Origin of the sequence: Bradyrhizobium sp. MOS002 (assembly GCF_003020115.1) — a bacterium.
In the GTDB taxonomy this organism is placed as follows: domain Bacteria; phylum Pseudomonadota; class Alphaproteobacteria; order Rhizobiales; family Xanthobacteraceae; genus Bradyrhizobium.
The window spans coordinates 1-57,437 of sequence record NZ_PYFX01000021.1 but is presented as its reverse complement, the minus strand read 5'-3'; the positions used below and the strand labels follow the sequence as shown (position 1 = coordinate 57,437).

At 63.1% G+C, this 57,437-nt stretch carries 50 protein-coding genes and 2 pseudogenes (1 of these 52 running past the window's edge); 27 read left to right on the top strand and 25 right to left on the bottom strand.

Annotation, left to right across the window (positions count from 1 at the left end):
* Positions 1-72, top strand: partial view of a sulfotransferase gene (locus tag C7G41_RS32455; RefSeq protein WP_106946348.1) — the end only. It extends 882 nt beyond the left edge of the window; 72 of the gene's 954 nt are visible here — the last part of the coding sequence; the start codon falls outside the window, past its left edge; the stop codon is at positions 70-72.
* Positions 62-955 (top strand): aminoglycoside phosphotransferase family protein, encoded by an 894-nt coding sequence (locus C7G41_RS32450; RefSeq protein WP_106946347.1) that lies wholly within the window; start codon positions 62-64, stop codon positions 953-955. The genes C7G41_RS32455 and C7G41_RS32450 overlap by 11 nt, the downstream gene beginning before the upstream one ends.
* Here C7G41_RS32450 and rfbG read toward each other — a convergent pair.
* From rfbG to C7G41_RS32425, 5 genes are all read right to left on the bottom strand, one after another.
* Positions 952-2,019, bottom strand: a complete 1,068-nt coding sequence (gene rfbG, locus C7G41_RS32445; protein WP_106946378.1) for a CDP-glucose 4,6-dehydratase — start codon at positions 2,017-2,019, stop codon at positions 952-954. The two genes, C7G41_RS32450 and rfbG, sit on opposite strands and share 4 nt — an antisense overlap.
* On the bottom strand, positions 2,016-2,786 hold the full coding sequence (gene rfbF, locus C7G41_RS32440) for a glucose-1-phosphate cytidylyltransferase (RefSeq protein ID WP_106946346.1): 771 nt from the start codon (positions 2,784-2,786) through the stop codon (positions 2,016-2,018). Before rfbF ends, rfbG begins: the two co-directional genes overlap by 4 nt.
* 445 nt (positions 2,787-3,231) lie before the next feature.
* Positions 3,232-5,187, bottom strand: a complete 1,956-nt coding sequence (locus C7G41_RS38885) for a DUF4214 domain-containing protein (protein WP_306768074.1) — start codon at positions 5,185-5,187, stop codon at positions 3,232-3,234.
* Positions 5,188-5,498: 311 nt separating this feature from the next.
* Positions 5,499-6,695 carry a glycosyltransferase family 1 protein gene (locus C7G41_RS32430; protein WP_106946344.1) on the bottom strand — a complete coding sequence of 399 codons (1,197 nt, stop codon included), beginning with the start codon at positions 6,693-6,695 and terminating at the stop codon, positions 5,499-5,501.
* 263 nt (positions 6,696-6,958) lie between these two features.
* Positions 6,959-8,182, bottom strand: coding sequence for a phenylacetate--CoA ligase family protein (locus C7G41_RS32425; protein WP_106946343.1), 1,224 nt, complete (start codon positions 8,180-8,182; stop codon positions 6,959-6,961).
* Between the two features lie 86 nt (positions 8,183-8,268).
* On the opposite strand from C7G41_RS32425, the gene C7G41_RS32420 reads away from it, so the two are divergent.
* Positions 8,269-9,423, top strand: a complete 1,155-nt coding sequence (locus C7G41_RS32420) for an AGE family epimerase/isomerase (protein WP_199198729.1) — start codon at positions 8,269-8,271, stop codon at positions 9,421-9,423.
* On the opposite strand, the gene C7G41_RS32415 is transcribed toward C7G41_RS32420, so the two are convergent.
* The 6 genes from C7G41_RS32415 to C7G41_RS32390 form a co-directional block, all read right to left on the bottom strand.
* Positions 9,420-10,259 (bottom strand): ABC transporter ATP-binding protein, encoded by an 840-nt coding sequence (locus C7G41_RS32415; RefSeq protein WP_199198728.1) that lies wholly within the window; start codon positions 10,257-10,259, stop codon positions 9,420-9,422. The genes C7G41_RS32420 and C7G41_RS32415 overlap by 4 nt on opposite strands.
* 124 nt (positions 10,260-10,383) lie before the next feature.
* Positions 10,384-11,667, bottom strand: coding sequence for an ABC transporter substrate-binding protein (locus tag C7G41_RS32410; protein ID WP_106946341.1), 1,284 nt, complete (start codon positions 11,665-11,667; stop codon positions 10,384-10,386).
* A gap of 46 nt (positions 11,668-11,713) precedes the next feature.
* Positions 11,714-12,787, bottom strand: coding sequence for a branched-chain amino acid ABC transporter permease (locus tag C7G41_RS32405; protein ID WP_106946340.1), 1,074 nt, complete (start codon positions 12,785-12,787; stop codon positions 11,714-11,716).
* Between the two features lie 3 nt (positions 12,788-12,790).
* Complete coding sequence (locus C7G41_RS32400; RefSeq protein WP_106946339.1) at positions 12,791-13,684, bottom strand: branched-chain amino acid ABC transporter permease; 894 nt, start codon at positions 13,682-13,684, stop codon at positions 12,791-12,793.
* Positions 13,685-13,907: 223 nt separating this feature from the next.
* Complete coding sequence (locus C7G41_RS32395) at positions 13,908-15,839, bottom strand: long-chain fatty acid--CoA ligase (RefSeq protein WP_106946338.1); 1,932 nt, start codon at positions 15,837-15,839, stop codon at positions 13,908-13,910.
* On the bottom strand, positions 15,836-16,660 hold the full coding sequence (locus C7G41_RS32390) for an ABC transporter ATP-binding protein (RefSeq protein WP_106946376.1): 825 nt from the start codon (positions 16,658-16,660) through the stop codon (positions 15,836-15,838). The genes C7G41_RS32395 and C7G41_RS32390 overlap by 4 nt, the downstream gene beginning before the upstream one ends.
* Positions 16,661-16,993: 333 nt before the next feature.
* On the opposite strand from C7G41_RS32390, the gene C7G41_RS32385 reads away from it, so the two are divergent.
* Positions 16,994-17,668, top strand: coding sequence for a Crp/Fnr family transcriptional regulator (locus C7G41_RS32385; protein ID WP_106946375.1), 675 nt, complete (start codon positions 16,994-16,996; stop codon positions 17,666-17,668).
* Positions 17,669-17,681: 13 nt separating this feature from the next.
* Here C7G41_RS32385 and C7G41_RS32380 read toward each other — a convergent pair whose 3' ends face one another.
* Together C7G41_RS32380 and C7G41_RS32375 are read right to left on the bottom strand one after the other, a co-directional pair.
* Positions 17,682-18,944, bottom strand: a complete 1,263-nt coding sequence (locus C7G41_RS32380; RefSeq protein WP_106946337.1) for an MFS transporter — start codon at positions 18,942-18,944, stop codon at positions 17,682-17,684.
* Positions 18,945-19,073: 129 nt separating this feature from the next.
* The gene (locus C7G41_RS32375) at positions 19,074-19,913 is read right to left on the bottom strand and encodes a uroporphyrinogen-III synthase (RefSeq protein ID WP_106946336.1); all 840 of its coding nucleotides are present in this window, start codon (positions 19,911-19,913) and stop codon (positions 19,074-19,076) included.
* A 140-nt stretch (positions 19,914-20,053) separates the two neighbouring features.
* Here C7G41_RS32375 and purU point away from each other — a divergent pair, with 140 nt between their 5' ends.
* Positions 20,054-20,917 (top strand): formyltetrahydrofolate deformylase, encoded by an 864-nt coding sequence (purU, locus tag C7G41_RS32370; protein WP_106946335.1) that lies wholly within the window; start codon positions 20,054-20,056, stop codon positions 20,915-20,917.
* 38 nt (positions 20,918-20,955) lie between these two features.
* Here purU and C7G41_RS32365 read toward each other — a convergent pair whose 3' ends face one another.
* Complete coding sequence (locus tag C7G41_RS32365) at positions 20,956-21,240, bottom strand: hypothetical protein (protein WP_106946334.1); 285 nt, start codon at positions 21,238-21,240, stop codon at positions 20,956-20,958.
* A gap of 527 nt (positions 21,241-21,767) precedes the next feature.
* On the opposite strand from C7G41_RS32365, the gene C7G41_RS32360 reads away from it, so the two are divergent.
* The 6 genes from C7G41_RS32360 (at position 21,768) to C7G41_RS32335 (ending at position 27,631) form a co-directional block, all read left to right on the top strand.
* Positions 21,768-22,958 (top strand): ABC transporter substrate-binding protein, encoded by a 1,191-nt coding sequence (locus tag C7G41_RS32360; RefSeq protein WP_106946333.1) that lies wholly within the window; start codon positions 21,768-21,770, stop codon positions 22,956-22,958.
* Positions 22,959-23,124: 166 nt separating this feature from the next.
* Entirely contained in the window at positions 23,125-23,994 is an 870-nt protein-coding gene (locus tag C7G41_RS32355; protein WP_106946332.1) for a branched-chain amino acid ABC transporter permease, read from the top strand.
* A gap of 8 nt (positions 23,995-24,002) precedes the next feature.
* Positions 24,003-25,031, top strand: coding sequence for a branched-chain amino acid ABC transporter permease (locus tag C7G41_RS32350; protein ID WP_106946331.1), 1,029 nt, complete (start codon positions 24,003-24,005; stop codon positions 25,029-25,031).
* Complete coding sequence (locus tag C7G41_RS32345; RefSeq protein WP_106946330.1) at positions 25,028-25,783, top strand: ABC transporter ATP-binding protein; 756 nt, start codon at positions 25,028-25,030, stop codon at positions 25,781-25,783. The genes C7G41_RS32350 and C7G41_RS32345 overlap by 4 nt, the downstream gene beginning before the upstream one ends.
* Complete coding sequence (locus C7G41_RS32340) at positions 25,776-26,492, top strand: ABC transporter ATP-binding protein (RefSeq protein ID WP_106946329.1); 717 nt, start codon at positions 25,776-25,778, stop codon at positions 26,490-26,492. Before C7G41_RS32345 ends, C7G41_RS32340 begins: the two co-directional genes overlap by 8 nt.
* Before the next feature lie 20 nt (positions 26,493-26,512).
* Positions 26,513-27,631 carry a cobalamin-independent methionine synthase II family protein gene (locus C7G41_RS32335; RefSeq protein WP_106946328.1) on the top strand — a complete coding sequence of 373 codons (1,119 nt, stop codon included), beginning with the start codon at positions 26,513-26,515 and terminating at the stop codon, positions 27,629-27,631.
* A 172-nt stretch (positions 27,632-27,803) separates the two neighbouring features.
* Here the strand turns inward: C7G41_RS32335 and C7G41_RS32330 are convergent, their stop codons facing one another.
* On the bottom strand, positions 27,804-29,519 hold the full coding sequence (locus tag C7G41_RS32330) for a caspase family protein (protein ID WP_106946327.1): 1,716 nt from the start codon (positions 29,517-29,519) through the stop codon (positions 27,804-27,806).
* Positions 29,520-29,693: 174 nt separating this feature from the next.
* On the opposite strand from C7G41_RS32330, the gene C7G41_RS32325 reads away from it, so the two are divergent.
* The 4 genes and pseudogenes from C7G41_RS32325 (at position 29,694) to C7G41_RS32310 (ending at position 35,475) form a co-directional block, all read left to right on the top strand.
* On the top strand, positions 29,694-31,049 hold the full coding sequence (locus C7G41_RS32325) for a hypothetical protein (protein WP_106946326.1): 1,356 nt from the start codon (positions 29,694-29,696) through the stop codon (positions 31,047-31,049).
* Between the two features lie 60 nt (positions 31,050-31,109).
* The gene (gene metK / locus C7G41_RS32320; protein ID WP_106946325.1) at positions 31,110-32,306 is read left to right on the top strand and encodes a methionine adenosyltransferase; all 1,197 of its coding nucleotides are present in this window, start codon (positions 31,110-31,112) and stop codon (positions 32,304-32,306) included.
* 128 nt (positions 32,307-32,434) lie between these two features.
* Entirely contained in the window at positions 32,435-33,856 is a 1,422-nt protein-coding gene (gene ahcY, locus C7G41_RS32315; RefSeq protein WP_106946324.1) for an adenosylhomocysteinase, read from the top strand.
* A gap of 158 nt (positions 33,857-34,014) precedes the next feature.
* Positions 34,015-35,475, top strand: a pseudogene (locus C7G41_RS32310) (flavin-containing monooxygenase).
* A gap of 19 nt (positions 35,476-35,494) precedes the next feature.
* Here C7G41_RS32310 and C7G41_RS32305 read toward each other — a convergent pair.
* The 3 genes from C7G41_RS32305 to C7G41_RS32295 are packed head-to-tail and all read right to left on the bottom strand — an operon-like array spanning position 35,495 to position 37,736.
* Positions 35,495-36,736: a YbfB/YjiJ family MFS transporter gene (locus tag C7G41_RS32305; protein ID WP_106946323.1), complete on the bottom strand. Its 1,242-nt coding sequence runs from the start codon at positions 36,734-36,736 to the stop codon at positions 35,495-35,497.
* A 34-nt stretch (positions 36,737-36,770) separates the two neighbouring features.
* On the bottom strand, positions 36,771-37,007 hold the full coding sequence (locus tag C7G41_RS32300; RefSeq protein WP_106946322.1) for a 4-oxalocrotonate tautomerase family protein: 237 nt from the start codon (positions 37,005-37,007) through the stop codon (positions 36,771-36,773).
* 18 nt (positions 37,008-37,025) lie between these two features.
* Complete coding sequence (locus C7G41_RS32295) at positions 37,026-37,736, bottom strand: SDR family NAD(P)-dependent oxidoreductase (protein ID WP_106946321.1); 711 nt, start codon at positions 37,734-37,736, stop codon at positions 37,026-37,028.
* A 204-nt stretch (positions 37,737-37,940) separates the two neighbouring features.
* On the opposite strand from C7G41_RS32295, the gene C7G41_RS32290 reads away from it, so the two are divergent.
* The 5 genes and pseudogenes from C7G41_RS32290 (at position 37,941) to C7G41_RS32275 (ending at position 41,156) form a co-directional block, all read left to right on the top strand.
* Positions 37,941-38,864, top strand: coding sequence for a LysR family transcriptional regulator (locus C7G41_RS32290; protein WP_106946320.1), 924 nt, complete (start codon positions 37,941-37,943; stop codon positions 38,862-38,864).
* Between the two features lie 146 nt (positions 38,865-39,010).
* A complete protein-coding gene (locus tag C7G41_RS38005) occupies positions 39,011-39,166 on the top strand; it encodes a hypothetical protein (RefSeq protein ID WP_199198727.1) in 156 nt (51 codons plus the stop codon).
* Positions 39,167-39,381: 215 nt separating this feature from the next.
* Positions 39,382-39,976: pseudogene (locus C7G41_RS32285) on the top strand (helix-turn-helix domain-containing protein); the annotation flags it as partial.
* Positions 39,977-40,287: 311 nt separating this feature from the next.
* The gene (locus tag C7G41_RS37495) at positions 40,288-40,485 is read left to right on the top strand and encodes a hypothetical protein (protein ID WP_158268063.1); all 198 of its coding nucleotides are present in this window, start codon (positions 40,288-40,290) and stop codon (positions 40,483-40,485) included.
* A gap of 212 nt (positions 40,486-40,697) precedes the next feature.
* Entirely contained in the window at positions 40,698-41,156 is a 459-nt protein-coding gene (locus C7G41_RS32275; protein ID WP_106946374.1) for a nuclear transport factor 2 family protein, read from the top strand.
* A gap of 72 nt (positions 41,157-41,228) precedes the next feature.
* Here C7G41_RS32275 and C7G41_RS32270 read toward each other — a convergent pair whose 3' ends face one another.
* The 3 genes from C7G41_RS32270 to galE form a co-directional block, all read right to left on the bottom strand.
* Positions 41,229-41,930, bottom strand: coding sequence for a fumarylacetoacetate hydrolase family protein (locus C7G41_RS32270; RefSeq protein ID WP_106946319.1), 702 nt, complete (start codon positions 41,928-41,930; stop codon positions 41,229-41,231).
* A gap of 35 nt (positions 41,931-41,965) precedes the next feature.
* Positions 41,966-43,768, bottom strand: a complete 1,803-nt coding sequence (locus C7G41_RS32265) for an ABC transporter ATP-binding protein (protein WP_106946318.1) — start codon at positions 43,766-43,768, stop codon at positions 41,966-41,968.
* A gap of 117 nt (positions 43,769-43,885) precedes the next feature.
* Positions 43,886-44,899 (bottom strand): UDP-glucose 4-epimerase GalE, encoded by a 1,014-nt coding sequence (gene galE / locus C7G41_RS32260; protein WP_106946317.1) that lies wholly within the window; start codon positions 44,897-44,899, stop codon positions 43,886-43,888.
* 125 nt (positions 44,900-45,024) lie between these two features.
* On the opposite strand from galE, the gene C7G41_RS32255 reads away from it, so the two are divergent.
* Positions 45,025-46,062, top strand: a complete 1,038-nt coding sequence (locus C7G41_RS32255; RefSeq protein WP_106946316.1) for a glycosyltransferase family 4 protein — start codon at positions 45,025-45,027, stop codon at positions 46,060-46,062.
* A gap of 219 nt (positions 46,063-46,281) precedes the next feature.
* Here C7G41_RS32255 and C7G41_RS32250 read toward each other — a convergent pair whose 3' ends face one another.
* Together C7G41_RS32250 and waaF are read right to left on the bottom strand one after the other, a co-directional pair.
* Positions 46,282-46,812, bottom strand: coding sequence for an HAD-IIIA family hydrolase (locus C7G41_RS32250; protein ID WP_106946315.1), 531 nt, complete (start codon positions 46,810-46,812; stop codon positions 46,282-46,284).
* A complete protein-coding gene (gene waaF / locus C7G41_RS32245) occupies positions 46,805-47,875 on the bottom strand; it encodes a lipopolysaccharide heptosyltransferase II (protein ID WP_106946314.1) in 1,071 nt (356 codons plus the stop codon). Before waaF ends, C7G41_RS32250 begins: the two co-directional genes overlap by 8 nt.
* A gap of 173 nt (positions 47,876-48,048) precedes the next feature.
* Here waaF and rfaD point away from each other — a divergent pair, with 173 nt between their 5' ends.
* The 4 genes from rfaD to C7G41_RS32225 all read left to right on the top strand — a co-directional run bounded on the left by rfaD (position 48,049) and on the right by C7G41_RS32225 (position 53,810).
* Positions 48,049-49,029, top strand: coding sequence for an ADP-glyceromanno-heptose 6-epimerase (rfaD, locus tag C7G41_RS32240; protein ID WP_106946313.1), 981 nt, complete (start codon positions 48,049-48,051; stop codon positions 49,027-49,029).
* Positions 49,030-49,040: 11 nt separating this feature from the next.
* Positions 49,041-50,525 carry a D-glycero-beta-D-manno-heptose-7-phosphate kinase gene (rfaE1, locus tag C7G41_RS32235; RefSeq protein WP_106946312.1) on the top strand — a complete coding sequence of 495 codons (1,485 nt, stop codon included), beginning with the start codon at positions 49,041-49,043 and terminating at the stop codon, positions 50,523-50,525.
* Positions 50,522-51,811, top strand: a complete 1,290-nt coding sequence (locus tag C7G41_RS32230; RefSeq protein ID WP_106946311.1) for an O-antigen ligase — start codon at positions 50,522-50,524, stop codon at positions 51,809-51,811. Before rfaE1 ends, C7G41_RS32230 begins: the two co-directional genes overlap by 4 nt.
* A gap of 85 nt (positions 51,812-51,896) precedes the next feature.
* Positions 51,897-53,810, top strand: a complete 1,914-nt coding sequence (locus C7G41_RS32225; RefSeq protein WP_199198726.1) for an SDR family NAD(P)-dependent oxidoreductase — start codon at positions 51,897-51,899, stop codon at positions 53,808-53,810.
* A gap of 466 nt (positions 53,811-54,276) precedes the next feature.
* Here C7G41_RS32225 and C7G41_RS32220 read toward each other — a convergent pair whose 3' ends face one another.
* Positions 54,277-55,296 carry a glycosyltransferase family 4 protein gene (locus tag C7G41_RS32220; RefSeq protein WP_106946310.1) on the bottom strand — a complete coding sequence of 340 codons (1,020 nt, stop codon included), beginning with the start codon at positions 55,294-55,296 and terminating at the stop codon, positions 54,277-54,279.
* Positions 55,293-56,252, bottom strand: coding sequence for a lysylphosphatidylglycerol synthase transmembrane domain-containing protein (locus C7G41_RS32215; protein WP_106946309.1), 960 nt, complete (start codon positions 56,250-56,252; stop codon positions 55,293-55,295). Before C7G41_RS32215 ends, C7G41_RS32220 begins: the two co-directional genes overlap by 4 nt.
* 226 nt (positions 56,253-56,478) lie before the next feature.
* On the opposite strand from C7G41_RS32215, the gene C7G41_RS32210 reads away from it, so the two are divergent.
* Positions 56,479-56,892 carry a hypothetical protein gene (locus C7G41_RS32210; RefSeq protein ID WP_245446825.1) on the top strand — a complete coding sequence of 138 codons (414 nt, stop codon included), beginning with the start codon at positions 56,479-56,481 and terminating at the stop codon, positions 56,890-56,892.
* A 7-nt stretch (positions 56,893-56,899) separates the two neighbouring features.
* Positions 56,900-57,437: sugar phosphate nucleotidyltransferase (locus tag C7G41_RS32205; RefSeq protein ID WP_199198725.1), on the top strand; the 538-nt coding region annotated here is incomplete at its 3' end.

Below are 57,437 nucleotides of genomic sequence, written 5' to 3'. Positions count from 1 at the left end.
ACCGCGGCGTTGGCCCGCCACTTCGGTTACGACGGAATCGACTACCTGAGTCAGCTTTATCGTGCTCAGTAAAATCGTTTTTTTCGAAAGCGACGACCGCCCGGACATTGTTGCCGATCGCGGCCGCATTGTGCCCGAGTTGCGCGAGCATCTGCAATTGTCGTTTGGCCGGGATATCAACCTGGAGCCGGCGATCGGTGGCACTCTCGGGATTTGCTTCGACGCGGAGATCGCAAGCGAGAAGCGATTCCTGAAAACACATCTTCCAAACATGAACGCGCGTGTCAGTCTCGCGAAGGAAGGTGATATTCTTCAGCGGCTCTACGGCGAAACGATCCTGCTCGACCGCTTCGAGGCTTCCTTCGCGGATGGGACGACCCGGCTCTTTCTTGTTATGTGCGCTCTATCACCGCTGAGCACAACGATTGTGCCTGCGGATGCTGCCGCGATGATGCGCAACTGCCGCGATCGGCTTGGGGGTTGGCAGCTGGACAGGCTTGCTACGTTCGATCGCTACTTGGCACGCGCCTCGTGCGGTCTGAAGACCCTTAGTGACCGTGGCTTGCTGGATCAAGTGAGCGCAACCGAGGTTCGTCGGCTCATCGCACTGCTGTGGGATTGGCTGCCTAAGCTGCCCGAAGCGCTCTGTCACGGCGACTTCGGACCGAAGAACATCATGGTTCATGGAGGAAAGCCGCGCATTATCGATTGGGAGGATGCGTTTAGGGGTATCGCCGGTTACGACTATCTCTATTGGCTGACCTTCATGGAGAACAGGCCGTTCCTGCATACTTCGGCCTTCGGTCGAACCGGCCTTGCGCCCGATATCGAGCGCGCCATCCTGGCGCTCATCGTGCTGCTCAAGTCCTACCTAGCCGTCCGCTCGGGCGCGTATCTAAGACATGCGCTTTTGCCCCAGGCCCGTATTGTTGAGATCCTAGAACTTCCGCTTTAATTAATCGAGCGCGTAGCGACGACCTGATCGAGCTGATCAAGCGAGAATTTACGCATGTCTCGACCATCGCGAAGACCTTTGTACCAGTCGATGGTGAGCCGGAGGCCCTGTGCGAGGTCGAGGCGCGGCCTCCAGCTGAGTTGATGGCGTGCCTTGTCGCAATTCAGTCTCAGATGCGCCGCCTCGTGCGGGTGAGGCCCGGCAGCGGCCCTCCAGCATGCGCCATCGCCCCATAGCTGGACCAAGTGGTCAACGACCGTCTTAACTGGCACTTCGCTTTCGGCATTGGGACCGAAGTTCCAGCCGCCGACAAATCGTTCGTCGTCAACTAGCCGCTCCACCAAAGTTAAATAGCCGAGCACGGGATCCAGCGTATGCTGCCAAGGTCGCACAGCGTTGGGGTTGCGAATGAGCAACGCCTCGCCCGCGAGAAAGGCCTGCATCGCATCGGGGATCAGGCGGTCGCGTGCCCAGTCGCCGCCGCCGAAGACATTGCCTGCGCGAGCCGTTGCGACGCGCGCTGCGCCCTTTGTATGAAAGAAGCTCTGGTGGTAGGAATGCGTCACGAGTTCGGCGCATGCCTTGCTATTGCTGTAAGGATCGTTGCCACCAATGCGGTCCTCTTCCCGGAAAGCGGTGCCGGCTCCATTATTCTCGTAACACTTGTCGCTGGTAACGATGAGAATTGCCTTTACCGCGCGCAGATGTCGTGCAGCTTCCAGCACATGCACCGTCCCCATCACATTTGTCGCAAAAGTCTCGACCGGCTCCTCGTAGGACGGGCGCACCAGGGCTTGAGCCGCCAAGTGGATAACGACATCAGGTTCAGCCTCCGCCATCGTGGTGCGCAGAGCCGCAAGATCGCGGATATCGCCCCTGCAGTGCTTGATATCGTCGGCGATACGGGCAATTACGAATAGGGCGGATTGATGTGTCGGAGGCAAGGCATAGCCGAAGACGCTTGCTCCCAACCGACGCAACAGCAGGGACGTCCATGCGCCTTTGAAGCCGGTGTGACCGGTCAGAAAGACCTTTTTGCCCCGCCAAAATGTAGGATCGGTCACCAGATCCTCCACTTGGCGCGGTTGTTGGTCCACTCGCCTTCGAGGAAATTGCGATCACGTAGCGAATCCATGGGATGCCAGAAGCCTGGATGCACGTAGGCCCGCAGGTCGTCATCGCGCGAAAGCCGCTCCATCGGCTCGTGCTCCCAGACGGTTTTGTCGCCCGCAATCAACCCGACAACCGAGGGCGATAGGAGAAAGAATCCGCCATTGATCCAACCGCCGTCGTCGTGCGGCTTCTCCTCGAAGCTGATCACGCGGTTGCCCTCGATCGAGACCGCGCCGAAACGCCTGGCCGGTCGCACCACCGAGACGGTCGCAAGACGCCCATGCGCTTTATGAAACGCGATCTCCGCGGCAAGATCGATATCCGCTACGCCATCACCATAGGTGAGTGCGAAGAAGGGCTCGTCTGCTATGTACGGTAGTACTCGCTTCAGTCGGCCGCCGGTCTGAGTTTCCTCGCCTGTATCGACCAGCGTCACCCGCCAAGGCTCGGCAGTTTCGCGATGCACTTCCATCCGGTTCTCAGCAAGATGGAAAGTCACGTCGGACATGTGCAGAAAGTAGTTCGCGAAATACTCCTTGACCATGTAACCCTTGTAGCCAAGGCAGATCACGAATTCATGGAAACCGTAATGACTATAGATTTTCATGATGTGCCAAAGAATGGGTCGGCCGCCAATCTCAACCATTGGCTTAGGGCGCACACTCGTCTCTTCACTGAGCCTGGTGCCGAGCCCTCCAGCGAGTATAACAACCTTCATATTTTATACCGTTTTGCGATTCCTATGCCGAGGCCGCTTCAAGACGATCACCCTGACAAAGACCCCAATCACCGCAAGGTCTCGACGCCAGGGGAAGGTGGTAGGGGCCGGCGCATAACTTGCAGTGTTTCGAATGCTCGAGGCAGCCTCCAGGGTGATAACCTCTTCGCGGAGCGGCAATCAAGAGCCCGTGGCCAGCTGGTGGCTTTATTCTGCAAATAATTCAACGCTTTCGCTGTTTAGCGTGCTGCTCCAGTTCATCCGATGCATGGCGCATTCATGGGAAGTGCTCGATCGACCCGAGAACGCGATGGGAGCGGCCAGTCCGTGAAATTCTCCGTGCGGCGGACGTGAACGTCGTCGACAGAACGGACCTAGGACTATCATGTCATAAAGGCCGCTGTGTTCCGGAACTCGCACAACGTAAGCAGATTCTGCCTATGTTCTACGTCAGATAGTGTGGGTCTAACAGTATGCCAGTGACAATCTTGGGATCGACAAGTGAATGGTTTTCCGGACTTTCAGAGAACCCGATCAGGACGTGCGCGCGGTCTGCTTGATTGGAGTCGAGGATATGTTGCCAGTTCGAGAGCCCGGTTGGATCGGGCGCTCGGTTGAGGATGTTGGCGTACAGGTTGCTCAAAAATTGGGAGTTCGAAATGCTGGAGCCGTACGTATTCGTGAACTCAGGGCTAGCAACAAACGCAGCGCTCATTTCGGCCGAGGTCAAGCCGCCGTCCAAGAGGTGAGTGTTGACGCTTAGCCCCGCCAAATCCGGCGTACGATCGAATGCTGCCTGATAAAGCCGATAGGCGAACCCTGCTGTTCCATTGACATCGAACGCGATTACGGTGTCCGAAAACTGCACCCGCTGTGCATCGGTAAAGCCGCTGAAGCCGCTGGTGGTCGAGATTGTTATCGTCGATCCGACGACCTGAATTGTTGCGTTCGCATAATTGTCGCTGACAATCGCCGTGGCAATCCCATCATGCAAAACGATGTTGGTGATCTGGCTGGGCGGAGCCGCCGCCTTGAATTGGAAGTCAGACGCGGTGAGGCTGGACACGGAGACATTGCTTAGCGTCAGCGTGTCACCCGTCCCGAAGTTGAGCACAGTGTCTGCTCCGACTTGGGTGAGATGCAGCAGAACATCCGAGAAGGTGTTAACGCCCGAAATGCCGCTGAGGAGTATCGTATCACTATTGGCCGTACCCGTGATCGCGGTAAAGTCGCTGATGGTATCGGTGCCGTCGTGCGGGGCGAAGACGAAGGTGTCGTTGCCCGTGCCACCTACTAGCACATCATGTCCGCCGCCGCCCTGCAGCCTATCATTACCCCCGCCGCCTTTGAGGATGTTATCCGCGGCGTTGCCAACGATCGTGTCATTTCCGCTCCCGCCAATGGCGTCGTCGATGTAGGATCGGACATCATTGTTGTAGAGATACGCGTTATAGACGTTGCCGTGTGCGTAATTGCCACCACCGAGATAGGCGAGTTGACCCGTCGAAAGGACCGAATAGGCGCCCGGATTAAGATTGATGCTGAGATTGGTGGTATAGTTTGACAGGTCATAAGTGTCGTGGCCGCCGCCATCCCATACCGTCATGAAGACACGGTTCGCTCCAGGCAACGCCTGGCCCACACCGTTGATAAATTCCTGGCCCGTTGTCGGGCTCCAAGTGTAGACGGTATTCCCATTGTTTGTACTAAAATCCGCGCCGTACATCGTTTGCAGCGCCAGGATATCGTCCATCATGAAGCCTGTGGGATATCCATACTGTTCATTGGTATATCCCGTCATTGGACCGTTCTGATAGCTGCGATAACTCATGACGGTGTATTCAAGCGAGTCATGAGCAGAAGGAACCTTGACGTTTGCGACTCCTCCGGCTTCGAAGCTATGCTTCAGACCAAGCGCGTGCCCGATCTCATGAATGTGTGTCAAAGTAGAGTAGTCGCCCGTCCGAGGGGCCGTGTAATTATAGGAGGTGCCGAACCAGATGTCCCCGCCCTCTATGCTGCCGTCGGGATAGTAGGTGTACGCCGTTGGATTGGCATCTGAAGAATGCGCGAGCTGGATGTCACCTGAGCCGGTGCCGGCGTAGACCAGGTTGAGATTGGTCAGGGCCGAGACTTGCCCCATGATGGCCTTGACGAGGTTCTGCTCGGTGACTGACAGCGGAGAAAATCCGTCGTTCGGTTCACTCCAGCCATATCCCGTCGGATAAACGCTTGCGGAGCTCGGAAAGCTGTATGTAACCGTCGTGCCCGTCCATTTGTAGCCGGAGAGCAGGCCGTCGACATCCGGATTTCCCGTCGCCGCGACCGCGTTGCCTGCTGCGATACCCGAGGCTGCAGCCGTCCCGGAGCCATCCGTGGCTCCGGCGGCGTGTAAATTCATTCCCAACAGTCCGCAAAGAACGCACATCGACCCTCTCCCCCGAGATAAACGCGCGATCTATGTCGCGACGCCCGTCATCGAGCGGAGTCATATCGAGGAGGCTCTGAGATTCAGTGCAAAGGCATGAAGGGGTTCTATGCTTTTGTGAAAGCAGTTCTTAACCACGTCATCGCACGCGACGTCCGTGGTGGTCCTTTAAGGGACGCTTAAACAAGCGATCGCCCAAAAAGGTGCTCAATCGACTGATATGGTCATGAAAGTCAGGCCGCACTGGCGCAGAGGTCTTAGCCATGGCTTCCCAAAGGTGAATTTCAATGCGACTGGCGTGTAATGGCTTCGTAACCTTGGACCACTTTTTCCGCACTTTCGTTCCAACTGAATGTGGCGGCTTGCGCAATCAGTTGACTGGAGGTCACGTCCGACTTTAATTCGACCAGTTCTTTGATCGTTTCCGACCAGGCGTCGACATCCAGCGCCTGGACCGTGGGTACCAGGCCTGCTGTGATTTCGTCCATGGAGGTCCGGGCGCTATGCACGACCCGCGTGCCGCAAGCCATGCATTCGACCACCGGCATTCCAAAACCTTCGTAAACCGATGGATAAAGCAGCGCGACGGCGCCCTCATAGAGGCTCCGCAGCTCGTCATTGCTTACCGAGCCGACGAATCGAAGGCAGCCTTGGTCGACAAGTGAATCGGTCGTGTTTGGCAGATCGAGTACGCCCCAGCCTTTGCCACCCACCACGACCAAGGGGAAACGATCGCGAAGGGATTTAGAGATCTGCGAATAGGCCGTGATGAGAGTGCGCAGGTTCTTTCTTGGCTCCAACGTTCCTACACTCAGGAAATAATGACCTGGCGTGAGGTTATGTTTGGCGACCTCGGTCGTGGTAATTTGAATCCCCAGCGGACGATAGACCTGTGCGGCTGCTGGTGGCGCGATGAAAATCTGCTCTTTGTCGTAGCCATAAAACCGCGCGATCTCGTCCTTGCTGAATCGCGAAATGGTCTGCACCTTCGGCGCGCGTTCTAGCACCCAGGGAAGCTTTTCCAGGATGCGCAACCGATCGATCGGGTGATAGTCGGGATATCTAACGAACGACAGATCGTAAATCACAGGCAAGGTGACGATACCCGGATCGGCGACCGGAAGGTAATTGAAGGCGTGAAACAGGTCGAGCGCTTGAGCCTTGATGCTGCGCGAAAAGCGGTCGCGGTAGACTGCTTGGGCAAAGCCTACCCGCGTCAGCTTTGAACGAGCTTTCGCACTCAGCTTTCGGATCAGGGTCTGGTTGTTGACTGGAGCAGGGGCGGGGCCGGAACGCTGTTCTTCTATCTCTCGCAACCCTTCGTCATTCAGGGCAGTCCACGATCGAACACCAAAGCCGCAATAGTCGATCTCGTCGCGAGCCGCCATGACCGCTTGCAGGATTTGAAACGTGTAGTTTCCGACCCCGGTCAGCTGTCCGTTCAACAGGCGGGCTTCCAGCCCGATTCTCAACTTCTGCATAGATGGTATAGCTCACGATTAGCTCGAGAAGGCTCATTCACGCTTGGTGCCAGATTGGGATCAGCGCTTCTTGGGCTGTTCCGTTTGGGCCACAAGAGACTTGGTGAGAGCTCTGAGGCGCCGTACAGGCTCGTCAAGCAGGGTCGTTCTTGGGTTCTCAACCGATTTTTGTCAACGTGATTCGCGCTGCGCAGAGAGCCCAAAACAAAGGCGAACGAGAGCCGATTAGGCTTCGATCGGCGTTCTGGGCGCTTTTCGGTCGGCTAGCGTTCGTCTGATATGATCTTGCCGTCATTCGGAAGCGTATCTGGCATTACCAGCTCGACTTTGCCGCCAAGCTTGGTCACTGCGCGCAGACTGGCTTCGATGTCTGCGGCCAGTTCCCGGCTTGGCCTTAAGCATTCAGCTTTGAGAGTCATGATATCGGAGTGGCCTTTACGGGTGATCACCAGTCGAAGACGAGCGAGCAGCGAATGGCGGGCGCCGATTTCGGCGATCTGCTCGGGACGGACGAACATGCCCTTGACCTTGGTGGTCTGGTCGGCGCGGCCCATCCAGCCCTTGATGCGCATGTTGGTGCGCCCGCACGGGCTGGTGCCCGGCAGCCCCGCGGTCAGGTCACCGAGCGCGAGCCGGATCCAGGGATGATGCGGGTCGAGCGAGGTCACGACGATCTCGCCGACGTCGCCGGGCGTCACGGCATCGCCGGTACCGGGCTTGACGATCTCCATGATGAGATCCTCGTTCACGACCATGCCGTCGCGCGCACTGGTCTCGAAGGCGATGAGGCCGAGATCGGCGGTGCCGAAGGCCTGGTAGGCCTCGATGCCGCGCGCCTTGATCTCCGCCTGGAGCGAGGGCGGGAAGGCCGCGCCCGAGACCAGCGCGCGTTTGATCGAGGAGATGTCGCGGCCCGAGCTTGCGGCAGCATCGAGCAAGATTTTCAGGAAGTCGGGCGTGCCGCTGTAGCCGACGGGACGGTAGGCCTCGATGAGCTCGAATTGCTGCTCCGTATTCCCTGGACCTGCGGGGATCACGGCGCAACCGAGCGCGCGCGCCGATGCATCGAAGATGAAGCCGCCGGGCGTGAGATGGTAGCTGAAGGTGTTGAGCACGATGTCATCAGGTCGGAATCCGGCCGCGAACAGCGCCCGTGCGCCGCGCCAGGGGTCAGTCTGCCGTCCCTCCGGCTCGAAAATCGGCCCGGGGGAGGTGAAAAGGCGCGCGAACGAGCCGGGCGCCGCCGCGACCAACCCTCCGAAAGGCATGGAGGCCTTGTGCAGGGCCGGCAGTTCCGACTTGCGCAGCACCGGCAGGCCCGCCAGGGCCGCCCTGGAGGTCACGGCGGCCGGATCGACGCCTTTCAGCCGATCGGCATAGGCGGGCGCGCTCATCGCAGAGCGCAGCACGCCTGGCAGGCGGGAGAACAGATCGGCCTCGCGCGCGGCTTGTTCGCGCGTCTCGAGGGCGTCGTAATGGGCGGTCATGGCTCATCTTTCCGGGTTGGCATCCGTTGCGCGCCGCCGCCGGCATGGGTATCAGACGGCCATTGGCGAGTTTTGAAGAGGACGCGATGGCGGACGAGGGAATCAGTGCGGCGGACGAGGCGGCGGACGTCGTCGCGCGCCTGAAGCGCCGCATGATCGACGAGGCGCTGCCGCTGTGGTCGACGGTCGGCTGGGACCATGGCGCGGGTGGTTTCATCGATCGGCTGCACCGCGACGGCACGGCGGACGTGACCGCGCCGCGCCGGGTGTTCGTGCAGGCCCGCCAGATCTGGTGCTACGCCAAGGCTGCGCAGATGGGCTGGTACCCTGAGGGGCGCGCCATCGCACTGAAGGGGCTCGAGCATCTGCTCGCCAAGGCAAAGACGCCAGACGGCCGCCCCGGCTACGTGCACCGGCTGACGCCGGAGGGCGCGGTGCTGGACGGCCGGCGCGACGCCTACGACCACGCCTTCATCCTGTTTGCGCTCGCGGCCGTCTATGCGCTCGACCAGGACGCACAAATTCGCACCGAGATCGATGCGCTGCTCGCCTTCCTCGATGGCCATCTGCGCTCGCCGCACGGCGGCGTCCACGAAGGCCTTCCGGTCTCGTTGCCGCGCCGGCAGAACCCGCACATGCATCTGTTCGAGGCGATGATCGCGTGCTTCGACGCGACCCACGATTTGTCGTTCCAGAACCGTGCCGGCGAGTTCTTCGCGCTGTTCCTCGCCAATCTCTACGACAAGCGGACGCGCGCGCTCGGCGAATATTTCGAAGAGGACTGGTCGATGATCGCGCCGGTCAGCGTCGAGCCCGGCCATCAGGCCGAATGGGTCTGGTTGCTGAAGGGGTTCGAACGCATCACGGGCTGCCCGACCGGACAGCGGCGCGCCGAGCTGCTGGAAACCGCGCTGCGCTATCGCGACGAGGCCACCGGCTGCCTGATCGATGAGGGTGACGACGCCGGTAACATGCGCCGCAGCACGCGCCGGCTGTGGCCGCAGACCGAGATCGCGAAGGCGTGGATCGCGCAGGCCGAATCTGGCGAGGCGGGCGCGGCGGACGAGGCGCGCATCGCGCTGGCGCGGCTCGAACGCCATTATCTCAGCCATCCCGTGCGGGGCGGCTGGTACGACCAGTTCGAGCGCGACGGCAAATCGCTGATCGACACCATTCCCGCGTCGTCGTTCTATCATGTTCTCTGCGCAGTCACGGAAGCGGAACAGGTATTGGAAGGTTAAAGCCAGCGCTTGCGCCGCTTGAAGCTTTTGAGGTTCTTGAAGCTCTTGCGCTGGTCGCCGGCGCCGCCGAGGTAGAATTCCTTGACGTCCTCATTGTCGCGCAATTCGTCCGCGGTGCCGTCGAGCACGACCTTGCCCTGCTCCATGATGTAGCCGTGGCTTGCCACCGACAGCGCGGCGCGGGCGTTCTGCTCGACCAGCAGAATGGTGACGCCGAGGTCGCGGTTGATCTTGTGGATGATCGAGAACACCTCTTTCACCAGTAGCGGCGACAGTCCCATCGAGGGCTCGTCCATCAGGATCATCTTCGGGCGCGCCATCAGCGCGCGGCCAATCGCGAGCATCTGCTGTTCGCCGCCGGAGAGATAGCCGGCAAGTCCGGTGCGCTCCTTCAGGCGCGGGAAATAGTTGAAGACCATATCGAGATCGGCGCCGACCCCGCGGTCCCTGCGGGTGAAGGCGCCGAGCTTGAGGTTCTCCAGCGAGGTCATGTCGGCGACGATGCGCCGGCCTTCCATCACCTGGAAGATGCCGCGGCGAACGATCTTGTCGGGATCGATGCCGTTGATGCGCTCGCCCTCGAACATGATCTCGCCGCGCGTGACTTCGCCGTCCTCAGTCTTGAGCAGCCCGGAGATCGCCTTCAGCGTCGTCGACTTGCCGGCGCCGTTGGCGCCGAGCAGCGCCACGATCGCGCCCTTGGGCACGTCGAGGCTGAGACCGCGCAGCACCAGGATGACATCGTCATAGACGACCTCGATGTTGCGCACGGCGAGGAGAGGCGGCACCGGTACGACGGTCGGGGAGGGGCGAGCTGCTTCGAGGGTGTCGGTCATATCAGGTGCCGCCAATTTGCTGTGCTCGTCGTGCCCGGGCTTGGCCCGGGCATCCACGTACTTCGTCCGAGTGGTCAGGCGTGGATGGCCGGCACAAGCCCGGCCATGACGTCCGATGTTGTGCTCACCAACCCAGCAATTCCGGCTTGCGCGGCAGCTCGACCGTCTTGACCTTCTCGAGCTTGATCGCGCCCTTGGCCATGAGATCGTTGAGGTCGCCGTCGGTCGCGCCCGCAATCTTGGTGCGGTAGAGGTCGACCTTCAGCGTACCGCGGTGATCTTTGTCGGTCCAGGTCGAGGGATTGCAGACGCCCTCCATCCCTGCCGGCACCCAGTCCTTCTTCTGGTAGAAGCCCTTGGCGACGTTCTCACCGGTGGCGCCGCCGTTCTTGGCGGCCCAATCGATCGCCTCCTTCATGTAGAGCGCCGAGCAGACCGCCGCGATATAGTGCACCGGCCGATAGGCCTTACCGGTCGGGTCGGACATCTTAGAGATTTCCATCACCGTCTTCATGCCGGGCGCATCACCACCCCAACTCACAGCGGTGCGCAGCGGAAAGATCACGCCATCGGCGGCATCGCCCGCGGTCTTGGCGGCGTTCTCGTCCATGCCCCAGACATTGCCCATGAACTGGATGTCGACTCCGGCGGTCTTGCAGGCCTTCATCACCGAGATGTTGGAGGCGGCGGTGTTGCCGAGATAGGCGTAGTTGGCGCCCGAGGATTTCAGGCTCAGGCACTGCGCGCTGTAGTCACCCGGCGCGAGCGCGAAAACCAGCGGCGGCAGCACCTCGAAGCCGAGCTCCTGCGCCATGGCCTCGCCGGCGGCCTTTGGCGCGTTCGGATAGGGGTGGTTGGCGCCCATGTGGACGAATCTCGGCTTGCCGGACTTGCCCTTGGCCTTCCAGTCTTCGGCCGCCCACATCAGCATCGCGCGCAGCGAGTCCGAATAGCTTGGACCATAGAAGAAATTGTAGGGCGCGGCCTTGGCCTTGCCGCTGACGCCTTCGGGATCAGTGAGGGCGGCCGCGTAGGAGCCGGAGAGGTCGGGGATCTTGTCTTGGGCGAGGAAGCCGGTCAGCGCCTCGGTGTCCGCCGTGCCCCAGCCCATGATCGCCGCCACCTTCGAGTCCGGCGCCGACCACTTTTTGTAGAGCGCGATGGCGCGCGGCACCTGATAGCCATAGTCATTGGTGTCGACGTTGAGCTGCTTTCCGCTGACGCCGCCGTTCTTGTTGATCCAGGCGAAGGTGTCGGCGACAGCCTGGCCGTAGGGCGTGCCAACGTCGGACGTGCCGCCGGAATAATCGGCGAGATGCCCGATCGCGATCTGCGCCTGCGCGCTTGCCGAGAACGCGGCGATCGCCAGTGCAAGTGACGCGGTGCTCAAAAGGGATTTTGTCTTCATTGGTCGCCTCCTCCTGTTTATTTGTTGGTTTGCGAGTTGCCCGCGCTCAATGGGAGAACGGGTAGAGTTTCCAGTATGCCTTGATCTGTCGCCAGCGATGGGCGAGCCCGTCGGGCTCGAACATCAGGAACGCGATGATAATTACCCCGATCGCGATCTCGCGCAGGAAGGTGATGTTGTTGTTGAGCGACAGCGCCCTGTCGATTGCGCCGCCCTTCAGCGCCACGCTAAGGAACTCCATCGTCTCGGGCAGCAGCACCACGAACGCGGTGCCCATCAGCGTGCCCATGATCGAACCGGTGCCGCCGATGATGATCATGGCGAGGAACAGGATCGAGCGTTCGATCCCAAAACCCTCTTGCGACACGACGAGCTGGTAGTGCGCATAGAGCGCGCCCGCGATGCCGGCGAAGAACGCGGCGAGGCCAAATGACAGCGTGCGGTACTTGGTGAGGTTGATGCCCATGATCTCCGCGGAGAGATAATGGTCGCGGATCGCCACCAGCGCGCGGCCGTCGCGGGTGCGCATCAGATTGGTGACGAGGATGTAGCTTGCAACCACGTAGGCGAGAACGACATAGAAATACTGCCTGTCGCCGCGCAGCGTGTAGCCGAAGATCGAGAAAGGCTTGGCGCTGGCCGGCACCGAGCCGCCGGTGAACCACTCCGCGCGGGAGAAAAAGTCGAGCAGGATGTATTGCGCGGCGAGGGTGGCGATCACGAGGTAGAGCCCCTTCAGCCGCGCCGCCGGGATGCCGAAGATCAGTCCAACCAGCGCAGTGACGACGCCCGCGAGCGGGATCGCGAAGAATACCGGAACGTGTGTTTCGTTGGAGATATAGGCCGAGGTGAAGGCGCCGAGCAGGAAGAAGGCGGCGTGGCCGATCGAGATCTGGCCGGTGAAGCCGACCAGGATGTTCAAACCGAGGGCTGCGATTGAGAAAATGCCAATCTGGATCAGGATGCTGAGCCAATAGCCCCCGAGAAGTTGCGGCACGAGGCAGAGCAGTAGCACGCCGACGATCGCAAAGTTGCGGCTGGTCGAGGTTGGAAAGATTGTGGTGTCGGCCGCGTAAGAGGTGCGGAAATCACCAGCTGGGATAAGGGCGTGGCCGGCCATGGATCAGATCCGTTCGATGTCATGGGTGCCGAACAGGCCGTACGGCTTGATCATCAGCACGATGATGAGGACGTAGAACGGCGCGATCTCGTAGAGATTGCCCCAGTGAAGATATTCGCTGTCGACATATTGCGCGATGTTCTCGAGTAACCCGATGATGATGCCGCCGAGCACGGCGCCGCCGACCGAATCGAGCCCGCCGAGGATCGCGGCCGGAAACACTTTTATGCCGTAGGCGGCAAGGCCCGACGATACGCCGTTCACGACGGCAACAACGACGCCTGCCACCGCCGACACCGTTGCGGAGATCGCCCAGGCCATCGCGAACACGCTTTTTACGGAAATGCCGAGCGATTGCGCGACCTGCTGGTTGAACGCGGTGGCGCGCATCGCAAGGCCGTACTTTGAGGCGCGGAAGAACCAGGCCATGCCGATCATCATCGCGACCGAGACGACGAGGCTCATGACATAGACGGTTTGGATTTGGAGCCCGAACAAGCTGACGGACTGGCTCTCGAACACGCGCGGGAATGGCTGCGGATTGACGCCGAACATCCATTTCAGCGTCGCCTGCAGCACGGTGGACAGGCCGATCGTCACCATGATGACCGAGATGATGGGTTCGCCGATCATCGGCCGCAGAATCAGGACCTGCACCGCGATTCCGAACACGAACATGAACACCAGCGTCATCGGCATGCCGATCCAGAACGGCACCTGGTATTTCGCGAGCAAGGTCCAGCACACCCAGGCGCCGACAAGCAAGAGCTCGCCCTGCGCGAAATTGACGACCTGGCTAGCCTTGTAGATCAGCACAAACGACATCGCGACCACGCCATAGAGCGTGCCGACCACGAGGCCGTTGACCAGGAGCTGGATGAGGAAGGCGGTGTTCATGCCGATGTCCGCGTAAAATGCAGAAGCGATGACGGTGCACCCTTTCCCCTTGCGGGAGAGGGTGGCTTCGCGAAGCGAAGCCGGGTGAGGGGTTGTCTCCGCAATGAACGCGCGGAGAGAGGACCCCTCACCCCAATGGGGTCTTGGCTGATAGCGGAGATGCCCTCTCCCACAAGGGGAGAGGGCGCATCGACCGGCATCGCGCTCTCGATTCGAAATAGGCTCACTCCGCGGCCTCCGCCAAATGCCCCGGTCCACCCAAATCCACCACGCGCAGCGTGGTGCGGACGCGCTGCGTGGTGCCGTCCTGGAACCGGATTACGGTGTCAACGGGGATGTCGGCCTGGCCGCGGTAGATCGCGTCGATGATGCTTTCGTATTTCTCGTTAATGACGTTGCGGCGCACTTTCCGCGTGCGGGTGAGCTCGCCGTCGTCGGCGTCGAGCTCCTTGTAGAGCAGCAGGAAGCGGGAGATGCGCTGCGCCGGCGGCAGAGTCGCGTTGACGGTCTCGACTTCCTTCTTGAGCAGCGCATAAACCTCGGGCCGCGAGGCCAGGTCGCTGTAGGTCGTGAACGAGAGCCGGTTCTTCTCCGCCCATTTGGAGATGATGGAGTAGCGGATGCAGATCATCGCCGCGAGCGCGTCGCGCCCCGAGCCCAGCACCACGGCTTCCGCGATATAGGGCGAGAATTTCAGCTTGTTCTCGATGAACTGGGGCGAGAAACGCTCGCCGCGCGAGGTTTCGGCGAGATCCTTGATGCGGTCGATGACCACGAGCTGCTTGTTGTCGTTGAAATAGCCGGCGTCGCCGGACAGCATCCAGCCTTCCCGGATGTCGGCGACGCTCGCCTCCGGATTCTTGTAGTAGCCGAGGAACATGTTGGGATGCCGCACCACGATTTCGCCGACGCCGTGAACGTCGGCATTGTCGATGCGGATCTCGACGCTGTCGGCCATCGGCACGCCCGTCGTGTCGGGGTCGACCTTGCCCGCGGGATGCAGCGTGTAGGCCCCCAGCAGCTCGGTCTGGCCGTAGAGCGTGCGCAGCGGCACGCCCATGGCCTGGAAGAACTTGAAGGTCTCGGGCCCGAGTGCCGCGCCGCCGGTTGCGGCCGAACGCAGGCGGGTGAAGCCGAGGCGGTCGCGCAACGCGCGGAACAGGATCGCGTCGGCGAAGCCGGAACGCTCGCCCTGTTCGAGCGCGGCAAGCCCGCTCTTCATGCCGATGTCGAACAGGCGCTGCTTGAACGGCGTTGCGTCCATTACCCTGGCGCGGACGTCGGCGGCGATCGATTCCCAAACGCGCGGTGCAAACAGGATGAACGTCGGCGCGATCTCGCGCAGATCGTTCATCATGATCTCGGGCTCTTCGACGAAGTTGATTTTCATGCGGCACAATAGGCCTTTGCCGAGTACATAGACCTGTTCCATGATCCAGGGCAGCGGCAGCACCGACACGTATTCGTCGTCCGGTCCTTTCGGGTCGAAAGCCAGATACGTCGCGCAATGGCCAAGCACGCGGCCGGCGGCGAGCATCGCGAGCTTTGGATGCGAAGTGGTGCCTGATGTCGTGCAGAGAATCGCGACGTCCTCGCCCTTGGTCGCGTCCACCAGCCGGTCGTAAAGTTCCGGTTCGCGCGTAGCCCGCGTTCGGCCGAGTTCGGCAAACGCCTCCGCCGACATCAAGCGCGGATCGTCGTATTTCCGCATGCCGCGCGGATCGGAATAGATGATGTGCTTCAGCTTTGGGACGCGGTCTGCCAGGGTGAGCAGCTTGTCGACCTGCTCCTCGTCCTCGGCGAAAACGAGCTGCGCCTCGCCGTAGTTGAGGAGATACGAAGCTTCTTCGTCGAGCACGTCGCGGTAGAGCCCGAGGCTCAAGCCTCCAACCGCGTGAGTGGCGATTTCCGCCGCGACCCAGTCCGGCCGATTGTCGCCGATGATGCCGATGACATCCTGGCGTCCAAGGCCCAGTTCGACGAGGCCGAGCGCGAAGTCGCGCACCCGTGCCTGGTAGTCGTTCCAGGTGAACGGGCGCCATAGCCCGAGATCCTTCTCGCGCAGCGCAATCTCGTTGCCATACTCCTTCGCATTGAGCCGGAGCATCTTCGGATAGGTGTCGGCCTGCGCGACGCGGCCTGCGTAATTCATCATGCCGCGCTCTCCTGCGCAGGCGGAGCATCGTCAGGATCGACCAGCACCTCGTCGTCCTCTTCGCCGAGATAGGCGCGCCTGACGTGGGGATCGGCGAGCACGGCGGCCGGATCGCCCTCGGCGATCTTGCGGCCGAAATCCAGCACCATGACGCGGTGGGAGATGTCCATCACCACGCCCATGTCGTGCTCGATCATCACCACGGTCATGCCGAACTCCTCGTTGAGATCGACGATGTAGCGGGCCATGTCCTCCTTCTCCTCGAAGTTCATGCCGGCCATCGGCTCGTCGAGGAGAATGAGGCGCGGCTCCAGCGCCATGGCGCGGGCGAGCTCGACGCGCTTGCGCAAGCCGTAGGAAAGAGTGCCGGCCGGCGCCTTTCGCACCGACTGGAGGTCGAGGAAATCGATGATCTCCTCGACCTTGCGGCGGTGCTCGAGCTCTTCCTTGCGCGCGCCGGTGAGCCAGTACAGCGAGCCCGTGAGAAAATTGTTCTTCAGGAGGTGATGGCGGCCGACCATGATGTTGTCGAGCACGCTCATGTGGTGGAACAGCGCCAGGTTCTGGAAGGTGCGGCCGATGCCGAGAGAAGCACGCGCGTTGGGCGTCAGGCCGGTGATGTCGCGGCCCTGGTAGAACAGCTGGCCTTCGGTCGGCTTGTAGCGGCCGGAAATACAGTTCACGATCGAGGTCTTGCCGGCGCCGTTGGGGCCAATGATCGAGAACAGCTCGCCTTCCCTGATGGCGAAGCCGACATCGGTCAGCGCATGGACGCCGCCGAATCGCAAGGACACGCCGCGCACTTCAAGACTGGTAGCCACCAAACAGATCCCTCCCGGTGATGGCGCATTCAGCGGCGCTCTTCGTCCGTTCTGTCGGGCGATCCTAGTACGGCCGTGCCGGCGAGACCATGCAGCAGATGGTCTCGACCGGAGCCGCGCCGCTCTCGTTCCCGTTTGGGATCAAAAGCCGCATCGCCCGAGGTGGTCCTCAATAGGGGAAAGCGCTATTCTGAAATGTCTCCCGCCTGACAATTCTGCGACAAAGTTTTTTGGGCGGTCGCAGCCTCCATCTTTCGTCGGATGGTGGTCGAGACGATCATGCTGCATTGCAGCAGAACAGGAGTGACGAACGGTGCGGCTGGCTTCGGGATCATGATTTCAGAGGATCAACTGAAGCGCGTCGCTGCCTGGTCGCGCGAGCTCACGCAAGCGGAGATCGAGGTCGCTCGTGCCGGCATCACGGAGCGGTCCTACGGCACCGGCGAGACCGTGTTCATGCGCGGGGACACGTTCGACTATTGGGCCGGCATGGTCTTCGGTCTTGCCCGGATGGGCGGGGTCTCGCGCGACGGCAAGGAGACGAGCCTGGCGGGGTTGACGGCAGGCGCCTGGTTCGGCGAGGGCAGCGTGCTCAAGAACGAGCCGCGCCGCTATGACGTGGTCGCGCTGCGCAACAGCCGCGTCGCACTGATGGAACGCAGCGCCTTCATGTGGCTGTTCGAGAACAGCGTCGGCTTCAACCGCTTCCTGGTGCGCCAGCTCAACGAGCGGCTCGGCCAGTTCATCGGGATGCTCGAGGTCAACCGCACGCTGGATGCCACCGCGCGGCTTGCTCGCAGCATCGCCTCGCTGTTCAATCCGATCCTCTATCCGGAATCCACCGCGCATCTGGAGATCACCCAGGAGGAGATCGGCGCTCTTTCCGGCATGTCCCGCCAGAATGCCAACCGCGCGCTGAACCGGCTGGAGAAAGAGGGCCTGCTCCGGCTGGAATATGGCGGCGTCACCATCCTCGATATCGAGCGGTTGCGCGGTTACGGGGACTAGGGTTCCTCGTTCGTCATCGCGCATTGGCAGGGGCGTGCACCGGCCAGAGGTCAGCACGCCAGCGTACGGCGATCGCCATCATTGCGATGAACCCCGATACGGCATAGAGCGACCCCGTCGCGGAATAGCCGATGACATCGATCAGGCTGCCGGCCGCGAGCAATCCGAGCGGCAGACCGTAGATCACCATCATGCGCACGCCCATCACGCGGCCGCGAAGATGTGCGCTGGCCGTCCGCATCAGGATAACGGCAGCTGATATCATCGACATGCTCTGGGCGATGCCGGCGAGCACGAGGCAGGCCATCGCCACCGGCATGGTCCTGATCTCGACGAAGACCAGCAGCATGGCGTACCAGGCCAGCGTCGCGCCGATCAGGAGCCGGGCAATGCGCAGTCCGCTGACGAGGCTGAGCGTGATGGAGCCGATCAGCGAGCCGACGGCGAAGCTCGCCGAGAGATAACCGAGGCCGGTCTGGTCGGTATGAAAGATGTCCCGCGCGATGTAGGGCAGCAATCCGCCGGTGAAGGGAAATGCGGTCAGGTTGGCCAGGAAGGCGACGCATAGCGCCGCGCGCATTCCCGCTCCGTTCCAGGCGTAGACGATCCCTTCCTTCAGATCGCCCAGCAATCTCGAAACAGCGCGACTGTCTGCCGGAAGATGAGTCGTGACAATGGTCCTTTCCGGCCGGGTCAGGCAGAGCATGAGCAGCGCGGCCGCGAGATAGAGGCAGACGATCACCACGTAAACGAGGCCAACGCCGAGGATGGCAAACAGCCCGGCGCCCGTCAACGCTCCGGCGATGCGCGCGCTGTCCTGGGTCGTGCGCGCAACGCTGATGGCGCCCACCAGTTGCTCGCTCGGCATGATCTCGGCAAGCAGCGCGCCGCGAACGCCGAGGTCCGAGGGGCGAATCAGGCCCATGATTGCGACGATGATCATGACGCTCAGCGGTGTCAGGTGACCGGTCAGTGCCAGAGTCATGATGGTCGACGCGAGCACCATATAGGCAAGACGCATCGCGACCAGGAGATCGCGATGACCCATGCGGTCGCCGATCATGCCGAACACCGGCGCCACCAATGTCCCGACGAACTGGAGCGATGCAAGCACGGTGAGCAGCAGCACCGAGCCGGTCTCGACCATGATGTACCAGCCGAGCACCAGCGTCTCGATCTCGAACGCCCAGGACGTGAGCAGATCGGACGGCCATTGAAAGCGATAGTTGCGGATGCGAAATGGCGCGAGCGCGGAAAGGCGGATGGTCGTGCTCAAGTCTCGACGACGGGTATCACTGCGATTCCCTGCCCTTTGTTATTCGTTTTTCTGCTCGCAGGGTAACGCTGGCGACGTCCGTGTCAATCGGCGCTGCCGCATAGTGCCATGCTCGCCGACGACGCGCGATCAACGCGCAGGAGTTCGCTTCCGCTCCGCGAGCGCCGCCGCCATCGCCGAGATCAGCGGCCGCATGAAATAGGCCTCGTCGGCCGGCGAGACGTCCGTGCGCAGACCATGCGCGGAGAGCTCGCCCGAGACCGCCGGCCCGACCGACGCGATCAGCGTCCGCTCGAGGCCTGCGCGCAGCTTGGCCTCGCTGCCGTTGGCTCTCGCAGCCTCGATCAGCCGTCGGACCTGGCCGAGATTGGTCAGCGCGATGGAATCGATCCGTCCTTCGGCCATGTCGTCGATGGCGATGATGATGTTGGCATCCGCAGCTTTGGAATCGTAAACATAAGGCAGCACGCTATCGACCTCGGCACCTTGCGCCGACAGCGCACCGGTCAGCGCGCTGTGATCCTTGTCGGGATAGAGCTGGAGGCCGAGGCGGTGTCCCTTCAGATCGAGCTTGCCGAGCATCTCGATTACGCCCTCGGTGGTCGGTTTCTCCGTGGTCTGCTGCGGCTCGAGCCCTTTCTCTCGGAGTGCCTTGCCGGGTTTCGGGCCGCGGGTGAATTTTCGCGATCTGGCAAGCGCTGCCACGAGAGCCTGGTCGAGCCCTCGCGCCATGGCGAGCTTCATGATCCGCCGCAGCCCTTCGCCGGTCATCAGCACGAGGTCGTCGAAGGGCATGTCGATGGCACGGCGGATCCAGGCCGCGACAGGGACGGGGTCCGGTGCATCCTGGATGGTGAACATCGGGCATTGCACGACCTCGGCGCCTTGCTCGGCCAGCAACTTCGAAAACTGCGCCTCCTCGCGGGTTTCCAGGATCAGGATGCGGGTGCCGTTCAAGCGGTCGGGCATGAGCCTACTCCGGTCAGTCAAAGCAATGGTGCGTTCATCCTGACTCCACGGTCGGGATTGGCGCAAGGTGGGGTCGGTGATAGAGCAGGTCGCAAATCGCGGGTCGTTCCGCAGCCGCTGCCCAAACCTTCATCAAGGCCATGCCAGATCATCAATATGTCCTGACCCTGTCCTGTCCGGATCGTCCCGGCATCGTGTCGGCGGTGTCGACTTTCCTGGCGAATTCCGGACAGAACATCCTCGACGCCCAACAGTTCGACGACATCGAAACCAACAAGTTCTTCATGCGGGTGGTGTTTACCGCCGCCGATCTCGCCGTGGAGCTGTCGGCGCTGCAGACCGGCTTTGCCGCGATCGCCGACCGTTTCGGCATGGAATGGCAGATGCGAGATCGCGCCGCGCATCGCAAGGTGATGCTTTTGGTGTCCAAATCCGACCACTGCCTGGTCGACATCCTCTATCGCTGGCGCACCGGCGAGCTGCCGATGACTTTGGCCGCGATCGTCTCCAACCATCCACGCGAGGTCTATGACGGGCTCGATTTCGGCGGGGTTCCGTTCCACTACCTGCCTGTTACGAAAGAGACCAAGCGCGAGCAGGAGGCGCAGATCCTCGACCTCGTCGCCAGGACCGGGACGGATCTCGTCGTCCTCGCCCGCTATATGCAGATATTGTCCGACGATCTCTCGGCAAACCTGTCGGGACGCTGCATCAACATCCACCACTCGTTCCTGCCGGGTTTCAAGGGCGCAAAACCCTATCACCAGGCCCATGAGCGTGGCGTCAAGCTGATCGGCGCCACCGCGCATTACGTCACGCGCGACCTCGACGAGGGCCCGATCATCGATCAGGACGTGGAGCGCATCAGCCATCGCGACACGCCTGAGGATCTCGTCCGAAAAGGCCGCGATATCGAGCGCCGCGTGCTGGCGCGCGCGATCCGCTACCATCTCAACGACCGCGTCATCCTCAATGGTCGTAAGACCGTGGTGTTTGTGGATTGATTTGCTTCACCTCTCGCCGCAAGCCGCGAGGGGGCGATTTAACGCACCGCGATGCCAGGCGCTGAGCCCGCTCCGCCCTTCTGCGCCTGCTCTTCCTTTGCGCGATCCGCTGCCGGCATCAGCCGCTTGCGCTCGCGCTCCTTCATGTAGGCATCGTATTGCGGCGTGCCCGCCCGCGGCGGGGCGTCTGCCGGCAAGCCGCCGGCCCAGTGCGGGACGTAGTCGCCCATGCCGGAGGAGAGCTTTTCGTTCACGGTGCCGCAGCCGGACAGGCCCGCGGAGAGCGCGAGGAGGATCAGGCGGGAACGGAAGGATCTGGGCATTGTACGGGAAGCGCGCGGGTCAGTCGTGTTGGAGGCCAGGTCAGGGGCGTCGTTGGGAGAGTAGCCTTCAACCAGGTAAAATAGACTTATTCGAGGTGGGTAATTTAATACCGGAATGTGCCGACCCAGGCCCTGCCGATGTTCAAATTCTCCAAACAAAAGACGAAATCCTCCATCTACCCGGCTGACAACGTTTCTAAACTGCGGCAAGGGCTCGCGACAAAGTGGGATTCATCGGGGTCGGGGCTTTTTTGTTGACAGGTCCATTTTGTTTGTACAAACGTACAAATGATAGTCATTGCAATCGCGATGCCACGGCTACCCGGACGTGACCCGATATCGCTCTGCCGCCGGCGATCGAAAAGCTCGGCTTGCGCCGAATGGTCGCCAAACGTCCGATTGACAATAAGGGCGTGAAAGACGCCATGTTGCGCGCGACATCACGCGTGCGTGAGCTAAACTTAAGGCAAGGATCGGGCACTCGGTCCGGCGCACAAGCGATCAGGAATGAAGGGGAGGGACATCTGATGTTCGAACGCAAACAACTGTCTCGTACGACTATTTGGGCCGCAGCAGCTACCGCCATCGCGGGCCTTGCGGCCATCGCTCCGGTCAAGGCCGAGGACAGCGTCAAGGTCGGCCTGATCCTGCCGATGACCGGCGGCCAGGCCTCGACCGGCAAGCAGATCGAGAACGCGATCAAGCTCTACATGCAGCAGAAGGGCGACACCGTCGCCGGCAAGAAAATCGAGATCATCCTCAAGGACGATGCTGCGATTCCCGACAAGACCAAGACCGCCGCGCAGGAGCTGATCGTCAACGACAAGGTCCATTTCATCGCCGGTTTCGGCGTGACGCCGGCCGCGCTCGCGGCCGCCCCGCTTGCAACGCAAGCCAAGATTCCGGAAGTCGTGATGGCGGCCGGCACCTCCATCATCACCGAGCGCTCGCCCTATATCGTGCGCACCAGCTTCACGCTGGCGCAGTCTTCCACCATCATCGCCGACTGGGCGGTGAAAAACGGCATCAAGAAGGTGGCGACGCTGACCTCGGACTACGCGCCGGGCAATGACGCGCTCAACTTCTTCAAGCAGAACTTCACCGCCGGTGGCGGCGAGGTGGTCGAGGAGGTGAAGACGCCGCTTGCCAATCCGGATTTCGCACCGTTCCTCCAGCGTATGAAGGATGCCAAGCCCGACGCGATCTTCGTGTTCGTGCCGGCCGGTCAGGGCGGCAACTTCATGAAGCAGTATGCCGAACGCGGGCTCGACAAGGCCGGCATCAAGGTGATCGGACCGGGTGACGTGACCGACGACGATCTCCTCAACAACATGGGCGACGCCGTGCTGGGCACGGTCACCGCGCACCTTTATTCCGCGGCGCATCCCTCGCAGATGAACAAGGATTTCGTTGCGGCCTACAAGAAGGCATACGGAAACCGGCCGGGCTTCATGGCGGTGAGCGGCTATGACGGCATTCACCTGATCTACGAAGCGCTGAAGAAGACCAGTGGCGACACCGACGGCACCAAGCTGGTCGAAGCCATGAAGGGCCAGAAGTGGGAGAGCCCGCGCGGCCCGATCTCGATAGACCCCGAGACCCGCGACATCGTTCAGAACATCTACATCCGAAAGGTCGAGAAGGTCGACGGCGAGCTCTATAACGTCGAGTTCGCGACCTTCGAGGCCGTCAAGGATCTCGGCAAGACCAAGAAGTGACGCGCGAAAGCGCGTCATCCCCGCGCGCGCATTAGCGCGCATCGGGGATCTCGCCCGCTACTCTCGTCATGCCCGGGCTTGACCCGGGCATCCACGCGAGAGCCGAACCAAGAACGTGGATGGCCGGGACAACCCCGGCCATGACGCCCAACTCCAAGCTGAGACGATGACCTCTATCCTCACCAACCTGTTCGATGGCGTTGCCTACGGCATGCTGCTGTTCGTGCTGGCTTGCGGGCTCGCCGTCACGCTCGGCTTGATGAACTTCGTCAACCTCGCTCATGGCGCCTTCGCCATGGCCGGCGGCTATGTCTGCATGGTGCTGGTCAACCGGATGGGCTGGCCATTCTTCGCTGCATTGCCGCTTGCCTTCGTCTCCTCTGCTGCCATCGGCATCGTGCTCGAGCGCACGCTGTACCGACACCTCTATGCGCGCAGCCATCTTGACCAGGTGCTGTTCACGATCGGCCTCACGTTTATGTCGGTTGCGGCCGTCGACTACATCCAGGGTTCCTCGCGGGTCTTCATCAATCTGCCGGCCGCGCTTCAGGGCCAGTTCGACGTGTTCGGCGTCGGCATCGGTCGCTACCGGCTGATGATCATCGCGATCTGCGGGCTGCTCACCATCGGTCTTCAGATGGTGCTGGCGAAGACTCGCTTCGGCAGCCGCCTGCGCGCCGCGGTCGACGATCCCCGCGCCGCGAGCGGCCTCGGCATCAACGTGCCTCAGGTGTTCGCCTTCACATTTGCTTTTGGCTGCGGCCTGGCCGGTCTCGGCGGCGCGCTGAGCGCCGAGATCCTCGGCCTCGATCCGTACTTTCCGCTGAAGTTCATGATCTACTTCCTGATCGTGGTCACCGTCGGCGGCTCGTCCTCGATCACTGGCCCGTTTCTCGCCTCGCTGCTGCTCGGCATCGGCGACGTCGCCGGAAAATATTACGTGCCGAAGATGGGACCTTTCGTGATCTACACCATGATGATCGTGATCCTGATCTGGCGCCCGAACGGTCTGTTCGGCCGCACGGCCGCGCGTTGAGTTCGCCGATGAGCGCCTCCTCCGACGCCGGCTATCACGCCCGGCGCCAGGCACGCTGGCACTATGGCGAGGCCGGTTTCTGGCTGATCGTTCTGGCCTGCGGCTTCGTATTTCCGACGCGCTATTTGATCATGACGGACATCTTGCGGCTTGCGCTGTTTGCGATGTCGCTCGATCTGATCCTCGGCTACGCCGGCATCGTCTCGCTCGGCCATGCCGCCTTCTTCGGCGTCGGCGCCTACGCGGCGGGGCTTCTTGCGCTGCACGGGATCATCAACGAGCCCGTGCTTGCGCTTGTCGTCGCCGGCCTTGCCGCGATGGTGCTCGGCTTTGCCACCAGCTTCCTGGTGATCCGCGGCGTCGACCTGACGCGGCTGATGGTGACGCTCGGCATCGCGTTGTTGCTCGAGGCGCTGGCCGAACGCTTCTCCAACGTCACCGGCGGCACCGACGGTCTGCAGGGTATCGAGATGCAGCCGATCTTCGGTGAGATTCCCTTCGACATGTTCGGCAAGACCGGCTTCTTCTATTCGCTCGCCGTTCTGTTCCTGTTGTTCCTGTTCGCGCGCCGCGTCGTGCATTCCCCGTTCGGCCTGTCATTGCGCGCGATCAAGAACAATCCGCTGCGCGCGGCCGCGATCGGCATCCCCGTCAACCGTCGCCTGATCGCGATCTACACGCTCGCGGCGTTCTATGCTGGTATCGCAGGCGCGCTGTTCACCCAGACCACCGCGATCGCCTCGCTCGACGTGTTCGCCTTCGAGCGCTCGGCCGACCTGATGCTGGTGCTCGTCATCGGCGGCACCGGCTATCTCTATGGCGGGCTGGTCGGCGCGGTGCTGTTTCGCATGCTGCAGGAATTGTTCTCCACCATCACCCCGCAATACTGGCAGTTCTGGATCGGCCTCGTGCTGGTCGTGATCGTCCTGGTCGGCCGCCAGCGCCTGCATCGCTGGATGCTGTATGTGCCCAATCTGGTCATCAGGCAGATAGCCGGGCGCAAGGCCGTCGTCGCCGTGCCGGAAAGCGACGCATGACCATCGCACTCGAAACCCAGAATCTCGAAAAGCAGTTCGGCGGTCTGCGCGTCACCCGAGACTTGTCGCTAAAAATCGAACAAGGCGCCCGCCACGCGCTGATCGGCCCGAACGGCGCCGGCAAGACCACGGTCATCAACCAGCTCACTGGCGTGCTCAAGCCGAACTCGGGCCGCATCCTGCTCGAAGGCCAGGACATCACGGATCTGCCTGTGCACAAGCGCGTGTTGCGCGGCCTGTCGCGCACCTTCCAGATCAACCAGCTCTATCCCGACCTGACCCCGCTCGAGACCATCGGTCTCGCTGTCTCCGAGCGGCTCGGCCATGGCGGCGACTGGTGGCGGCGGATGGGCACGCGCAGCGACGTCAACGGCGAGATCGCAGACCTCCTGACGCGCTTCCACCTGCTCGACGCCATGAACGAACAGACCGTCACACTACCTTACGGCAAGCAGCGCCTGCTCGAGATCGCGGTCGCGATCGCCGCCAAGCCGCGCGTGCTGCTGCTGGATGAGCCCGCTGCCGGCGTGCCCGAGAGCGAGCGCCACGACATTCTCGCCGTCGTCGGCAGCCTGCCGCGCGACGTCACCGTGCTGCTGATTGAGCACGACATGGACCTCGTGTTCTCCTTCGCCGACCGCATCTCTGTCCTGGTGTCCGGCGCGCTGCTCACCGAAGGCCCGCCCGAGCAGGTCGCGCGCGACCCGCAGGTCAAGGCGGTCTATCTCGGCGAGGAGGCGGTCAATGTCTGACCTGCTCGCGATTGACTCGCTTCGCGCCGGCTACGGCGAGGCAGTGGTGCTGTCGAACTTGTCCCTGCGTCTCGCCGAGGGCCAGGTGCTGGCGCTGTTGGGTCGCAACGGCACCGGCAAGACCACGCTGATCAATTCGATCGTCGGTGTCACCCGCCGCTTCTCTGGCACTGTCGTCCTGGCCGGTACCGACGTCACGACCTTGCGGCCTGACCAACGAGCGCGCGCCGGGATCGGCTGGGTGCCGCAGGAGCGCAATATCTTCCGCTCGCTGACGGTGGAGGAGAACATGTCCGCAGTGGCTCAGCCCGGCCCCTGGACCGTCGAGAGGGTCTACGAGATGTTCCCGCGGTTGAAGGAGCGGCGGAGCAATTTTGGCAACCAGCTCTCCGGCGGTGAGCAGCAGATGCTGGCAATCGGCCGCGCGCTGACCCTCAATCCGAAAGTGCTTCTCCTGGACGAGCCGACCGAGGGCCTTGCCCCCATCATCGTCGAGGAGCTCTTGAAGGCGATCGGGACCATCACGCGGGCGGGCGGCATCTGCTCGATCATCGTCGAGCAGAATGCCCAAAAGATTCTGGGGCTGGCCGACCGTGTTGTGATATTGGAGCGCGGAACGATCGTCCAGGACGCTTCGAGCGCCGCGCTGAAGGCCGACCCGTCGGTCCTTGAGCGCCATCTCGGCGTTGCAGGGGCGGCGGCCCACTAAGAAATTCACGGGAGTTAAGAATGCAGCGAACCAAAGCCCCCTTCCGCGCCGACGAGGTCGGCAGCCTCCTGCGCCCCGCCAAGATCAAGGAAGCCCGCGCCAGGCTCGAGAAGGGCGAGATCTCGGCCGACGATCTGCGCAAGATCGAGGACATGGAGATCGAGAAGGTCGTGCATAAGCAGGCTGCTCTGGGCCTGAAGCTTGCAACCGACGGCGAATTCCGCCGCTCCTGGTGGCATTTCGATTTCCTGGCCAAGCTCACCGGCTGCGAAATGTTCCATCCCGACACCGGCATCCAGTTCGCGGGCGTCGAGACCCGGCATGATGCGGTGCGGGTGATCGGCAAGCTCGACTTCCCCGATGACCACCCGATGCTGGATCACTTCCGATTCCTGAAGAAGATCGCCGACCAGGCCCACGTCACCGCCAAGATGACGATTCCCTCGCCTGCGGTGCTGCATTTCCGTGGCGGCCGCAAGGCGATCTCCAAGGACGTCTATCCCGATCTCGACGCCTTCTACGAAGACCTCGGCAAGACCTACCGCAAGGCCGTCAAGGCGTTCTATGACGCCGGCTGCCGCTATCTCCAGTTCGACGACACCGTGTGGGCCTATCTCTGCTCGCCGGACGAATTGCAGAAGGCGCGCGAGCGGGGCGACAATCCCGAGGGTCTCCAGCAGATCTATGCGCGCGTCATCAACTACGCCTTGGCCGAGAAGCCCGGCGACATGGTGGTGACGACGCATGTCTGCCGCGGCAATTTCCGTTCGACCTGGATTTCGTCAGGCGGTTACGAGCCGGTTGCCGAGACCATGCTCGCCGGCACCCATTACGACGGCTATTTCCTCGAATACGACAGCGACCGCGCCGGTGGCTTCGAGCCGCTGCGCTTTCTGCCCAAGGGCAACAAGGTTGTCGTGGTCGGCGTCATCACCTCGAAGTTCGGTGAGCTCGAGAACAAGGATGACATCAAGCGCCGTCTGGAAGAGGCCGCCAAGTTCGCTCCATTGGAGCAGCTTGCACTTTCCCCCCAGTGCGGTTTTGCATCGACGGAAGAGGGCAACGTCCTCTCCGAAGAGGAGCAGTGGGCCAAGCTCAGCCTCGCGGTGGAGATCGCAAAGGAAGTGTGGGGCCAATAAACCTCTTTGCTCCGCTGTCATTCCCCGCGCAGGCGGGGAATCCAGTACGCCGCAGCTTTTCCGCATCTCTCGCTATCTCGGACTACTGGATCGCCCGGTCAAGCCGGGCGATGACACCGAACGCGTGGCGGGTGGCGTCGCGCTCCTGACAAGCGGGACGCAAACGCCGCTCTCACTTCTCGGCCAGATAGACCTCGCCCAGCAGCGACGAGTTCGACCACGGCACCTGCTTGTTCTTCGTGGTCGACACCACCTCGGCCCGCACCCGCGTCAGCATCTGCTGCACTTCCAGGCCAGGCGTGCCGAGATGGCGAGCGAGCGCGGCGGAGAACGGCGAGTTGGCGCCTTCGCCGTCGAGCGCGACCTGGCCCGGCGCAGTGGCGAAAGCGATCAGCGTGCCGGCGCCGAGCGTCGCGCCGGATCCCAGGCTCGTGGGCGCTGCGAGACCCGAGGCAGCTTCGATGGCGCGGCTGGTGCCGACTGATGCGACCTGCTGCGCCATCGGATTGTTGCGGCAGGCATCGAATATCAAAATGTTAGTGCGGACCTGGTCGTCGAGGCCGGCCATGATCGTGTCCATGTCGATCATCGCGTCCGTCATCCTCGCGCCGGGCTTGAGTTCGACGTCGACGGGAATGAGATAGTTGCGGCCGTCGACCTGCACGCCGTGGCCCGCATAGTAGACCACCACGACCTGAGCCCGCGCCGCCTCCCGCAAAAAGTCACGCGTCATCTTCTGCATCGCCGTGCGGTCGAGGTCGACGCCTTCTGACACGGTGAAGCCGATGTCGCGCAAGCTCTTCGCAACAGCGCGCGCGTCATTGGACGGATTAGGCAGTGCCTTGACATGCGCATAGGCGCCATTGCCGATGATGAGCGCCATGCGCGTGCCGCGCGCGGCCGGAGCAGGCGAGGGGGGCGGCGCGGCATCCGCCTGCCCAGCCGGTGCCTGTGCCGGCTCCGCCGCCGGTGACGGCGCATCGCGCGGGCTCGGCAGGCTTGCGTCGGTGACCAGCGACAGCCGCACCTTTGCGGTGGCCTGATTGGCCTTGCTGCCGGCATCGGACGCCCCGATCGCCAGCGTCGCCTTGTAGTCGTCGCTCGCGTGCGCGTAATCGCCTTTCGCCTCATAGGCCAGCGCTCGATGGGTATAGCCCGAGATCAGCACGCTGTTCGGCGGCGTCATGATGTTGACGGGCTGCTTCTCCTTCGCGAGCCGGATAGCTTCGCTGCCGTCGGCAATCGCGCGATCGTAATCGCCTCTGACACGCCAGATCGCAGTCCGGTTGATCAGCGGCTGCGGCAACGTCGGGTCGAGCCGGATCGCTTGGTTGATGTCGGCCAGCGCGCCGTCGAGATCGCCGAGCGCCTCCTTGGAGATGCCGCGGTTCTGGTACGAGAATGCCGATTTTGGATTGGCCTTGATCGACGTGTCGTAGTCGGCGATCGCCTTGCCGTGATCGCCTTTGCCGCGCCAGGCGTTGCCGCGATTGTGGAAGATGGTACTATCAGGCGGACCCAGCTTCAGCGCGTCGTCGAAATCGGTGATCGCGATCTCGTACTCGCCTCTGTCGTAGTAGGCCGATCCCCTGAGATTATAGGTTGCCTGGTTCGGCTGGAGCCGGATCGCTTCCGTGGCGTCGGTGATGACCTTGGCGTAATCGCCCTTCTTGTTCCAGCCCACCGCGCGCCAGAAGTGGACCGTCGCGAGCTGCTCGCCTTTGAACACCTTCAGCGCAATGATCTTGCTGCAGGCGTCGATCATCTGGTCCGCCGGCGTGGTGTCGGTGGTGCAGAGCGGCCCAAGCTGGTTGCGCGCCTGCGCAAAAGCGGGCGCCGACCACAGGGTTGCGGCGAGCAGGCAGAGCGCGACGAGCAGGCGATGCATTGGCGGTGGTCCCGTAGAGGAGAGGCGTCTGTTTGTTGCCCGGAAGGGGAAGGTGGTTCACGGCCTCGCCGTTGTGCACATGGCAAACGGGGGACGGCTCTATCCCTATTCCCTCGGTGGGCAGATCTTGCTAGGAGGTACTACCCAATCCTTCTGCCCACCGCGTCCCACGCCATGAAGAACGACGAAATCCTGAGCCAAATCACCGAGTTCTGCCGTAAGGCGGACATGGCGGAGTCGACGTTCGGGCGGCGCGCGGTGAACGATGGGAAGCTCGTGCACCGCTTGCGCGAGGGCAAGCGCATCACGATCGACACGCTGGACCGGATCCAGGCCTACATGGCCGCATCGATCGCCGGCGGTGTGCCGCCGCCGCGGGGGCTTCAGGTGCCCCCGGAAAAACGCGATCCGCGCGGCAATTTCCGCTTTTTTGAGAACCGGCAGAAATACCTGCTGTTCGTCCACACTTGCAGTGAGAAGCGGGTGGTCGCCGAGCGCGTGGCGCTGGAGCTTGCCAGCATTCATCCCCGGCCGCCGGCGCTGCGCGTGTTCGATGCCGGCGTTGGCGACGGCACGGTACTGGCGCGCGTGCTGCGCGCAATGCATCAGCGCTTTCCGCATATGCCGTTCTATGTCGCCGGCAAGGAGCTCAGTCTCGAGGACCTCCGCCTGACGCTGGACAAGGTGCCGGATCGCATTTTCGAGCATCCGGCCTCGGTGTTCGTATTTACCAATATGCTCTACGCGGAGGCGCCCTGGCTCACGCCGGCATCGCCCGCGGCGGCCGCCGCGACCGTTTGGCACGAGGTTTCCCTGCGGGGGACTTCCTCAGGCGAGTTCGAGACGCAAATCGCGGAGTTGAAGCCGTTTTTGGAGCAGAACTGGCGCGCGGCGGTCAGCCCGCGCACGGGGATGCCGCTTTATGAACGGCCTGTCGTCCTGGTGCTCTACCGTGAAGATCAGCGGTTTCTGCTCGATTCGACCATTCCACGGCCGGGCCAGGCCGAGGCCAATTTCGACCTCGTTATTGCATCCCAGCCATACCGCGCGCTGTCCTCGGTCAATTTTCGGGCAAAACGGATCATTGCGCCCCTGGCGCGGGCCTTGCGGGCGGGGGGCCGCCTGATCGGTATTCACTCCCATGGGCAGGATCCGGGCATGGAGATGATCCAAGCGATCTGGCCCGGAGAAAATCCTTTCTCGGTGAGCCGTCATGAGCTATTGCGCGCGGTGAAGTACGAGCTCGGCTCGGTGGGCCGCGACTTAAATTTTAATGCTTACGCTGATAACCGCTCGATCTTCAGGTATGATATGGAAGCGCTGCCCAACGAGGTGACGGGCACTATCGGAACCTCGACAGCCTTTGCAGCCTGGAATGCGGCGGTGTATGTGGCTCAGATTGAGGACGACCGGTTGACGGAAATGACTCAAAACGGCCGCACTCTGGATGCCGCCAGGGACGTGCTGCGAAAGTACAATGGGCTCTGGTTTCTCGACGAATCCTACGTCATCTCGCGCCGGCGTGATTGACATCATTCAAAGCTAAATATCGCAACGCCCGCCAGCTAGCGGCGGAACAAGGGGTTACTGATGCGCGCGTCCTATCTCTTCACCAGCGAGTCCGTGTCCGAAGGCCATCCGGACAAGGTGTGCGACCGGATCTCCGATGAGATCGTCGATCTGTTCTACCGCGAAGGACCGAAAGCCGGCATCGATCCCTGGCAAATTCGTGCCGCCTGCGAAACGCTCGCGACCACCAACAAGGTCGTGATCGCCGGCGAGACCCGCGGTCCCGCATCCGTCACCAACGAGCAGATCGAAGGTGTCGTGCGCGACGCGATCAAGGACATCGGCTACGAGCAGGACGGCTTCCACTGGAAGACCGCTGACATCGAGATCCTGCTGCATCCGCAGTCCGCCGACATCGCGCAGGGCGTCGATGCGCTGCAGCCAGGCGAAGTCAAGGAAGAGGGGGCGGGCGACCAGGGCATCATGTTCGGCTACGCTACCAACGAGACGCCGGATCTGATGCCAGCGCCGATCTTCTACGCCCACAAGATCCTCCGCCTCATCTCCGAAGCGCGCCACTCGGGCCGCGAGAAGGTGCTGGGCCCGGACTCCAAGAGCCAGGTCACCGTGCAGTACGAGAACGGCAAGCCGGTCGGCGTGCGCGAAATCGTGGTGTCGCATCAGCATCTGGTCGAGGACATCTCGTCCAAGCAGATTCGCGACATCGTCGAGCCCTATGTGCGCGAGGCGCTGCCGAAGGACTGGATCACGGCGAAGACGATCTGGCACATCAACCCGACCGGCAAGTTCTACATCGGAGGTCCCGACGGCGATTCCGGCCTGACCGGCCGCAAGATCATCGTCGACACCTATGGTGGCGCGGCCCCGCACGGCGGCGGCGCGTTCTCCGGCAAGGATCCGACCAAGGTCGACCGCTCGGCTGCCTATGCGGCGCGCTACGTCGCCAAGAACATTGTTGCGGCGGGTCTTGCGGATCGCTGCACGCTGCAGCTCGCCTACGCCATCGGCGTGGCGCGTCCGCTGTCGATCTACATCGACACCCACGGCACCGGCAAGGTGTCGGAGGATCAGCTCGAGAAGGCTGCCGGCAAGGCGATGGATCTCACCCCGCGTGGCATCCGCAGCCATCTCGATCTCAACCGCCCGATCTACGCGCGCACCTCCGCCTACGGCCATTTCGGGCGCACGCCCGACAACGAGGGCGGCTTCTCCTGGGAGAAGACCGATCTTGTCGAAGCGCTCAAGCGCGCGGTCTGATCACCGAGGTTTTTCCCGGGGCGCCGCGACAGCGGCGAACCCGGAATTCCTAATCCATCGCATCGAGATTCCGGGCTCGCCTCTCCAGGGCGACCCGGAATGACCAATTCAACAACAGGACGCCCGCAATGAACGCGAAGCCCGGCTTCACCGACTACATCGTCAAGGACATTTCGCTCGCCGATTTCGGTCGCAAGGAGCTCTCGCTCGCCGAGACCGAGATGCCCGGCCTGATGGCCACCCGCGAGGAGTACGGCCCGAAGCAGCCGCTAAAGGGCGCGCGCATCGCCGGCTCGCTGCACATGACGATCCAGACCGGCGTGCTGATCGAGACGCTGGCCGCGCTCGGCGCCGACATCCGCTGGGTCTCCTGCAACATCTATTCGACGCAGGACCATGCCGCGGCGGCGATCGCAGCCGCCGGCATTCCGGTGTTCGCGGTCAAGGGTGAGAGTCTGACCGAGTACTGGGACTACACCGCCAAGCTGTTCGACTGGCATGGCGGCGGTCACCCGAACATGATCCTCGATGACGGTGGCGACGCCACCATGTACGTCCATCTCGGTCTGCGCGCCGAGAACGGCGACACCAAGTTCCTGGACAAGCCGGGTTCGGAAGAAGAGGAGGTCTTCTTCGCGCTTCTGAAGAAGCAGCTCAAGGAGAAGCCGAAGGGCTACTTCGCCGAGATCGCCAAGAGCATCAAGGGCGTTTCCGAAGAGACCACCACGGGCGTGCATCGTCTCTATGACATGCAGAAGGCGGGCACGCTGCTATGGCCGGCCATCAACGTCAACGACAGCGTCACCAAGTCGAAGTTCGACAACCTCTATGGCTGCCGTGAATCGCTGGTCGACGGCATCCGTCGCGGCACCGACGTGATGATGTCCGGCAAGGTCGCGATGGTCGCGGGCTTCGGCGACGTCGGCAAGGGTTCGGCCGCCTCGCTGCGCCAGGCCGGCTGCCGCGTCATGGTGTCCGAAGTCGATCCGATCTGCGCACTGCAGGCGGCGATGGAAGGCTACGAAGTCGTGACCATGGAAGACGCCGCGCCCCGCGCCGACATCTTCGTCACCGCGACCGGCAACAAGGACATCATCACGATCGAGCACATGCGCGCGATGAAGGATCGCGCCATCGTCTGCAACATCGGTCACTTCGACAATGAGATCCAGATCGCGGGTCTGCGCAACCTGAAATGGACCAACATCAAGCCGCAGGTCGACGAGATCGAATTCCCCGACAAGCATCGCATCATCATGCTGTCGGAAGGCCGCCTCGTGAACCTCGGCAACGCGATGGGCCATCCGTCCTTCGTGATGTCGGCCTCCTTCACCAACCAGACGCTGGCGCAGATCGAGCTTTTCGCCAACAACAAGGACGGCAAGTACAAGAAGGAAGTCTACGTGCTGCCGAAGTCGCTCGACGAAAAGGTCGCGCGCCTGCACCTCGCCAAGATCGGCGTGAAGCTCACGGAGCTGCGCAAGGACCAGGCCGACTATATCGGCGTCAAGCAGGAAGGCCCGTTCAAGTCGGATCACTACCGCTACTGAGCCGGCGGCCGTATCGATTTTCGACCCAAAGCCCCGGAGCAATCCGGGGCTTTGTTGTCTTGAGCGCGGTGCACGTGCCTCTTCGCGGTTGTGTCAGGCCGATTGCTAGTTGACGAGCAATGATCCCGGCCAGACAATCCCAGGCGGCGGAGGAAACAATGGCTCAAGACCATTTCGACGTGCTGATCGTCGGTGCCGGCCTGTCCGGCATCGGCGCGGGCTACCATCTTCAGACCAAATGCCCGGGCAAGAGCTACGTCCTTCTCGAAGGCCGCGACTGCATCGGCGGCACCTGGGATCTGTTTCGCTATCCCGGCGTCCGCTCCGACAGCGACATGTTCACGCTCGGCTATTCGTTCAAGCCGTGGACCGATCCGAAGGCGATCGCCGACGGCGCGCAAATCCTCAACTACGTTCGCGACACCGCGGCCGAGAACGGCATCGAGAAGCACATCCGCTTCCACCATCGTGTCAAGCGTGCGGCGTGGTCGACGAGTGCGGCGCGCTGGGCCGTCGAGGCCGAGCGCATCACCGGCGAGGGCGCGACCGAAACCGTGCGCTTCACCTGCAATTTCCTGTTCATGTGCTCGGGCTATTACAAATACGAGGCAGGATACACGCCGGAGTTTCCGGGCGTCGCGGATTTCGCCGGCCGCATCGTGCATCCGCAGAAGTGAACCGACGACATCGACTGCGCCGGCAAGCGCGTCGTCGTGATTGGCTCGGGCGCGACCGCGGTGACGCTGGTGCCGGAACTCGCCAAGACGGCCGCGCAGGTCACCATGCTCCAGCGCTCGCCGACCTATGTGGTGTCGCGCCCGGCGCAGGATCCCGTCGCCAACAAATTGCGGCGCAATCTGCCGACGCGGCTTGCCTATCACCTGATCCGCTGGCGCAACGTGATGTGGGGGATGTTCTTCTTCCAGCTCAGTCGCCGCCGCCCTGCGAAGGTGAAGGAGCTGGTTCTCAAGGGCGTCCAGATGGCGCTCGGCCCCGACTACGACGTCGCGACCCATTTCACGCCGCGCTACAATCCCTGGGACCAGCGGCTCTGCCTCGTGCCGGATGGCGATCTGTTCAAGGCGATCCGCGAGCAGCGCGCCTCGGTGGTCACCAAAGAGATCGACACGTTTACGCACGACGGTATCCGCCTGAAGGACGGCAGCGAGCTTGAGGCGGACATCGTCGTGACTGCTACGGGGCTGGTGCTCCAGGTGGTCGGCGGGTTGGAGGTTAGCGTCGACGGCCGCGCCGTCGATTTTGCCAGCACGCTGACCTACAAGGGCATGATGTATGCCGACGTGCCCAACATGGCTTCCGCGTTTGGCTACACAAACGCATCATGGACGCTGAAATGCGACCTCACCTGCGAGTATGTCTGTCGGCTCATCAACTACATGGACCGGCACAATTTCCGGCAGTGCATGCCGCATAACGACGATCCCACGATTACCGCCCAGCCGTCGCTCGATTTCACCTCGGGTTATGTGCAGCGCTCCGTTGCGAAGATGCCGAAGCAAGGTTCGAAGCAGCCGTGGAGGCTCTTCCAGAACTACGCGCTCGACATCGTCTCCTTGCGGTTCGGCCGGATCGACGACGGCGTGATGCAATATTCCTGATCGCAACGACCTCGGCGTTCTATGCTTTGCGCGTGGTAAGCGGCAGCGCAAGATCAATCGCGAGTGCGAGCACGACGGCGCCGCCGCCCAGCGCGAACAGGATGAGATAATCGCCGCCGGTCTGCGCGTAGATCCAGGAGAAGCCGTAGGCCGCGGCCGCCTGGAACAGCGCAAAGCTCGTCGTGGCATGGCTCCATGTCGTGCGCTGCTGCTCGGCAGAATTTAAGACCAGCTCGTGGATGCGTCCGAGCACGAGCGGTACGATGCCGGGTGTGAAGCCGCCGACCACCACGCTCGACACGATCAGCGAGAGAGGCGCCGTACTGAGGGTCGGGAGCAGCACGGCGGCCGCTTCGATCAGGAAGGCGGCCCGTAGCGCGGGTCCAAATCCCGCGCGGTCGCCGAGATGACCGGTGACCAGCGGGCCGACGATTGCGCCAAGGCCATAGAGCACCCAGTAGTGCGATCCCGCGGCGATACCCTGGCCGAGGCCGCGCGCGACAAAGTCGACGATGAACACCATGTGCGGCACCAGCGCCACCGCGTTGAGGCCGTATTGGACGAGCAAGCCGCGAACAACAGGCGAAGCGTGGGCGTGCTTCGCGCGATACAATGGCACGGTATCGGCCTTGACCTCAGCAGGCCAGTTCCACCAACTCACCAGCGTGAGCGTGCCCGAGAGCACGCCAAGGCCATACCAACTCTGTTGCAACCCTTGCTGCAGCAACAGCGGCACCAGCGTACCCGAAGCGGCGACGCCGAGCCCGACGCCCGCAAAGATCACGCCGCCGACGATGCCGCGCCTCGCGGCCGAGATATGCGGCAGAATGACGGAGGCCGCCAGCACCATGATGATTCCCCCGGTGAGCCCCGACAGGAAGCGCCAGGCGAAAAACCAGGTGAACGACACCGGGGTTGAACTGGCAAAAAAGGAGAGGGTGGCGAGCAACATCATCGCCCGCACGGCACGGACGGCGCCGATGCGCGCGGCCACGGCCTGCGCCGCGAGCGCGCCGGCGAGATAGCCGGCCAGGTTCGCGGCACCGAGATAGACGACGTCTGACGCGCCGAACCATTTCGCGGCGATCAGGGCCGGGATCAAGGGTGTGTACGCAAAACGCGCGAGGCCAAGTCCGACCAGCGATGCCGACAATCCTGCCACCGCATATCGCCAGGTTTGCCGGGAAGCTGCTTGTGATGCCGCTCCCGGCTGCCGTTGCGGCCGGGTATCGTGCTTGCGATTTGCATTGAGTTCGGTCATGTCATCCTCCTGCGCGCGCGCGATGGCGCGCGGATCATCCTGTCCGGGCGGCGCGGCGCCGCCGGAACTCCGGCACAGGCAGGCCGCCCCAGCCCCAGTTCTCGAGGTCGACTTCCTCGATCACGACAAAGGTGGAATCGAGCGGCTTGCCGAGCACGTCGAGCAGGAGCTCGCTCGATCCCTTGATCAACGCCGCCTTCTCCTCCGCCGTGAGCGAGGCCGTTCCCGGCGTCGTTCCTTCGCGAGTCACTTGAATGGTCACAATGGGCATGTCGTCTCTCCTCTTGGCCTAATGGCCGGCGCTCTGACCGCCATCGACATGCAGTATCTCGCCGGTGACGAAGGAGGCGCCCTCGAGATAAAGCAAGGCATCGACTATGTCGGACACTTCGCCCATATGGCCGACCGGATGCAGCGCATCGAGCTGGGCATGCGTCGCGACGGGGTGCATCGGCGACTTGATGATGCCGGGCGATACCGCGTTCACGCGGATACCGCGCTTGGCATATTCGATCGCGAGCGATCTGGTCGCGGCGCTCAACCCGCCCTTGCTCAGCGAGGCCAGCACCGAGGGCACGTTCGAATTGGCCTGGTCGACCAGCGTGGTCGTGATCTGGACGACATGGCCCGACCCCTGCTTCTCCATCTCGGCGATGGCGAGCTGCGTGACGTGGAAGAAGCCTGCGACGTTAGTGCCCATCACCGCCGCATAGTCCTCCGCCGTGTACTGCGTGAACGGCTTTGCGACGAAAATGCCGGCGTTGTTGACCAGCGTGTCGACACGGCCGAAGCGGGCGATGGCTTGGGAGACCACGCGCTCGGCCGTGGCCCTCTCGGAGATGTCGCCGGGAACGGCGAGGACATCGTCATCGCCCGACGGCTTGATTGAGCGTGCCGTCGCGACGACACGATAGTTGCGATCGCGAAAACCCTGGACCAGCGCAGCGCCGATGCCCTGCGAAGCACCGGTGATGATGGCAACCTTCTGTTCGATACCCATGGTGGGCTCCTGTTATTGGCTTTCAGAACCAGCAGCGGCTGGCTTGATGCGTGAGGTACGCCGTGGTGGGCTGGCTGCGAATATGCGCTGTCCGGCAGACACTCTTTCGCGGCGCGAACGAATGCCGGACCGGCGCCCGGCGGTGGTTGTCGCGGCAGGAGCAAACGCCTAGCTTGCAGTCGGACGTCGGGGTGTGGGAGGCGCATGGATCGTCTGGATGCGATGAAGGTGTTCGTCCTTGCGGTGGACGAGGGCAGCCTCGCGGCTGCGGGCCGCAAGCTTGGCCGTTCGCCGGCGGCGGTCAGCCGCGCCATTGCTTTCCTGGAGCAGCGGGTCGGTGCCGAGCTGCTGCACCGGACTACACGTTCGATCAAGCTGAGCGAGGAGGGCGAGCGCTATGTCGCGGTCTGTCGGCGCGTGCTAACCGAGCTGGAGGAGGCCGACGACATCGCAGCCGGGCCGCGCACGGCCCCCCGCGGCCTGCTCACGATCACTGCCCCCGTGGTGTCGGGTGAGATGGTGCTGCGGCCGATCCTCGATGCGTTTCTCGATGCCTATCCGACCGTCTCCGCAAAACTCCTGCTGTTCGATCGCGCGGTCAATCTGATCGAGGAGGGGGTCGACGTCGCGCTTCGCATCGGTCATCTCGCGGATTCGGCAATGGTCGCGATGCGGGTCGGCGAGATCAGCCGCGTCGTGGTGGCATCACCGCGCTATCTGAAGCAGCACCCGCGCATCACCGAGCCCGGCGACCTCGCCAAGCACCAGATCGTCGCGATGGCGCACCTTCCCAATTCCTGGACCTTTGCGCCGCAGGCCGGCTCGTCGGCTGCCCGCACGGTGCAATTCAGCCCGCGCCTCGTCGTCAACAGCACCTATGCGGCGGTGGCCTCGGCCGTCGCCGGCCGCGGTGTGGCGCGAATGTATTCGTACCAGGTGGGTGAGCAGGTCGCGCGCGGCGAGCTCGAGATCGTCCTTGCCGGCGACGAGGATCCCGAGATGCCCGCGCATTTGATCTGTCCGCAGGGCCGGCTCTCGGTGCCGAAGGTGCGGACCTTCACGGACTTTGCAGTGCCGCGGCTGAAGAAGCAGTTTGCTCAGCTCAAGAAGGGCATCAGTGCCCGGTGAGCCGCTGCGCGCACGGGCAATGCGTTGTTTTGCGTATACGGCAGGTCGGGTGAATCGGCCATGCTGCCCGAACGGTTAACGCCGGATTAACCGCGGAGTCCTAGCCTGTCTCGGCCGGGGTTACTTGCAAGGCCGAGGTGAGCCCAATGGAAGCCCAGAGAATCGCGGTCGACGCCGTCGTCGCGCTGACCGATTGCGACCGTGACGCCGTCATCGCGTTCATCCGCCGCCTGTATCTCGCCGGCGTCACCGACCCGAAGCGCCTGACCTTCAAGGGTCTTCAGGCCCTGTCACGGGTCTGATTCGGCTCGCTCGGTCCTCAAGTTCCCAGTCTTGATCTCCGAGCGCGATTGCAACCCACCGGCGAATATCTTGCCGCTCGGGCCGCGTCGGGATAGATCACGTTCCCGGCTGGATCACCGGGGAACTGTTTAGACCGGACAGATCACTGACAGGTGTTCGGAGACATAGCTGACACATCAAACTGGGCTGGAATGGTCGATTCGGGAGGCCTTCCATGCCCTGGAACGAGGTGTCGGTGATGGATCAGCGACGGGAGTTTGTGCGGCTTGCGTTGCAGGAAGGGGCGAACCGGCGGGAGTTGTGCCGGCGGTTCGGGATCAGTCCTGATGTGGGGCTACAAATGGCTGCGGCGTTGGCAGGCTGGAGATCATGAACTGGCGGATCAGTTGCGCCGGCCCAAGAGCATGCCCAAGCGGAGCGTGCCTGAGGTCGAGGCGCGGGTTCTGGCTGTGCGTGACAAGCATCCGGCTTGGGGAGCGCGCAAGATTGCCCATTGCCTGAAGCGCGGCGGCCAGACCGTACCGGTGCCCTCCACAGTGCATCGGATCCTGTGCCGGAACGAACGGATCAAGCCGAGCGAGAAAGCCGCGCCGAGCCCTTCAGGCCACCGATTCGAGAGGGACGCGCCCAATCAACTCTGGCAGATGGACTTCAAGGGCCACATGCCGCTTGCCGACGGAAGGCGTTGCCATCCGCTAACCATGGTCGATGACCACTCCCGCTATGCGCTGTGTTTGAAGGCGTGCGCCAACGAGCAGCGACCTGATGTGCAGAGGCATCTGACCGACACCTTCCGACGCTATGGGCTGACGGCGCTGATCCTCGGCCTCATCGTGCTGTCGGCGCTGCGATGACCGCGTCTAGTGATGGTGCTTGTGTCCTTCGGAGCCATCAGGACGTTGGTAACCTCGCAGCTCCGCGTATCGGTGCATCTGGCTCCGGTCGAGCAAGGCGGTTGTCGACAGATGATATTTGAGGTGGCTTTCGCGGAGCAGTGCCTGGGTTTCCGAAATGGCAGCGGCGCCGCCTTGAGTGACTCCGAAGTCACGATGCGGGCGGAGAAGAGCCGGTCCAACTCCGCTTCCTGCTGGACCAGCTTGTTACCCAGTGGGACCGCCTCTTGCTTCATGGCATCGAAGAGGCGCTGAACCTGGATGCGCTGATCGGCGGTCAGATCAAGCCGATCACCGAACTCAAGAACATGGCTTGGACCGGGATACCCATTGAGCTCGGCGGCAAGCGCCAGGCCCATGCCACGTCCGGCTCGAAGATCGTCTATCTGCTGGTGCGACAGCGCCTTGATCGGGCGATGCTTTAGGCCAGCATAGGGCTGACTAGACTGCGCGCTGGCAACGTTGCACGAGACGACAAGCGTGGCTGCAAGCAGGAGAAGGCGTCTCATGAGTCTGGCTCCACGAATCGGCCCGGTTCGTCGACCGAACTCCACCGGTGCTCTCCGCATATCTTGCTGGACGGTTCGCCCCATGGCAACAAGATTGCCTGATTGAGCGGTCAAACATGGAGCAGGCAATGGCCCGGTTGCCAGTTGCGAACACTGAGCTGGTGCAATTCTTCCGCGCGTGGCTGGAAACTTTCGCGGGTTATGTCCGGGAGGTCGACTATGCTTCGGCGCGGCCGCTCCTCCATCCAGACGTGCTGGCGTTCGGCACGCACAACGACGTCATCCCAGGTCTCGATCAATGGGTCTCGACACAATGGGACAACGTCTGGCCGAAGACGTCCGACTTCCGTTTCGTGATCGACCAGACCTCGATCCTGGCATCGTCCGATGGCACGATAGCGACCGTGATCGTGCCGTGGACGAGCACGGGCTATCATCCCGACGGCAGCGCGTTTTCACGCCCCGGCCGGGCCACGATGGTGTTTTCAAGACATGGCGATGGTTGGCTGTGCGTGCATTCGCACATGTCGCTCAATCGCGGTGTGCCGCAGACAAGCCACGCCAATCGGCCGGTGAAGGCCTGGTAGTATCGTCCGCCATCGAGATGCAAAAGGCCCCGGACATGCCCGGGGCCTTTTTATCTAGAGCCGCCGTGAGCCTTATTCCGGTTGACCGATGCTCACCTTCAGCGTGCCAACGCCATCGACGCCGCATTCGAGCTTGTCGCCGGGCTGGAGCTGCGACACGCCGGCCGGCGTGCCCGTCATGATGATGTCGCCGGCGGCGAGCTTCACCTGCTGCGAGAGCTGCCAAATGATCTCAGGCACGTTCCAGATCAGCTCGGTGAGGTCGCCCTTCTGCGCTTCCTTGCCGTTGACCGTGAGCCAGATCTTGCCCTTGGCGGGGTGGCCGATCTTCGATGCCGGCTGCACTGCGGAGCAAGGCGCCGAATAGTCGAACGACTTGCCGACCTCCCACGGACGCTCCTTCTTGCGCGAGGCGATCTGGAGGTCCCGTCGGGTCAAATCGATGCCGACGGCATAGCCGTAGACATGGTCGAGCGCCCTGTCGGCGGGAATGTTGAGGCCGCCGCTCTTCATCGCGACGATCAGCTCGACCTCGTGATGCAAGTCCTTTGTCAGCGGCGGATAGGGGATGGTGGCGCCGTCGGGCACCAGCATGTCGGCGTGCTTGGCGAAGAAGAACGGCGGGGCGCGCTCGTCATTGCCCATCTCGCGGATGTGCTCGAGATAGTTGCGGCCGACGCACCAGATGCGGCGCACGGGATAACGGCCGCTTTCCCCGACGACGGGAAGCGAAGCCTGGGTCGGAAGCGGGATGACGTAGGAGGCGGCGTTCATAGTGCGATCTCGTTGCTCTTGAGGTGAAGGAAACTCTATGCGGTTGCGCTGATCGGCGCCAGAGCACCGGCGTCGTGATGTTGCAGGCGGAAAAACGAGGCATAGCGTCCGCCCCGGCGGAGCAACTCGTCATGCCGGCCCTGCTCGACGATCTCGCCGCCCTCGACCACCAGGATCGCATCGGCGTGCATGATGGTGTGCAGGCGATGCGCGATCACGATGGTGGTGCGGTTGTGGCAGAGATGCTCGATCGCCTCCTGCACCTGCCGCTCGGACTCGGAATCGAGCGCGGCGGTGGCTTCGTCGAGCAGGATGATCGGCGCGTTCTTGATCAGCGCGCGCGCGACCGCGATGCGCTGGCGCTGGCCGCCGGACAGCTGCGTGCCGTGCTCGCCGACGGGCGTGTCGTAGCCGAGGGGGAAGCTCATGATGAAATCATGCGCGCAGGCAGCTTTCGCAGCATCGATGATTTGTGCTTCGGTTGCGCCCGGCCGGCCGAAGGCGATGTTGCTGCGGATGGTGTCGCGGAACAGATAGACGTCCTGGCCGACATAGGCGGTCTGTGTCCGCAGCGATTTTCGCGAGACGGCGCCGATCGACTGGCCGTCGATCACGATGTCGCCCTGCGTCACCTCGTGGAATCGCAGCAGCAAGGCCAGCACGGTCGATTTGCCACCGCCGGAGGGGCCGACCAGCGCGGTGACCTTGCCGGGCTCGGCAACAAAACTCATGCGGTTGAGGACGGTCTCACCGTTGCGATAGGAGAAGCTGACGTCACGCAGCTCGATGCGTGCAGTCGACAGTTTCAACGTCGGCTTGTCGTCGTCGGAATATTCGCTCGCAGGGCTGTCGACGACTTCGAGCAGCATGCGAGCGCCGACGAGCTGGCTGTTGAGGTCGATGTTGAGCCGCGCCAGCCGCTTGGCCGGCTCGGTCGCCATCAGGAAGGCGGTCATGAAGGAAAAGAACGCGCCCGGCGTGGCGTTTAGCGCGACCACGCTATAGCCGCCATAGAGCAGGCAGCCGGCGACCGCGAAGCCGCCGAGCATCTCCATCAGCGGATTGGAGCGGTTGGCGACGCGGGCCATCTTGTTGGCGTTGCGCTCGACGATCGCGATGTTCTCGTCGATGCGGGTCTGCATGGTGTCTTCGAGCGTGAACGCTTTCACCGTGCGGATGCCCTGCAGCGATTCCTGCATCGTCTCCAGGATGTCGGCGGTGCCGGTGAACTGGTTGTAGGCGAGGCCCTTGATGCGCTTGACCAGCTTGCGCAGCACCAGCATCGCCGGCGGCACGGCGACGAGGCCGATGAACGACATCACCGGATCCTGCCACACCATCACGCCGATCATGGCGAGCAGCATCATGAGGTCGCGCCCGACCGCATTAACCAGCATGTTGAGGACATCGGTGATGGACTTCGCGCCGGCCGTCAGCCGCGCCAGAAATTCCGACGAATGCCGCTCGGAGAAGAATCCGACGCTCTCGCGCATCAGCTTGGCGAACAGCTGGCGCTGGTTGGTGGCGAGGATGGCGTTGGAGATCTTGGTCAGGATCACCATGTGGCCGTAGGTCGCCACGCCCTTGATGAAGAGCAGGATCACGGTGATGCCCGAGAACATGGCGATGCCCGGGATGTTCTTGTCGACATAGGCCTGGTTGATGACCTGGCCGAGCACGTAGGTCGCGCCCGCGGTCGATCCGGCGGCAAGCGCCATCAGCGCGAAGGCGACGAGGTAGCGCCGCCAGTAGAGGATCCCCTGTTCCGTGACCAGGCGGCGAATCAGCACCGCTGCCGCATAGGGATCGTCGGTGATTTTCTTTGGAAACTGGGCCATCCGCAGTCCATTGACGGCACAAGAATAAGCCTGCCCGCGCGTCAGGGATCGAACGGCCTCTGTGCCCGCTAAGCCAGCGCTTTTCAAGCCCAATTAGGGATTGCGCCCGGATGGAATCTAGGCCGAGGCGGCGTGGCGGAGCTCGCCGTGACGCTCGCGGAACAGCTTGTCCTCCCACGCCAGCGCATGGGCTGCGATGGTTTCGAGGTCGTCGTATTGCGGCTTCCAGTCGAGCAGGCCGCGGATACGGCTGGTGTCGGCGACCATGGTCATGATGTCGCCTGGCCGGCGCGGGGCGTATTGCACGGCGAAGCTGCGGCCCGAGACACGGCGCACTGCGTCGATGGTCTCCAGCACCGAATAGCCTCGGCCATAGCCGCAATTTAGCGTTGTCGACGCGCCGCCGTTGCGCAAATAGGCGAGCGCGGAGCGATGCGCCTGCGACAGGTCCGTAACATGGATGAAGTCGCGAATGCAGCTGCCGTCCTGGGTCGGATAGTCGGTGCCGAACACGTCGAGCTTGGCGCGCTGGCCGGTCGCTGCTTCCACCGCGATCTTGAGTAAATGCGTGGCGCCGACGGTGGCAAGGCCGATGCGGGCCTGCGGGTCGGCACCCGCAACGTTGAAATAGCGCAAGGTCACGTATTGCATGCCGTAGGCGGCGGCGACGTCGTGCAGCATGATCTCGGTCATCAGCTTCGACGAACCGTAGGGCGACAGCGGCCGTGTCGGCGCATGCTCGGGCACCGGAACCTGGTCCGGATCGCCGTAGACCGCTGCGGTTGAGGAGAAGATGAAGCGGCCAATGCCGCGCTTGACTGCGACATTGAGCAGGTTGCGCGCGGTCGTGAAGTTGTTGCGGTAGTAGCCGAGCGGATCGCGCATCGAGTCCGGCACCACGACCGAACCGGCGAAATGGATGATGCTCTCGATGTTGTGCTGGGCGATCACGCATTCGAGCAGGTTCTCGTCGCCGGCATCGCCAATGAACAGCGGCACGCCTTCGGGCAGATAGGCCGAGAAACCCGTCGAGAGATCGTCGATCACGACGACGTCCTCGCCGGCTTCCGCCAGCGCCAGAACCGTGTGGCTTCCGATATAGCCGGCACCGCCGGTGACAAGCACAGTCATGATCTCACCTGTCTTCGATCAACGCTCCAGGCTAACGTTTACGTGGTGAAGAGTGGGTATCGGCACGGCTGAACTGGTCACTATGCTTAATGTTGCGTATAGGGACTTTCGAAACGGAGCGTGGCGTGGCGAATTCCCCAAGCGATCTCGAAGTGATCGTGCCAAATCTGCACAGGCGCTATTCCGGGGTCACCGCGACCAACCGGATGGTGGCGCCCCGGATGGCAAAGCTGTTTCGCGCCGCGTGGTTCGGCTCCGACGCGCCGGAGGGGATCGCGCGCCTGGGCGGTGCCGATCTCCTGAGGTTGTGGCGCCGCAAGGCGCCGGTGATCTGGCACGCGCGCCGCAACAACGAGATGATCGCGGGTGTGCTGTTGCGCGCGCTCGGCTGGCCGCTCAAGCTCGTCTTCACCTCGGCGGCGCAGCGCCATCATAGCTGGATCACGCGCTGGCTGATCCGGCGCATGGACGCGATCATCGCGACATCAGATCTTTCGGCCTCGTTCCTGAAGGTGAAGGCGACGGTCATTCCGCATGGCGTCGACACCGCTGTCTATGCGCCGCCGCTCGACCGCACTGCAGCCTTCGCGGAAGCCGCGCTGCCGGGCCGCTACGCGATCGGCTGCTTCGGCCGCGTGCGCGCGCAGAAGGGCACCGACGTATTCGTTGACGCGATGTGTCGGTTGCTGCCGCGCTATCCCGATTTCACCGCCGTTATCGTCGGCCAGGTCACGACCGAGCAAGCGTCCTTCGCGAACGAGCTGAAAAAGCGGATAGAAGCAGCCGGCCTGCAACCGCGGATCGTCATCACCGGCGAATTGCCGATTGAGCAAGTGCAGCGCTGGTACCAGCGGCTGACGATCTACGCCTTCACCTCCCGCAACGAAGGTTTTGGCCTGACGTTGATCGAGGCGATGGCGGCCGGCAGCGCGCTGGTCGCCGCGCGCGCCGGCGCGGCCGAACTCGTGGTCGAGGATGGCGTGACCGGCGTGCTGATCCCGACCGGTGACGCGGATGCGCTGGCAGCAGCGGTCGAACCGCTGATGCGCGACGTGGCTACCGCGATCGCGATGGGCGAGCGCGGGCGGGCACGGGTGCTCGAACGATTCAGCCTCGATGCCGAGGCAGCCCGGATCGGTGACGTCTATCGGCCACTGTTCTGAGCGGAGAAAACATATCCCCATGCACTAGCCGGGCAGCGGAATCAATGGCTTGGCGGCCATTGCAATGCAACTGCGGATTTATGAACTTGTTTGCGCCGTCGGACGAGACACTGCAAGTAGATGGCGTTGCAGATTGTGCGCGACCCCCGGGGATACATTCCGGCACGGCACCCGGTTGACGTTCTTTCTCGACTCGATGTCCCGCCGGATCGCCGCGGTCTACGGTCGCTTGGTCCGGGCGAGCACCTCGGTCACGAACGCGTCGAGGTCGCCGCCTGGAAAGAGAAAGCCCGGCAGTCCGAGCGCCTTCCCGGCCTCGATGTCCCGGGCCTGATCTCCGATTACGAAGCTGCCGTTGAGTTGCACCGGCCAGTGCTCGACGAGATCGCGCAACATACCGGGTGCGGGCTTGCGCCAATCATGCTCTTCGATGTAGCCGGCGACCGTTCCTTGCGGATGGTATGGACAGAAGCGGGCGTCATCGATCCGCGCGCCGTCGCGGGCGAGCTCGTCGCGCATCCAGCCGTGCAGCCGATTCACATCGGCTTCGGTGAAGAGGCCGCGCGCGACGCCGGACTGGTTGGTGAAGACGAATACCCAATAGCCGGCCTCGTTGAGGCGGCGAATGGCCCTGGCAACGTTGGGCATCCAGCGGATGCGGTCTTGCGTGCCGATATAGCCATCGTCACGATTGATGACGCCGTCGCGATCGAGGAATGCGGCGGGCTTCGCCGCGCGGCCGTCAGACATTTCCAAGTCCCTGCGTCCTCGCAAGCACGTCTCTTGCGATCTCGACCACGTCCTGCGCCGCGATGTCACGCATGCAGCGGTGGTCGTTCATCCTGCAGATCGTGCTCTGGCAGGGTTGGCAGGTGAGCACGGTCTTGTCCTGGACCACGGTCGCGGCGAGGCCGTTGAGGGGGGCCCAGAGACTGGGGCTGGTCGGTCCGAAAATACCCATGGTCGGCGTGCCCAGGGCGGCTGCGATGTGCATCAGGCCGGAATCGTTGGAGATTGCGACGCCGGCCGCAGCCATGGCCAGCACGCCGTTGCGCAGATCATCGCCGGTGAGGTCTCGCACCCCGGCGCCGCCGGCCCCGACGATCTCCTGGGCCAGGTCCTTTTCTCCGGGGCCGCCGACCACCCAGACCTCGAGGCCGCGCCCGGCGAGCAAACGGGCGGCTTCCGGATAATAGGTCCAGCGCTTTGAAGCGCCGACCGAGCCGGGAGCCAAGGCCACCGCGGCGCCTGCGCTGAGGCCGTTGGCCTGCCGCCAGCGGACGATGTCCTCGGCCGGAACCCGCAACTGCGGCACCGGCCATTCCGCCGGCAGCGGGGCGCCATCGGGCTGGGCGAGGGCGGCGTTCTTGTCGATGAAGCGGGGCAGCTTCTTCTCGCCCCGCCGCCAGCGATTGAGCAGGCCAAACCGGAACTCGCCGACGAAGCCGACCCTGTCCGGAATCCCGGCCAAAGCGGGCGCAATGGCGGCCTTCCAGGTCCGGGGTAGCACCAGGGCGGTGCCGTAGTTTCGCTCTCGCAGGAGCTTCGCCAGGCCGAGCTGGCGGCCTACGGCGAGCCGGCCGCGCGGCAGGTCCCAGACGATCGCTTCGCGCACGCCCGGCATATAATCGACCAAGGGCGCGCATAAGGAGGTTGTGAGCAGATCGACCGGCCGGTTCGGCCAGCGCTCATTGAGGACCCGCACGACGGTGTGATTTCGGACGAAATCGCCGATCCACATGTAGGGGACGATCAGGATCGGGCGCGTGTCGCCCCGATCTGTCTCGCCACTAAGCTGCGAATCTTGGTTCATTCGTTAATAGGGCCGGAATGCGCTGATGTGACGGTTCGGTTAGCCGCTCCGGGCCGGCAGGTAAAGCGGCTGAGCGGCAATCCCAAAACCGCTTACACTTTGGCGGATCATGCGCTAGGGCAGAACCGGGGCCGCAAAACTTCGGGCAGGCAAGATCTGGCGGGGAAGTTGGAATGTTGCTGGTGACCGGCGGGGCCGGTTTTATCGGATCGAATGTCCTCGCCGCGCTGAACGAGGGCGGTCGCAGCGACGTCGTGGTCTGCGATTTCCTTGGCAACGAGGGCAAATGGCGCAACCTCGCCAAGCGGCGGCTTGTGGATATCGTCCCGCCGGCTGAGCTGCCGGACTGGCTGAAGGGCCGCAAGCTCGATGCCGTGATCCATCTCGGGGCGATTTCGGCGACCACGGCGACCGACGGCGACCTGGTGTTCGAGACCAATTTCCGCCTGTCGATGCGTCTCCTGGACTGGTGCACGGCGAACGCGGCGCCGTTGATCTACGCCTCCTCGGCGGCGACCTATGGCGACGGCGAGGCAGGATTTGACGACGATGCCTCGGTAGCTGCGTTGAAGAAACTGCGGCCGATGAATCTGTACGGCTGGAGCAAGCACCTGTTCGATCTTGCCATCGCCGAGCGCGCAGCGAACGGCGAGAAGCTGCCGCCGCAATGGGCCGGGCTGAAATTCTTCAACGTGTTCGGCCCGAACGAATACCACAAGGGCTCGATGATGAGCGTGTTGGCGCGCCGCTTCGACGACGTCAAAGCGGGCCGCGTCGTGCAATTGTTCAAGTCGCATCGCGAGGGCATTGCCGATGGCGATCAGCGCCGCGATTTCATCTATGTCGAGGACGTCGTGCGCGTCATCATGTGGCTGCTGGCGACGCCGTCGGTGTCGGGCATCTTCAATGTGGGTACCGGTGAGGCGCGCAGCTTCAGGGATCTGATGCTGGCGGCCTATGCTGCGCTCGGCGCCAGCCCCAACATCGAGTACATCGACATGCCCGAGCAGATCCGCGCCAGCTACCAGTACTTCACCCAGAGCGAGGTCGATCGCCTCCACCGCGCAGGCTACAATGGCGGTTTCACGACGCTTGAGGACGCGGTGAAGGCCTATGTCGGGGATTATCTCGACCGGCCCGACCGCTTCCGTTGAGGCCCATCACCATGCCGACGCCCATTCTGGATTTCGATGCCCTCGCGCAAGCCATCTCGGGCCGCACGGTGCTGTGCATCGGCGACATCATGCTGGACGAGTTCGTCTATGGCGAGGTGTCGCGGATATCGCCGGAAGCGCCGGCGCCTGTCATCGCGGCGCAGCGCAGCGAGATCCATATCGGCGGCGCCGGCAATGTCGCGCGCAACGTGGCCGCGCTCGGCGCGCGCTGCATCTTCGTCGGCCTCGTCGGCGAGGACGAGGCGGGCAGGCAGCTCGCCTCGTCGCTTGCGGAGCAGGGCGCAATCGAAAGCGTGCTGGTGTGCGATCCCTCGCGTCCGACCACGCGAAAAGTCCGTTTCGTCTCCGAGCATTTTGCCACGCACATGCTGCGTGCGGATTGGGAGCAGGCACAGCCTGCTTCCGATACGATCGAGACCAAGCTGATCGAAGCGATCCTGCCGCAGATCGCGCGCGCCGACATCGTGCTGCTGTCCGACTACGCCAAGGGCGTGCTGACCGCCCGCGTCATCCGCCACACCATCGACGCCGCGCGAAAACTCGGCAAGCCCGTGATCGTCGATCCCAAAAGCCTGAACTGGGCGATCTATCGCGGTGCCACGCTGCTCACGCCCAATCGCAAGGAATTTTCAGAAGCGACCCGAAGCCGCGCCGACACGCCGCAGAGCATCGTCGATGCCAGCGAGGACGTGATGCGGCTCGCGGATTGCGAAGCGATCCTGGTCACCCAAGGCGAGCACGGCATGACGCTGGTGCCGCGCAACGGCGAGGCCGTTCACGTTCCGGCGTTTCCGGTCAAGGTGCGCGACGTCTCCGGCGCCGGCGACACCGTTGCCGCGGCACTCGCGGTGTCGCTTGCCACAGGCGCGGACTGGGACACGGCGCTGCGCATGGCCAGTGCCGCGGCCGCCGTCGCGGTCGGCAAGCAGGGCACCGCCAGCGTGAGTGCGGCCGAGCTGAAGCGAAAGATAATGCCGCATGCCTATCTCGCGGCCGAGGAGAAGATCGTGCTCGAGCCCGGCGCGCTCGACGTGCAGCTCGCGGAATGGAAGAAGCAAGGCCAGCGCGTCGGCTTCACCAATGGCTGCTTCGACATCCTGCATCCCGGCCACGTCAAGGTGCTGACAGCGGCGCGCTCCGCCTGCGACCGCCTAATCGTGGGCCTGAACAGCGACGCCTCGGTAGGGCGGCTGAAGGGCGCCGACCGCCCCGTTCAGGACGAGCGAGCGCGTGCGGAAGTGCTGGCGGCGCTCGAAGCCGTCGATCTCGTCGTAATTTTCGATGAGGACACGCCGATCGACCTGATCACCCGCATCACGCCGAGCGCGCTGATCAAAGGGGGCGATTACACGCGCGAGCAGGTCGTCGGCCACGAGGTCGTCGAGGCTGCGGGCGGGACGGTCGTGCTGGTCGATATCCTGCAGGGTTTCAGCACGACGGCGCTGGTCCATCGCGCGCGGGGAGGCGGCAAGTGACTACGCTGGCCCGGGAGACGCCTGGCCAGATGCTGTCGCGGCGCCTGCGCAGCCCGGCGGCCTGGGGCGAGACGGTCGACCTATTCGCGATCCTCACCGTGGCCTCGCTGCCCTGGTCGACCTCGCTTGCGGGGATCTTCAACGCCTTGATGCTCCTCTGCATGGTGCCGTTTCTCGACGTCCGTGCTTTCCTGCAATCGCTGAAACGTCCGATCTGCGCGGCGCCGATCGCGCTGGTCCTGCTCGCGCTAGCGGGAACGCTGTGGTCGGATGCGGCCTGGGGCGCGCGCATCTATGCGGTTAATCCGACCATCAAGCTGCTCGTAATTCCCGTGTTGCTGTACCATTTCGAGCGCTCGCCGCGCGGCAACTGGATGTTCATCGCGTTCCTGACGTCTTGCGCGCTGCTATCGGTGATGTCGTGGCTGGTGGCCTTCTATCCTAGCCTGTCGCTGAAGCCCTATGATCCCCTCGAGCGCGGCATCTTCGTCAAGAACTACATCGACCAGAGCCAGGAATTCACACTCTGCGCGGTGACGCTCGCCTACCCAATCGTGAAACTGCTGCGGGAGCAGCGCTACTGGTTCGCCGGTCTGCTGGTGGCGATTGCGTTGAGCTTCTTCGTCAACATGGCTTTCGTGGTTGTGTCGCGCACCGCGCTCGTGACCGTTCCGATCCTTTTGGGAGTGTTCGCGCTCCTTCACCTGAAGGGACGCAGCATCGCCATCATTCCCGTTGTCCTGCTCGCCGGCGCCTTTCTCGCCTGGCAGGCCTCGCCGCAATTGCGAAAGACCGCCGACAGGTTTGCCGATGAGTACACGCGCTATGTAGAAAAGGGCGAGCCGACCTCAGCGGGCTTGCGGCTCGAGTTTTGGCGAAAATCTCTCCGCTTCTTCGTCGAGGCGCCGATCGTGGGGCACGGTACGGGCTCTACGCGCGGACTGTTCGAGCGGGTCGCGACACCCGGCGGACAGCACCTGGCCTCGGCGGAGGTGATCGGCAATCCACACAACCAGACATTGAATGTCGCAGTACAATGGGGGGGCATTGGCATCGTCCTCCTGTACGCGATCTGGATCCGCCATCTTCTCCTGTTTCGTGGCGACGGGCTTGCCAATTGGGTCGGCCTTCTTGTCGTCGTGCAGAACATCTTCACCTCGCTGTTCAACTCACACCTGTTCGATTTCCACGAGGGCTGGATGTACGTCATCGGCGTCGGGGTTGCCGGCGGCATGGTGATCCGCGCCCAACAGGCGGCCGCGAATGTGGGGGAAGCCGGTTCCTGAACGGCCCCGGCGGCTGGCAAGTCTTGTCAAGATCAGCTATCAGCGCGGTCAAGTTGCACCTAACGGGATATTCATCGGTCAGAGAATGACGCGTCTTTCGCATCTCACCTTGCGCAATTTTCTGATCGCGCTCCACGACCTGCTAGCGACCACGGCGGCGCTGTTCGTCGCCTTCTATCTGCGCTTCGAAGGAGGCGAAGGCTTCTACGACCGTCTGCTGCTGTTGTTCCAGATCCTCCCTTACTTCCTCGCCTTCAGCGTGGTCGTGTTCTTCGTGTTTAACCTGACCACGACGAAGTGGCGCTTCATCTCGCTTCCGGATGCGCTCAACATCATCCGCGTCGCCAGTGTGTTAACGGTCGCCCTGCTGGTGCTCGACTACATCTTCGTCGCCCCCAACGTCCGCGGCGCCTTCTTTCTCGGCAAGGTGACGATCGTCCTCTACTGGTTCCTTGAAATCAGTTTTCTCAGCGCCTCGCGCATGGCCTATCGCCACTTCCGCTACACGCGTGTGCGACGTCAAGCACGCACCGAGGACGCCGCGCCGACGCTGCTGATCGGCCGTGCCGCGGATGCTGAGGTGCTGTTGCGCGGGATCGAAAGCGGGGCCATCAAGCGGATCTGGCCAGTCGGCATATTGTCGTCCTCGCGCGCCGATCTCGGCCAGCTCATCCGCAACGTGCCGGTTCTGGGCGGCATCGATGACGTCGAGGACGTCGTCGCCGATTTCGCCAAGCGCAAAAAGGCGATCGTCCGCCTTGTAATGACCCCGTCGGCATTCGAGCCGGAGGCCCATCCGGAATCGATCCTGATGCGGGCGCGCAAGTTAGGTGTGATCGTCAGCCGCATGCCCTCGCTGGAGTCCGGAGAGACGCCGCGGCTCACCGCAATCGCTGTCGAGGACCTCCTGCTGCGGCCGAGCGAGAAGATCGACTATGCGCGGCTGGAAGCGTTGATCAAGGGCAAGGCGGTGATTGTCACGGGCGGCGGTGGCTCGATCGGTTCCGAAATCTGCGAACGCGCGGTCATCTTCGGCGCGGCGCGTCTGCTCATTCTGGAAAACTCCGAGCCGGCGCTCTACGCCATCACCGAAGCACTGACCGCGCACGGCACCGCCGCTGCGATCGAAGGCAGGATCGCCGACATCCGCGACCGGGAGCGCATCATGCGCCTGATGGCCGAGTTCAGGCCGGACATCGTGTTTCATAGCGCAGCGCTCAAGCACGTGCCGATCCTCGAGCGCGACTGGAGCGAGGGGGTCAAAACGAACATCTTTGGCTCGATTAACGTCGCCGACGCCGCCCATGCTGCCGGGGCCGAAGCCATGGTGATGATCTCGACGGACAAGGCGATCGAGCCGGTGTCGATGCTCGGCCTCACCAAGCGCTTCGCGGAGATGTATTGCCAGGCGCTCGATCACGACCTTGCGGCAGCGAGCGGCGAAGCTAAGCCACCGATGCGGCTGATTTCTGTCCGGTTCGGCAATGTGCTGGCGTCGAACGGCTCGGTGGTGCCGAAGTTCAAGGCCCAGATCGAGGCGGGCGGACCCGTAACGGTGACGCATCCTGACATGGTCCGCTACTTCATGACTATCCGCGAGGCATGCGATCTCGTCATTGCAGCGGCGGCGCACGCTATCGGGACGGCGCGGTCGGATGTCTCGGTGTACGTCCTCAACATGGGCCAGCCGGTCAAGATCGTTGATCTTGCCGAGCGTATGATCCGTCTCTCCGGCCTACAGCCCGGCCACGACATCGAGATCGTGTTCACGGGCATGCGACCGGGCGAGCGGCTGCACGAGGTCCTGTTCGCCTCAGAAGAGCCGACCCGCGAAGTTGGGATTTCCGGTATCATGGTAGCGCAACCGAACGAGCTGCCGATGGAAACCCTTCGTAAATGGATTGCGGCGCTCGACCAGGCGATCGCGCGCAACGACCGCGCCACAATCAGGAAGATCTTGAAGGATGCCGTCCCCGAATTTGGGTCCACCGCAGCCTGACCACGTAGTCTGGAGGCGGCATCGTCGTCGCGAATCAGAGTTAGCCGCCCGATCCGAGCACCACCGCGGCGGAGGTCACTCGCGCCACTCAGCTCCCGACCCTTCGTGTGGCGTCCCCCATCGCACTGCATCGCGGAGGTTCTGCGAGGGCGACTCTCCGTGCGTGCGCAGCCCGGAAGGGAAGGTCGTCGAGGTCGTGGTCAAATCTATGTTCTGAAATCCAGCTGACCGTACTCGAAAACTTCGAGGCAGTCGGCGCCCATCGCTGGATGAACCTTGGGGCTCAGGTCAAACTCTTGGGTTGTTCGGCATGCAGCCGGAGCCGCTTAGCGCTGCTCATTGTGATGGGCCGCAGGAAAGGCACGAAAGCTTGATCGGCTCGTTCGAGTTCAACGTCAAGGCTATCGGGACCAAGGGGGCAGCCGCAGGGCAGCGTCAACGAGGGCTTGCGGCTTGCACCGTCGGTTCAGGACACCTGAGGAAGCGAGAACCGTCGCAGCACGAATCCGACTGCGATCGCGCCTGCCAGCAGCGCGAGCATCGTGATCGTCGTCACACCGGCACGAACGGCGACGACAGCAAGCAGCGAAAGCACGAGATTGAGAGCGAACACCTCGCCAATCACCCGCCGGACTGTGAACCCATTGTCGGTGGCGCGCTGGTAGAAATGGGTGCGATGTGCCGACCAGAATTGTTCGCGCCGCACAATGCGGCGGAGCAAGGTTAGCGTGGAATCCGCAAGATAGTAAGCCGGTAGCAACAGGGCCGCGGCCGGGTGCCCGCGCCAGGCGAGCTCCAGCAGGCACCAGCCGAGCAGGAGGCCGATCGGCAGGCTGCCGACATCGCCCAGGAACACCTTTGCGACCGGTCGGTTGAACGGCACAAAGCCGAGCATGGCGCCGCAAAGGGCGGTGGCGATCAGTGCCGCGGGCCACGACAAGTCGCCATTAATTCCCAACAGCAGCAGCGCCGCGGTGACCGGAACGACTTCGGCGGCCGTCATCAGGTCGAGCCCGTCCATGAAGTTGACAAGGTTCACGAACCAGACCCCACCGAGCAGGAGGAGGCCGCGCTCCAGCGGAAACGGTAGCGCCGGCACGACTCGCGCGGTCTCCGGCGCGGTGAACACGACCGCTGCGACGGCGGCGGCTTGCAGCACGAGCCGCACGAGGACCGGCAGCGTGACGACGTCGTCGGCGAATCCGACCAGCGCGATCAGGACCGTCGCACCGATGAGCGCCGGCGGGATTTCGATGCCCGCCCAGACCGCCCAGACCGAAGCCACGACGAGCGTGGCGGCGATCACGGCAATGCCCGCGCCCTGCGGGGTCAGAATGCGATGTGAGGATCGCGCGTTCGGCCGCGCCAGCGCATAGCGCTGGAGCAGGGGGCGGCTGGTCCAGGTGACGAGCGCCGACGTCAGCGCAGCCCCCCCAACGGCAATCAGTATCGGCAGGGCGCCGAGAGCGTCGCTGGCAGGACTCACTCCGGCACCCCGAGCGGCGCGGACCCCTGCGCGGCTTTCTCGGCGCTGAGAATCCAAACGAGGCCGCCGAACGCGCCCACGATGAACGAGACGGCGCCGAACAGAAGCGAGACGTTGACGCCTTCGTTCGCTGCGAGCCCGGCAAAGCCGAAAGCCAGCCCCATGGTGGCCTCGCGCACGCCCCAACCGGCGATTGAGATGGGCATTAAGGTGATCAGCATGACCGGCGGGAGAAGTAGGAAAATCTGGCCAAAGCTAACCGGTGCAGCAATCGACTGCACCACGCACCAGGCTATGACGACGGCAAGCACGTGAACGACGAACGACAGGATGGCGATGATCAGTCCGCGCGTCCCGTTGAAGATCACGCGGAGGGCGATCACCGCACAGGCGTGGAGGTGATGCGTGGCCCACCAGGTCTTCAGCCACGACCATCTCAGCGCGCCGAAAACCAGGAAGCCGAGGCCGCCCGCGAGCGCCGCAAGATCGACCAGCACCAGCGCCGAGCGCCCGTGCGGGTCGGTGATGAGATTGTAGCTCCAGGGCAGGCTCGCGACGATGAGAATCGCAAGTGCGATCAGTCCGATTGCGCGATCGACGAAGATCGAGTAGGTCGCCGCGCGCCATCCGGCGCCGGCACGCGCCACCAGCCACAGCCGGACCGCATCGCCGCCGATAGCGGATGGCAGGGTCTGGTTGAAGAAGGCGCCGATCACGTTGTAGCGCATTGCACGGCCGAGCTCGAGCGGCGCGCCGCATGCGCCGCTGACCTCGCGCCAGCGCAACACCCCGACGAAGATTTGCAGGAACGTGACGGCGATCGCCAAGCCGATCCAGAACAGGCTGGTCACGGTGAAGCGCGAAAACAGTTCGGACAGATCGACCTTGCGCAGCGCCAGATACAGCAGCGCTCCGGAAATCAGGATCTTGGCCGTCGACAGCAGGATTCCGCGCATTTCGTCCGCATGAACAAGGGTTTTTGAAGCAACGCGACGCGAAGCGCCGAATTCGGCAGCTTTGGTATGGTTTTGGCGCCGATCTTGCAATAGCGGTGATCAGGAGCCCGCATGCGGGGCGGCGGAGCTATTGCGGCCCCGTGGATGCGGAGGCTAAAGAGGCGCCGCGGACGACAGATCGAGCGAAGCGATCCTTGGGAACAGGATGAGGGATCAGGCGAAATTGGTGACGGGTGCCGCCGATTTCATCGACTTCGCAAGTCCCATCATGGCCGACAGGCCGATCCGGCTCTTTAATCGTGGCAAAATGTGTCGCGACTTCATCTATGTTGACGACGTGTCCCGTGTCGTGTCCAAGCTGAACGATTGCCTGCCCGCAGACCATCCGGCTGCCGCAAATGCGCCGTCTAAGGTCTACAATGTCGGCAACCACCACCCGGAAGAGCTGATGCACGTCGTCGGAGTTCTGGAGCCGGAGCTGGGTCGGATGGCGATCAAAGAATTGCTGCCGAGAGACCTTTTGGAAACGTTCGCGGATGTCGAGGATCTGATGCGCGCCGCCGGCTTGGCACCGTTAACGCCGATCGCGCACGGAGCTCGTAATTTTGTCACCTGGTATCGGAACGACTTCAAGGTTTGAAATGACGATGGACAAACGCATTATCCCCCTGATCATGTGCGGCGGTGCCGGAACGCGGCTGTGGCCGGCTTCGCGCGAGGTGCGCCCCAAGCAGTTCCTGCCGCTGTTCGGCACGCGCTCGACCTTCCAGGACACGCTGTTGCGCGTCTCGGAGGCCTCGCTGTTCGATCGCCCGATCGTCATCACCAACGCCTCCTACCGCTTCATGGTGCTGGAGCAGCTCGCCGAGATCGGCATCGAGGCCGACGTGATCCTGGAGCCGATGCGGCGCGATTCCGGCCCTGCGATCGCCGCCGGCGCGGTGTTCGCACAGAACCGTTCGAGTGAGGCGATCGTGCTCGCGCTCGCCGCCGACCACGTGGTGCAGGACAATGCCGCCTTCGTCGCGGCCTGCCGTGAAGGTCTCACCGCCGCGAGCGCCGGGCGCATCGTCACGTTCGGCGTCAAGCCGGAACGGCCGGCGACCGAATACGGCTATATCAGCCCGGGCGAGGTCATCTCCGGCGAGGTGCACGCCGTCGCGCGCTTCGTCGAGAAGCCGGATG

Coding starts and splice junctions, on each gene's coding strand:
- rfbF (WP_106946346.1), bottom strand. CDS start 2,786: ATGAAGGTTGTTATACTCGCTGGAGGGCTCGGCACCAGGCTCAGTGAA.
- C7G41_RS38885 (WP_306768074.1), bottom strand. CDS start 5,187: ATGAATTTACACGCCGCCGGAGCCACGGATGGCTCCGGGACGGCTGCA.
- C7G41_RS32430 (WP_106946344.1), bottom strand. CDS start 6,695: ATGCAGAAGTTGAGAATCGGGCTGGAAGCCCGCCTGTTGAACGGACAG.
- C7G41_RS32425 (WP_106946343.1), bottom strand. CDS start 8,182: ATGACCGCCCATTACGACGCCCTCGAGACGCGCGAACAAGCCGCGCGC.
- C7G41_RS32420 (WP_199198729.1), top strand. CDS start 8,269: ATGGCGGACGAGGGAATCAGTGCGGCGGACGAGGCGGCGGACGTCGTC.
- C7G41_RS32415 (WP_199198728.1), bottom strand. CDS start 10,259: ATGACCGACACCCTCGAAGCAGCTCGCCCCTCCCCGACCGTCGTACCG.
- C7G41_RS32410 (WP_106946341.1), bottom strand. CDS start 11,667: ATGAAGACAAAATCCCTTTTGAGCACCGCGTCACTTGCACTGGCGATC.
- C7G41_RS32405 (WP_106946340.1), bottom strand. CDS start 12,787: ATGGCCGGCCACGCCCTTATCCCAGCTGGTGATTTCCGCACCTCTTAC.
- C7G41_RS32400 (WP_106946339.1), bottom strand. CDS start 13,684: ATGAACACCGCCTTCCTCATCCAGCTCCTGGTCAACGGCCTCGTGGTC.
- C7G41_RS32395 (WP_106946338.1), bottom strand. CDS start 15,839: ATGATGAATTACGCAGGCCGCGTCGCGCAGGCCGACACCTATCCGAAG.
- C7G41_RS32385 (WP_106946375.1), top strand. CDS start 16,994: ATGATTTCAGAGGATCAACTGAAGCGCGTCGCTGCCTGGTCGCGCGAG.
- C7G41_RS32375 (WP_106946336.1), bottom strand. CDS start 19,913: ATGCCCGACCGCTTGAACGGCACCCGCATCCTGATCCTGGAAACCCGC.
- purU (WP_106946335.1), top strand. CDS start 20,054: ATGCCAGATCATCAATATGTCCTGACCCTGTCCTGTCCGGATCGTCCC.
- C7G41_RS32365 (WP_106946334.1), bottom strand. CDS start 21,240: ATGCCCAGATCCTTCCGTTCCCGCCTGATCCTCCTCGCGCTCTCCGCG.
- C7G41_RS32360 (WP_106946333.1), top strand. CDS start 21,768: ATGTTCGAACGCAAACAACTGTCTCGTACGACTATTTGGGCCGCAGCA.
- C7G41_RS32355 (WP_106946332.1), top strand. CDS start 23,125: ATGACCTCTATCCTCACCAACCTGTTCGATGGCGTTGCCTACGGCATG.
- C7G41_RS32350 (WP_106946331.1), top strand. CDS start 24,003: ATGAGCGCCTCCTCCGACGCCGGCTATCACGCCCGGCGCCAGGCACGC.
- C7G41_RS32345 (WP_106946330.1), top strand. CDS start 25,028: ATGACCATCGCACTCGAAACCCAGAATCTCGAAAAGCAGTTCGGCGGT.
- C7G41_RS32340 (WP_106946329.1), top strand. CDS start 25,776: ATGTCTGACCTGCTCGCGATTGACTCGCTTCGCGCCGGCTACGGCGAG.
- C7G41_RS32335 (WP_106946328.1), top strand. CDS start 26,513: ATGCAGCGAACCAAAGCCCCCTTCCGCGCCGACGAGGTCGGCAGCCTC.
- C7G41_RS32330 (WP_106946327.1), bottom strand. CDS start 29,519: ATGCATCGCCTGCTCGTCGCGCTCTGCCTGCTCGCCGCAACCCTGTGG.
- C7G41_RS32325 (WP_106946326.1), top strand. CDS start 29,694: ATGAAGAACGACGAAATCCTGAGCCAAATCACCGAGTTCTGCCGTAAG.
- metK (WP_106946325.1), top strand. CDS start 31,110: ATGCGCGCGTCCTATCTCTTCACCAGCGAGTCCGTGTCCGAAGGCCAT.
- ahcY (WP_106946324.1), top strand. CDS start 32,435: ATGAACGCGAAGCCCGGCTTCACCGACTACATCGTCAAGGACATTTCG.
- C7G41_RS32305 (WP_106946323.1), bottom strand. CDS start 36,736: ATGACCGAACTCAATGCAAATCGCAAGCACGATACCCGGCCGCAACGG.
- C7G41_RS32300 (WP_106946322.1), bottom strand. CDS start 37,007: ATGCCCATTGTGACCATTCAAGTGACTCGCGAAGGAACGACGCCGGGA.
- C7G41_RS32295 (WP_106946321.1), bottom strand. CDS start 37,736: ATGGGTATCGAACAGAAGGTTGCCATCATCACCGGTGCTTCGCAGGGC.
- C7G41_RS32290 (WP_106946320.1), top strand. CDS start 37,941: ATGGATCGTCTGGATGCGATGAAGGTGTTCGTCCTTGCGGTGGACGAG.
- C7G41_RS38005 (WP_199198727.1), top strand. CDS start 39,011: ATGGAAGCCCAGAGAATCGCGGTCGACGCCGTCGTCGCGCTGACCGAT.
- C7G41_RS32275 (WP_106946374.1), top strand. CDS start 40,698: ATGGCCCGGTTGCCAGTTGCGAACACTGAGCTGGTGCAATTCTTCCGC.
- C7G41_RS32270 (WP_106946319.1), bottom strand. CDS start 41,930: ATGAACGCCGCCTCCTACGTCATCCCGCTTCCGACCCAGGCTTCGCTT.
- C7G41_RS32265 (WP_106946318.1), bottom strand. CDS start 43,768: ATGGCCCAGTTTCCAAAGAAAATCACCGACGATCCCTATGCGGCAGCG.
- galE (WP_106946317.1), bottom strand. CDS start 44,899: ATGACTGTGCTTGTCACCGGCGGTGCCGGCTATATCGGAAGCCACACG.
- C7G41_RS32250 (WP_106946315.1), bottom strand. CDS start 46,812: ATGTCTGACGGCCGCGCGGCGAAGCCCGCCGCATTCCTCGATCGCGAC.
- waaF (WP_106946314.1), bottom strand. CDS start 47,875: ATGAACCAAGATTCGCAGCTTAGTGGCGAGACAGATCGGGGCGACACG.
- rfaD (WP_106946313.1), top strand. CDS start 48,049: ATGTTGCTGGTGACCGGCGGGGCCGGTTTTATCGGATCGAATGTCCTC.
- rfaE1 (WP_106946312.1), top strand. CDS start 49,041: ATGCCGACGCCCATTCTGGATTTCGATGCCCTCGCGCAAGCCATCTCG.
- C7G41_RS32225 (WP_199198726.1), top strand. CDS start 51,897: ATGACGCGTCTTTCGCATCTCACCTTGCGCAATTTTCTGATCGCGCTC.
- C7G41_RS32215 (WP_106946309.1), bottom strand. CDS start 56,252: ATGCGCGGAATCCTGCTGTCGACGGCCAAGATCCTGATTTCCGGAGCG.